Raw genomic sequence first — 47,165 nt, 5'->3', positions numbered from 1 at the left:
GGGACTCCATCACCCGGCCGCGGATCCCGTCGGAACTCGTGGATGTCTACGACCGCAACCTCGATGCCGACGACAAGCATCACCATCACCAAGACCGCGGGCGTGACGCCCCTCGAACGCCGCGTCGCGGAGTGCCCCAATGGGGTTGACTCGCTGACCTTCTGGGACGGGGAGGCAACGTCGGGCGGCGGGATGGTTGGCCCGGGGTTGCTGTCAACGGTTCCCATCTCCGGCTCGGGCGGCACCGTCGGTGAAGCCGCGCTCGGTGATGCGGCCTCCCGCTCGAGAACCGCTCCGGCGGCCGCGGACTGCGGCTGGTCGCGGTCGCGTCCCCGGCGCGGCACCCAGGCCTCGTCCCCCAACTCGTCGGGAATCAGCCACAACAGCAGGGCCAGGTTGACCACCGCCAGGACGCCGTGCAGGACGATGTCGGCTGCGTGGAACCCCAGCGGCGTCGGCGTCGTACGCGCGGTGGCGACACTGCTGAAAAACAACAACAGCGTGTAGCCCACGGCACTCAACGCCGTAACCGCCACGGCCGCACGGCGTTTGGCGACGGCCGCGATGGCCAGCACCCCGAGCGCCAGCAGTATCGCGCTGTGCGCCGGAGCCGACGCCAGGCCGAGAACGGGGACGCCGGTCGGGCCGGCGTGCGGATGGAGCGCATCCGAAAGCAGCCCGGCGACGCCGAACGCGCTCACCAACACGCCCTCGGCGAGCAGCCACCAACGCCCGGTGCGGAAACGTCCCGGGTCCGTCGGGACCCTGCGCAAACCCGACGTCAGCCCGGGAACGGGCCCCGCCGTAACCGGCATCGCGGACCTCCAGAGTGAGCGGCAAGTCTTTGATATCGGCTACCCGCTGCGGCCGGCCCTACGCATGCGGTTCTTGGGTCCGCCGGCCCGCCAAACGTGCGTCAAATAGCCCTTCCGCAGCAACCCTGACGGGGATACGATCTCCCTGCACGGAGATTGGCGGTGCTCACCATGGCTAATCATTTCGCACTCATCGGCCCAGCCGTAATCGGTCTGGCCATCGCGACCACGTCCCTCTCGCCGGCGGTGAGTAGAGCCGCCGAATGTGGCCAAGGCACGGTCTACGACGCACCATCCAATACGTGTGTCGTTCTGGCGCAGGCACCCGAACCAGTGGCCCCGCCACCTCCGGAAGCACCGCCCCCGCCACCTCCGCCGCCTCCGCCGCCGGCGTGGGGCGGCCCCAGGCCGCATGTCTGGGTCAGCGTCTGCGCGCCCATTCCGTTCGTGAACATCTGTGCGGGAATCTGACGGCGGCAGTCATCGCGGTCGCTCCGCGGTGACCGCGTCAGGTGTGGACGATCAAACCCGCTTCGGTGTATGGAGCGGCTTGGGCGGGATCGTTGATCGTGATGTACAGGTCACCCCCCGCCGGCATAACGAAGCCGACGAATCCATGCGCGGTCTGGCCGTCCTGTAGGCCGCCCTGCTGCAGCGCGGGCATCTTGTCGAGCCGCCTGAAGTCGACCGCCAACGACGCCGGCCGGGGGGCGTCGCCGGGATGGGTCCATGGCTGATCGCCACCGCCGTATCCGGCAAACATGTAGCCCTGGTCGAACTGGAAGAACCTGTGGGACGTCCCGGTGATGGTCAGTTCCACCACGTTGCAGCCGGGGTCACCCGACGGATTCGCGAAATGGGAGGCGCACCCCGGCGGCAACCACGTTGCACTGTTGACGGTGATGTCGGCGGTTGCGCCGCCGGCCGCCCGCACGTGCACGGGCACGCCCATCCCACCGACCGGGAACGGTGGATCTTCCGGCGTGGGGTCAGCCGAACCGGTGGGACACGAACACGCGGCAAAGACCGCGGCGACCGCGGCCGCGGCACCTACAGATTCCGCGCGCACCCCCAGGACGTTACCGCAACACTGCCGCGAAAACGCGCGTCATCCATCGGCAGTCACCGTACGGAGCCCCCTGTCAGGATTGAACTGACGACCGCTCGCTTACAAGGCGAGTGCTCTACCACTGAGCTAAGGAGGCGGGGTCAAGCCGGGTCAAGCGTAATCGGTCACTCGCCGCTGTCGATCACGCGCGTTGAGCGCACCGGACGCGACGAAGGGCGTCGCCGGCCCGGCAGCGGAATGCGGTCGGCGATATTGCTCAGGGGGTTGACCACCATGGTGAGCGCGACGACGGCGTCCTGCAGCGTGGCAATCGCCGGTTCCAGCGCTTCCATCCCGGGCGTCAGCCGCGCCAGGGTGTCGGCGACGTCGGCGAGCTGATCCAGCGGACCGTGCTTCGCCGTCAGCTTGTCCACCAGCCCGCCCTCACTGAGCAGCCGGTCGGCCAGCCCGTCCTCGGCCAGCAAGCGCTCGATCAACCCGTCCTCGGCGACCAGCTGGTCGGCCAGCCCGCCGGGCTGCAGCGTGCGGTGCAGGCCGCCGCCCTCCGCGGTGAGGCGGTCCAGCAGGCCACCCTCCGACGTCAGCATGTCGACGACGCCGCCCGGGCGCAGCAGCCGATCGATCGGCCCGTCCGGCGCGACGGCCCGTCCCAGTGGCGCGTCGTCGTCCAGCAGTCGGGCGAGCCGGTTGGCGCGCACGATCGCGTCGTCGATTCCGAGCATGGACGTCATGGCGGTGGTGCCGGCGGTCCCGCCGTCACCCAGAGCGCGTTTCGCCACCCCCACCGCCGTGCTCGCGACGGTCAGGCTGGCATCCGCGGCGGCGAGCCCGACTCGGGCCGGGGCGGTCGCGGCCGAGACGATCCGTGCGGCGAGGTTCATTCCACGAGTTTATTCGCGACGCGGCCGCACCGACTTGCGCAGGTCCAAGCCGATGCGAGGATTCCTGGCAGACTACTATCAGAGTGTTGGCACTGAGCTTTCAGCAATCACACAACCTTCACATAGCTAACGTTCAACAAGAGGCAGAAGAACCTGATGACCGCGGTAACCCCAACCGAATCGAAACCGGAGGCTCGCGTCCTCGTAGTCGACGACGAGGCCAACATCGTTGAACTGCTCTCAGTGAGCCTCAAATTCCAGGGCTTCGAGGTCTACACCGCGACGAACGGGGCCCAGGCCCTGGATCGCGCGCGGGAGGCACGCCCCGACGCGGTGATCCTCGACGTGATGATGCCCGGCATGGACGGGTTCGGGGTTTTGCGTCGCCTGCGCGCCGACGGTATCGACGCGCCAGCGCTGTTCCTGACGGCCCGAGATTCGCTGCAGGACAAGATCGCCGGCCTGACGCTGGGCGGCGACGACTACGTCACCAAACCGTTCAGCCTCGAAGAGGTGGTCGCCCGGCTGCGGGTCATCCTGCGCCGCGCGGGCAAGGGCGGAGCCGAACCGCGCAGTGCCCGACTGACTTTCGCCGACATCGAACTCGACGAGGAAACGCACGAGGTGTGGAAGGCCGGCGAACCGGTCTCGCTGTCGCCGACCGAATTCACGCTGCTGCGTTACTTTGTGATCAACGCGGGCACGGTGTTGAGCAAGCCCAAGATCCTCGACCACGTCTGGCGATACGACTTCGGAGGTGACGTCAATGTCGTCGAGTCCTATGTTTCGTACCTACGGCGCAAGATCGACACCGGGGAGAAGCGCCTGCTGCACACCCTGCGCGGCGTGGGTTACGTGTTGCGGGAACCGCGCTGAGCGCGCGCCCGGTCATCAGCGTTAGCGAACAATCATGGCCACACCGCATCGACGTGGATTGCCGCTCCGGGTAGGGCTGGTCGCTGCCACCCTGGTGCTGGTGGCGTGCGGGCTGGCGGTCTCGGGCATCGCGGTCACGTCGATCCTGCGGCACAGCCTCGTCACGCGGATCGACCAGACGCTGCTGGACGCGTCCCGCGGGTGGGCGCAGGCGCCCCGCCGGCAGTCGCCGCCGCCCTACGAGGGGCCCGACCCCGGCCGGCCACCGTCGAAGTTCTACGTGCGGGGCATCGGCATCGACGGCACTCCGTTCACCGCCATCAACGACCGCAACGCCGAACCGGCCTTGCCGCCCAACAACGACGTGGGCCCAAATCCGACGACGCTGCCGTCGGTGAACGGGTCGGACATCCAGTGGCGCGCGGTGTCGGTGCGCGGCCCGCACGGCCTGACGACCGTCGCGATCGACCTTTCCGACGTCCAGCACACGGTCAGCTCCCTGGTGTGGCTGCAGATCGGCATCGGGGTGGCGGTGCTGGTGGTGGTCGGCATCGCCGGCTTCGCTGTGGTGCAGCGCAGCCTGCGGCCGTTGTCCGAGGTCGAGCAGACCGCCGCGGCGATCGCCTCCGGTCAGCTGGATCGCCGTGTGCCGGAACGTGATCCGCGTACCGAGGTGGGTCGGCTTTCGCTCGCCCTCAACGGCATGCTTTCTCAGATCCAGGAAGCGCTCGCGTCTTCGGAGTCCTCGGCCGCGAAGGCCCGCGGCTCCGAGGAGCGGATGCGGCGGTTCATCACCGATGCCAGCCACGAACTGCGCACCCCGCTGACCACCATCCGCGGCTTCGCCGAGTTGTATCGCCAGGGCGCCGCGCGCGACGTCGCCATGCTGCTGTCGCGGATCGAGAGCGAAGCCAGCCGAATGGGGCTGCTGGTCGACGACCTGCTGCTGTTGGCCCGCCTTGATGTGCAGCGGCCACTGGAGCACAACCGGGTCGACCTGCTGGCGCTGGCCAGCGACGCCGTGCACGACGCACAGGCGATCGATCCGAAGCGCACCATCGCCATGGAAGTCCTCGACGGCCCCGGCACCCCGGAGGTGCTCGGAGACGAACCGCGGATCCGGCAGGTGCTGAGCAACCTGGTCGCCAACGCGTTGCAGCACACGCCGGCGAACGCCGACGTCACCGTGCGGGTCGGCACCGAGGGGGACGACGCGGTGCTCGAGGTGGCCGACCAGGGTCCCGGCATGACCGAGCAGGACGCGTCGCGGGTGTTCGAGCGGTTCTATCGCACCGACTCGTCGCGGGCGCGCGCCAGCGGTGGCACCGGGTTGGGTCTATCGATCGTCGACTCGCTGGTGCGGGCGCACGGCGGCACCGTCACGGTGACGACCGCGCCCGGGCAGGGCTGCTGCTTCCGCGTCACGCTGCCGCGGGTCAGCGAGGTGCCGGCGCCGGAGCCGGTTCACGCCAACTGAGCCAGGGCCGCCTTGATCTTGGCCTGCGCCTCGTCCAGGGATTCCGCCGACGGGTTGCGGTCGACGTTGGCGAAGCCGAAGTCGCTCAGGCGGCGGGTGGGAAACACGTGCACGTGCAGGTGGGGCACCTCCAGCCCGGCGATGATCACCCCCGCCCGCTCGGTCCGGAAGGCCTTGCACACGGCTTTGCCGATCAGCTGACTGACGGCCATGATCCGCGCGAAGGTCGCGCCGTCGACGTCCTGCCACTGATCGATTTCGGCCCGCGGCACGACCAGCGTGTGCCCCTGGGTCATGGGCTCGATCGTCAAGAACGCGACGACGTCGTCGTCCTCGTAGACGAAGCGGCCGGGAAGTTCACGGTTGATGATCTTGGTGAAGATCGACGCCATGGCCCCAGCATAGGGGCGGCGAAATTGCCGCCATGGTCGCGGTCGGCCTCACGTCACGACCGTGACGGCAATCTCGGCGATCGGCCGCGGCGTCACTCCTGGCCGAACTCCATCACGTCGAGGTTCCAGTAGCCGCGCATGTTGGTGATCAGCCCGGCGTCGTCGACCTTGTAGGTGAACACGCCGCGCACCTTGCTCGTCATGCCGCCCTCAAACTTGCTCTGCAGCACCAAGATATGAGCGATCTCGTTGGGCGAGCTGGACGGGAAAGTCTCCTCGCAGGTGATGGTCAGCTGATTCTTGGCGATGTTGTTGTCGAAGAACTCGCCGACGGCCGCCTTTCCGCGGACCCCCGTGCCGTCGGGATTGGTGACCGACTTGCCGATCGGGTCCTCGATGACTACGTCGTCGGTCATCAACGCCAGCCAGCCGTCCCGGTCTTTGCCCTGAGCGCAGCGCCACGAGGACTGCGAAGCGGTCAGCGCCGGGGATTGGGCGGTTTGGGTCATCGTTGTTTCTCCTGTCACTAGATCGCGCACGCGGCGCGCGCGCCTTCCTCGGTGGCCTTTCGGATCAGCCCCAGCCCGGTGCAGTCGCCCGCCGCATGCACCTCGGCGCCGGGCAACGCGGCGATCAGCGCGTCGAACAGCGTGGTGTCGGCCTCGACCGCGCCGGCCAGCACGACGCTGTCGGCCGGCAACCGCCGGGTGGTGCCGCCGGCGGGGGTGAACATCACCGCTTCGGGGATGATCCGTTCCACGCGTGCCCGCACGTGCACGGCGACGCCCAGCCGGTCGAGTCGATCCATGTGCTCAGTCTTGCGCTTGTTGCCCACTTCGGGCGCGATGTCCTTGCCGGATTCCAGAATCGACACCAGCCGACCCCGGCTCGCCAGAAACTCGGCCAATTCCAGGGCGACCAGGTCCCCGCCGACGATCGTGACCCGGCGCCCGACGGGCATCCAGGCGCGGCTGGCCAGCCGGACGGCGGCGGGCCGCACCAGGCGCTGCCGCCAGCCGCCCAGCGCGGACGCCCCGAGCCGCCGCCACGCCGGGGCGCCGGATTCCGCTTTGCCGCCCAGCAATTCACGCAACCCGGGCCCGGTGTGCACGTGCGGTAGGTCGGAGCCGGGGATCGTCGGCACCGCGACGCGGCCCCCGGTCGCCACGATCACCGCGTCCGGGCCGGCGTCGACGATGTCCCGAGCCGAAATCTCGTGGCCGAGCTGTACTTGCGCGCCGCTGAGCGTGATCTCGTCGCGCAGGTAGCGCAGGAACGGCTGGTTCTCGGGATGCAGCACCGACGCCCAGCGCAGCGCCCCGCCGAGCGTGGCGCTGCGTTCGAAGAGCGTGACGCGGTGGCCGCGTTCGGCGGCGACCCGCGCCGCCTCCAGCCCGGCGGGCCCGCCGCCGACCACCACGACCCTCTTCGCGCGCGCGGCGCGGGCCGGCGACAGTTCGCGCTCCTTGCCGGTGCGGGGATTGACGGCGCAGTCGACGGAGAAACGCTGTTCCATTGCGTCGATGCAGTTTTCGCAGGAGATGCATCGACGGATCCGGTGCTGGCGCCCCTCGAGCAGTTTGCGCGGCAGGTCGGGATCGGCCAGCAGGGGACGGCCCATCGCGATGAAATCTGCACGCCCGTCGGCCAGGATCCGCTCGGCGCGGACGGGGTCGTGGATGCGGCCCACGGCGATCACCGGCACGTCGACCGCCTGCTTGACCGCGGCCGCGGCGCCGACATTGAGCTCCTCCCCGTCGTCGGCGCCGTTGACCATGCCGGTCACCAGCCGGTCGATCACCCCGCCGCTGACATGGAAGGCGTCGACACCGGCCGCGACGAATTCCGGTGCCAGCTGCGCGGTCTCGAAGATCGGGCGGCCACCGGCGACCCGTTCGTAGCCCGAGATGCGCAGCGTGATCGGGAGGGCGTTACCGATCTCGGAGCGGATCGCGGCGAGCGCATCCAGCACCACCCGTGCCCGGCCGCGCGCCGAATCGCCGCGGTACTCGTCGGTGCGGCGATTGCGTTGGGGCGCAAGGAAGGAGCCCAACATCATGTAGCCGTGCGCGGCGTGCAGCTCGATGCCGTCGTACCCCGCCTCGACGGCACGCCGCGCCGCGGCCTTGAACAAATCGAGCACCCCGCACAACTGGTGCTTGGTGATCTCGGCCGACGGGCGCCCCGTGAGGTAGGAGGGGATCACCGACGGCCCCAACGATGTGACACCGAAGATCTCGGGCCCCAGACCGTCCGGTCCGGCGTGCACGATCTGCGGCTGGATCCTGGCGCCGTGCTCGTGCACAACCTCCACCAGCGCCCGATGCGCGTCGACCGCCTCGTCGGTGGCCAGGTGCAGGCCCCCGGGCGTCTCGGGGTGTTGATGGTCAATTCCCGTGGCGCCCAGCGTGATCAATCCCACCCCGCCTCTGGCACGGGCGGCGAAGTAGTCACGGGTGCGCTGCGACGGCAGCCCGTCCGGTGTGCCGTACATGGTCTCCATCGGAGACATGACCATGCGGTTGCGCACCGTCATGGCGCCGATCCGTCCCGGCGCCATCAGGTGACCGAACCCGGTCACTCGGGACCAGTGGGTGGGGGAGTTACCGGTCGGCGTCCGTGTACCGGATGACGCCGCGAATGTTCTTGCCGTCCAGCATGTCCTGGTAACCCTCGTTGATCTGCTCGAGGCGGTACTGGGTGGTGACCATGTCGTCCAGGTTCAGCTTGCCGGCCTTGTACATCGACAGCAGCTGCGGGATGTCGTACTGGGGGTTGCCGCCGCCGAAAATGGTGCCCTGCAGGTTTTTCTGCATCAGGGTGAGCATCGCCAGGTTCAGGTTGACGTTGGTGTCCAGCAGGCTGCCGATGGCGGTCACCACGCAGGTGCCGCCCTTCTGGGTGATGTTCAGGTAGTTGTCGATGTCGGCGCCCTGCAGTTCGCCGACGGTGACGACAACCTTATGGGCCATCAGGCCGTAGGTGACCTCCATGATGCCCATCAGCGCCGCGTTGATGTCGGGATAGACATGCGTCGCACCGAATTTCAGCGCCTGGTCGCGCTTCCACTCGACCGGGTCGATCGCGAAGATGTAGCGCGCGCCGGCGTTGACTGCGCCCTGCAGCGCCGCCATGCCGACCCCGCCGACACCGACGATGGCGACGTCCTGACCCGGCCGGATGTCGGCGGTGCGGACGGCCGAGCCGTAGCCGGTGGTGACGCCGCAGCCGACCAGGGCCGCCACCTCGAACGGGACGGACGGGTCGATCTTCACCACGGAGCTGCGGTGCACCACCATGTAGGGCGAGAACGTGCCCAGCAGCGTCATGGGGAAGACGTTCTGGCCGCGGGCCTGGATGCGGAACGTGCCGTCGGAGACCGCGGCGCCGCCGAGCAGGCCGGCCCCCAGGTCGCACAGGTTGCGCATGCCGGCCTGACAGGTCGGGCATTGGCCGCAGGACGGGATGAACGACAGCACGACGTGGTCGCCGGGGGCGATGTCTTCCACGCCCGGGCCGACCTCGGTGACGATGCCGGCGCCCTCGTGGCCGCCGAGCACCGGGAAGCCGGCCATCGGGATGCCGCCGGTGACGAGGTGATGGTCGGAGTGGCACATGCCCGCCGCTTCCATCTGGATCTTGACCTCGTGCGCTTGCGGGTCGCCGATCTCGATTTCCTCGATAGACCAGGGCTGGTTGAACTCCCAGATCAGTGCGCCTTTTGTCTTCACGATGGTCCTGACCCCATTTCGCCTTTGAATCGATCAGCGCTGCCCGGCGCCTTCATGCCGGACAACTTGGTGACGGGCGCCACAGGCACCCTTGTCGCGTCAGCATAGCGCGTGCAACAAATCAAATGCTTGGTTGGTCCGTCATCGGTCCGCGGTCACCAAATCGGGACGGGTGCCTGGCCAAGCGGGTAGTAGCCCGGCAGCTTTTCGCCGGCGAGGCTGCGCTCGATCCGCTTCTGCATGCCGGCGCTGAGGTCGCCGGACTCGATCAGCGTCGCGAACATCTTCGCCACGTGACCGAAGTCGAAGAAGTCGCGCTGCCACTCGATGAGGTTCTCGGCGTTGAGGCGGAACCAGCTGCCGCCGATGCCGTAGATCTCGTCCTGGGTGCCGTCGGCTTTGTTGACGATCTGCTTCCAGAAGCCGACGATCTCGCCCTGCTTCTCGTCGATGAGCACCTTCTGGTACTCGTACACCCAGTTCTCCAGGCCCTCCATTTCCAGGCCGAGGGCGATGTCGCGGATCTCGTCGACGCCGACGCACATGACGTCTTCCTTGGGGCCGATGTTCCAGCCGTAGGTGGCGTCGCGCGTGTAGAAGTCCGCCAACGGCCGCCAGTCACCGGCCTTCTCGCAGTCCTTGTTGGCTTGCAGCCAGCGGTCGACCCATGCCTCGAGTTCCTCGCGTGAAGCTCGTGATGTCATAAGTCAGTCTCCTGAATCTTCTTTGATGAACAGTGCATGCGTTGGGCACATATCGACCGCGCGTTCGACTTCGTCGCGGGCGTCTTCGGGCGGTTCTGGATCGGTGATCTCGACCTTGCCGCGCTTGGGCACCCGAAAGTAGTCCGGCGCCTCCAGTTCGCACATGGCGTGGCCCTGGCACAGATCCAGATCGACTTCGATTCGAAAACCCATGACTCATCCGGCTTTCCGCTTGCGGTAGCGCACCTTGGCCGGCCGGGCGAGCTGGACAACCATCTTGGAGTGGTCGTTGTGATAGCTATCGGCCGGCTGGGCCATCTCGAACTCGTACTCGCGCAACAGGACCGAGAAGATCGCCTTGATCTGCATTTGTGCGAACGCGGCACCGACACAGCGGTGTCGCCCGGCGCCGAACGGAATCCAGGTCCACCGATTGACGATGTCGGCCTGCTCGGGCTTGTTGTAGCGATCGGGCTTGAACGCATCCGGGTCGGGGAAGTCCTCGGGGATGCGATTGCTGATCGCCGGGGATGCGGCGACGAAGTCGCCCGCGTGAATCGGAAAGCCCTCGACCTCGAACTCGCCCTTGGCGACCCGCATCAGGATGATCAGCGGCGGGTGCAGCCGCAGCGTCTCCTTGACCACGTTGTCGAGCTTCGGAATCGACCGCAGCGCGTGGAAACTCACCTCCTGGCCGTCGGCGTAGAGCTCCTCGAGCTCGGTCAGCACCTCGGCGTAGATGTCGGGGTGGCGGATCAGCTCGATCAGCGTCCACGCCGAGGTGCCCGAGCTGGTGTGGTGGCCGGCGAACATCAACGAGATGAACATCCCGGTGACCTCGTCTGCGGAGAACCGAGGGTTGCCGTCCTCATCCTTGATCGACACCAGCACGTCGAGCATGTCGCGGTCGGTTTTGTCCTTGGGTGGATTGGCCACCCGCTGGTCCATGATCTCCTGCACCAGCGCAACGAGTTTGACGCGGGCCTCGTCGCGCCGTTTGAAGCTTTCGATCGGCAGGTAGGGGTCGACGTAACACAGCGGGTCGGTGCCGCGTTCCAGCTCGTGGTAGTACTCCGCGAACCGGTGGTCGAGCTGGTTGCGGAACTTCACGCCGATCAGGCAGGCGGTCGAGGTGTAGATGGTCAACTCGGAGAAGAAGTCGAGCAGCTCGATCTCGCCCTGGGGTCCCCAGTCGGCGATCATTCCCTTGACCTGAGCCTCGATGGTCGCGGCGTGCCCCTTCATCTGCTCACCGCGCAGCGCCGAATTGTGCAGCATCTCCTTGCGCCGCTCGGGGCTGGCGTCGAACACCACGCCTTTGCCGAAGATCGGCGTCATGAACGGGTAGGCCTCGGCCTGGTCCAGCTCCTCGTCCGCCGAGCGGAAGAAGAACTCGTTGGCCCCCGCACCGGAGAGCAGGATGACGTGCTTGTCCACCAGCTGGAACCAACCGACGTCGCCACACTCGTCGCGGACGCGCTTCATCAAACCGATTGGGTCGGTGCGGAATTCCTCGAGGTGGCCGTGCTCTTCCTCGCCGCCGGAAACCCGCGGCACCGTGGCAGTTGTCGTCATGACGGCATTCCCTCTTCTCCCAGTGCGAGTTTTTGGCGATCCTTCTTGTCGGCCAACGGGGCTTCGGGCTGAAGCTCCATGTTCGCGATGAAGCCACCGCGGGGCGTCTCGGCGACGAACGTGATGGCGCGCGCCAGGTCCGCCGCGCGCAGGAAGTAGTCATGGCGCGCCTGGCCCCACTTCGCCCAGTCCTCCAAGGCGGGGCCGATCTTCTCGGCCGGCAGGCTCCAGCCCATCGAGGTTTTCGTCGGGCCGGGGTGCACGATCGAGGCCCGCACGCCGGTGCCCTCGAGCTCCATCTGGAAGTTGGTGACCATCGCGACCAGGGCGGCCTTGGCCGCCCCATAGGCCCCCATGTGCGGTCGCTGGCGCAGGGCCACGTCGGACCCGACGAAGATCAGGTCACCGCGCTGCCGCTGAAGCATGCCGGGCAGCACCGCCGCGGCCAGGCGGTTGGCGCCGACGAGGTGAATCTGCAGCTGCGACTCGAATTCATCGGTCGTGATCTCGGCGAGCTTGCCGAAGTAGGTGTCGCCGGCGCCGGCCACCAGCACCTCGATGTCGCCCAGGGCGTCGACCGCCTGCGCGACAAAGGATTTCACCGAGTTGGGGTCGGTGACGTCCAGGTGGAAGCCGACCGCCTCGCCGCCTTCGGCGTTGATTTTGCCGACGATGTCGTTCAGTTTCTCCACCCGTCGGGCGCCCAGGGCGACCGGGAAACCGTGCGCCGCCAGCTCGACGGCGGTGGCCTCTCCGATGCCGGACGAGGCGCCGGCGACGATCACCGGCCTGCGCTCGGGCAGGGGGTCAAAGCGGGGCATTCAGCGGACCTCCACGGTCATCGGTAGGTGAGCGAATCCGCGGACATTGCTGGAGTGGACGCGGACGGCGTTGGCCTCGTCCACCTCATATCCGCGGATTCGCTTGAACAACTCGGTGAGCGCGACCCGGGCTTCCATGCGTGCCAGATGCGCGCCCAGGCAGAAGTGTGCGCCACTACCGAAACTCAGTAGCTTGGGCCCGATTTCGCGTCCGATCAGAAAGTCGTCGGGGTCGTCGAAGACCCGTTCGTCGCGGTGGCCCGAACCGGGCAACAGCAAGACGACGTCACCGTCGGGGATGGTGGTGTCGTAGAGGGTGAGCCCCCCGGAGACGGTGCGGGCCAGGATCTGGCTGGACGTGTCGTAGCGCAGGGTTTCCTCGACCCATAGCGGCACCAACGAAAGGTCGGCGTAGACACCGGTGAGTTGATCCGGATTCTTGTGTCCCCAAAACGCCGCATTGGCAAGGAGTTTGGTGGTTGTCTCATTGCCGGCGATCACCATCAGGAACATGAAGCCGAGCACTTCGTCGTCGGTGAGCCGGTCGCCGTCGATCTCGGCCTGAAGCAGTGCGGTGGTCAGGTCGTCGGTGGGCTTGGTGCGCCGCTCGGCCACCATCTGCTGGTAGTAGACGATCAGGTTGAGCGACGCCTCGACGGCTTCTGGCGGCACGTCGGTGACGCCCTCCTCGCGGTGCATCACGCCGTCGGCCCAGGCGCGGACCTGGTCTCGATCCGGCTCCGGCACACCCATCAGCTCCGAGATCACGTCCATGGGGAGTTTTCCGGCGAACTCGTCGATGTAATCGACCGCGCCGTCTTTCGCCTTCTGCAACATGGTGTCGAGGTGTCGTGTCGCGATCTCGGTGACACGGGGCTCGAGCTCACGAATCCTCCTGGGCGTGAACCCCTTTGACACCAGCGTCCGCAGCCGCAGATGGGCGGGATCGTCCATCGCCAGGAAGGACATCGTCTTGGACGCGTGCGGGCCGCGCGACGCCGGATCCAGTGAGACGCCGTATTTGTTGGACAGCGTCGTGCTGTTGCGGAACCCTTGCAGCACATCCTGGTGACGGGACAGCGCCCAAAACTTCAGGTCCTCATTGCGATACAGCGGAGCCTCGTCGCGAAGGCGCTTGTAGTACGGATAGGGATCCTCATGGAAGTCGTAGTCGTAGGGATCGAGGACCAGGTCGTGGTCGCCAACGTGAACGGTCATCCGGTTTTGTTCTCCTGGCTAGTCTCTCCCGCGCCGGTCAGGATCAACCGCACGACATAGGCCAGCCTGTCGGCGATTTCGCGGTAGGTGAATTCGCCGCTGCCGGCCTGAACGAGAGCCCCGAAGAACGACATTTCCAGCGCCGAAACGGCGGTGGGGTCGGCGTCCGGGCCCATGGCCGAGGTGATGCGGCGGTGAATCTCGGCACCGATCCGGTCGCGCGCGGCGGCCACTGCCGGCTCCGCTCCGCCGCTGAGTAGCGCGGTCGTGCAGGCGGCGCTGACCTCGGGCTCGTCGGCGACCACCAGCGCCAGGTGGCGCAACGCCTGTTCCACCCGGTTGGGCATCGGGTCGTTGACATCGGTGAAGTAGGGGACCTGCCGCACCAGGTCGAGATAGACCTCGGCGATCAGGTGGTTCTTCGAGGAGAAGTAGGTGTACGCGGTCGCCGGGGCTACTTTGGCCCGGGCCGCCACCGCGCGCACCGTCAGGTCGGCGTAGGACTTTTCGCGCAGCGTCTCGATGCCGGCCGCAAGCACCTTGCGGAAGGTCTCCTCCTGGCGGCGGTTACGCGCCGGCCGGCCGGCCTGGTGTTCGGCCTGCGACGTGATCGTCACCAGTGCATCGCTGGACACATGTCCAAGCTATCGGACGGACGAGACCGGAAGCAAGCCCGGTCGGCAAAGATGCTCGTTAAGGTGCAATTTCCCGGCCGCAAACCGTCGGCGGCGGGATCGGGCCTTGCACCGCCGACGGCCGGACGGCTATGGTTCGATTCGAGAATATCGGACAACTGTCCACCGATCACCCACACGATTCGGTCCGCACAGACGGGAGCGGGAGATGGCCTTATTGGCCGACGGCGTGAGCTCACTGTTCATCGACGGCAAGATGTCGCCCGGCAGCGCCGGCACCTTTCCGACGATCAACCCGGCGACCGAGGAAGTGCTCGGGGCCGCGGCCGATGCCGACGCCGCGGACATGGGCCGCGCGATCGATGCCGCCCGGCGCGCCTTCGACGAGACGGACTGGTCGCGCGACACCGAGCTGCGCGTGCGATGCGTGCGGCAGCTGCGCGAGGCGATGCAGCAGCACCTCGAAGAGCTGCGCGACCTCACCATCGCCGAAGTCGGCGCGCCGCGAATGCTCACCAGCATCGCCCAGCTCGAAGTCCCGGTCAACGACCTCGCGTTCGCGGCCGATACCGCCGAATCCTACGAGTACAACCAGGATCTCGGCCTCGCATCGCCGATGGGCATCCCCACCCGTCGCACGATTGCCCGCGAGGCCGTCGGCGTCGTCGGCGCGATCACGCCGTGGAACTTTCCCCACCAGATCAACCTCGCGAAGATCGGGCCGGCGCTGGCCGCCGGCAACACCGTCGTCCTCAAACCCGCCCCCGACACACCGTGGTGCGCGGCCGTGCTGGGGGAACTGATCGCCGAGCACACCGACTTTCCGCCCGGCGTCATCAACATCGTCACGTCCAGCGACCACGGCGTGGGCGCGCTGTTGGCGAAAGACCCTCGGGTGGACATGGTTTCGTTCACCGGATCGACGGCCACCGGCCGCAGCGTGATGGCCGACGGCGCCGCGACGATCAAGAAGGTCTTCCTGGAGCTGGGCGGCAAGTCGGCGTTCATCGTCCTCGACGACGCCGACTTGAGCGGCGCGGTGAGCATGGCGGGATTCTCGGTGTGCATGCACGCCGGACAAGGGTGCGCGATCACCACCCGGTTGGTGGTGCCGCGGGCGCGCTACGACGAAGCCGTCTCCATCGCGGCCGCAACCATGGGCGGCATCAAGGCCGGTGACCCCACCGATCCCGGAACCATCTGCGGCCCAGTGATTTCGGCGCGCCAGCGCGATCGGATCCAAGGCTATCTCGACTCCGCCATCGCCGAGGGCGGGACGTTCGCGTGTGGGGGCGGGCGCCCGGCCGATCGTGAGGTCGGTTTCTTCATCGAGCCCACCGTGATCGCGGGGCTGGGCAACGACGCACGGTGCGCGCGCGAGGAGATCTTCGGGCCGGTCCTGACGGTGATTCCGCATGACGGCGACGACGACGCGGTGCGCATCGCCAACGATTCACCATACGGATTGTCGGGCACCGTGTTCGGCGCCGACCCGGACAGGGCGGCCAGGGTGGCCGCGCGGGTCCGCGCGGGCACGATCAATGTCAATGGCGGCGTGTGGTATTCGGCCGACGCACCGTTCGGCGGCTACAAGCAGTCTGGAAATGGCCGAGAGATGGGTCTGGCCGGCTTCGAGGAGTACCTGGAAACCAAGACAATTGCCACAGCGGTGAACTAAAGGAGCTCGAGAGCATGCGGTTTGAAAACAAGGTCGCCATCGTCACCGGCTCGGGCGGCGGTATCGGCCAAGCCTACGCCGAGGCGCTGGCCCGCGAGGGCGCGGCGGTGGTGGTAGCCGATATCAATGCGGAGGCGGCCGAAGGGGTGGCCAAGCAGATCTCCGCCGACGGCGGCTCGGCCATCAGCATCCCGGTCGACGTGTCCGACCCGGCCTCTGCCAAGGCGATGGCCGATCGCACGCTGGCCGAGTTCGGCGGCATCGACTACCTCGTCAACAACGCGGCGATCTTCGGGGGTATGAAGCTGGACTTTCTGCTCACCATCGACCCCGAGTACTACCAGAAGTTCATGAGCGTCAATCTCGATGGGGCGCTGTGGTGCACCCGCGCCGTCTATAAGAAGATGGCCAAGCGCGGGGGCGGGGCGATCGTGAACCAGTCGTCCACCGCGGCGTGGTTGTACTCGAACTACTACGGCCTGGCCAAGGCGGGCGTGAACGGTCTGACCCAACAGCTTTCGCGCGAGCTGGGTGGCCAGAACATCCGGATCAACGCGATCGCGCCAGGGCCCATCGACACCGAAGCCAATCGGACCACCACCCCACAGGAGATGGTCGCCGACATCGTCAAGGGTCTTCCCCTGTCGCGCATGGGAACCCCCGAGGACTTGGTCGGCATGTGCCTGTTCCTGCTTTCCGACGAGGCTTCGTGGATCACCGGGCAGATCTTCAACGTTGACGGCGGGCAGATAATCCGGTCATGACGAACAACTTGAAGCTGGGCTACATCGGGCTGGGCAACATGGGCGCCCCGATGGCCACCAAGATGACCGAGTGGCCCGGTGGGGTAACGGTGTACGACATCCGCACCGAGGCGATGACCCCGCTGGCCGAAAAGGGCGCCCGGCTGGCCGATTCCCTGGCCGACGTCGCCGCCGCGGACATCATCCACATCACCGTCCTGGACGATTCCCAGGTGCGCGAGGTCGTCGGTGAGCTGGCCACGCATGCCCGCCCCGACACGGTCATCGCGATCCACTCGACCATCAGCGACACCACCGCCGTCGAGCTGGCCCGCGAGTTCAACGCACAGGGCATACACATCGTCGACGCACCGGTCAGCGGCGGTGCGGCCGCAGCCGCGAAGGGCGAGCTGGCCACCATGGTGGGGGCCGAGCGCGAGGTCTACGAACGAATCAAGCCGGCGTTCAAGCACTGGGCGGCGATGGTCGTCCACGCCGGCGAACCGGGTGCGGGCACGCGAATGAAGTTGGCGCGCAATATGTTAACGTTCACCTCGTACATGGCGGCCTGCGAGGCCATGAAGCTGGCCGAGGCCGCCGGCCTGGACCTGCAGGCGCTGGGCCGGGTGGTGCGGCACACCGACGCACTCACCGGTGGTCCGGGCGCAATCATGGTGCGGGATGACATGAAAGACATTGAACCGGAGAACTTCCTTTACCAGCCGTTCGTGCACACTCGTGGCCTGGGGGAGAAGGATCTGAGCCTGGCGCTGTCGTTGGGCCAGTCGGTGCAGGTCGATTTGCCGCTGGCGCAGTTGGCATATGACGGTCTGGCCGCCGGCCTCGGCGTACCACACACCAAGAAAGAGGCATGATGGACGAGCTTCGCCGCAAGGGCCTCGAGAAGATGAACGAGGTTTACGGCTGGGAGATGCCCAACGTCGAGGGCGACCCGTACTTCGACCTGACCGTCGACCACCTGTTCGGAAGCATCTGGACCCGCCCGGGATTGTCGATGCGCGACAAGCGGATCATGACGCTCACGGCGGTGACCGCCGTCGGTAACCGCGACCTGGCCGAGATCCAGATCAACGCGGCGCTGCTCAACGGGGAACTCTCCGAGACCGAGCTCAAGGAGATGGCCGTCTTCCTCACCCACTACCTCGGGTTCCCCCTGGGTTCCGCGCTCAACGGCGCCGTCGACGCCGTGGTGGCCAAGCGCAAGAAGGCCGCGGCCAAGGGCGCCGGTGAGGACAAGAAGGCCAACGTCAACGACGCAGTGAAGATGCACAGGGGCAACGCTCGCGACTAAGTGTGGCGCGAGGCCTCTTGGGCGAGTTGCACTCTCGAGCTGAGGCCCAGCTTGGAGTAGACGTGGCCGAGGTGGGCTTGCACGGTGCGCGCGGAGACGAATAACCGCGCGGCAATGTCCTTGTTCGGCAGTCCCTCGCTGACGAGCCGCACCACGTTGATCTCCGCGGGTGTCAATGAATCCCAGCCGGTTGACGGCCGTTTGCGTTCGCCGCGGCCGCGTCTCGCATAGGCGATCGTTTCATCGATGGACATGGCGTCACCCTCGGAACACGCCTGGTGGAATTCGTTCTCTCCCAGCGCGTCCCGCACTACGGCGACGGCGGCGTCATGTGCGGCGTCGTGGATCTGGAACCGCACGTAGCCGGTTCGGTCTCGTTCCGACTTCGCCGCTCCCAACAGGCGCGCGGCCTCTCGATTCGCGCCGGCGCCGGCCGCGAGGGCGGCCAGGCATTCGATGACGTCAGGGAGGACGAAGTAAGCCTTGTCGTCGACCGCCCCGGTAAGCGCGTCGTGGGCGTCGCGTTCCGCTTGCTCCCAGTCGTGTTGGGCGATCGCGACCCGCGCACGCTTCGCCAAGGCGAGCACCCGATGAACGCCCGGGGCGACGGTGACGGCATCGTCGGCCCAGCGGCGCGCCGCGATCAGATCACCCTGCGCGAACGCAATTTCCGCCAGCGGAATGACATTGACGACGGCGAGTTCGGGCTGGACCTTGAGACGCTGCCACGCGGCCTCGCCGGCGCCGGCCGATGCGCCCACATCCCCCGCGGCGATCGTCGCGACGGCCAGCGCCGCGTAGGCGTAGCCCTGGTTGAACGGTCCGAGGTCCGCGGCGGCTTCAACGGCCGCGTTCGCGGCGGCGCGGGCCCCGCTCGTGTCACCGGTGTAGGCAAGCATGTGGCCGAGGGACACGAGGCTGGCCATTTTCCACGTCTCGTCGTGGGCCGCCTCCGACTCGGTAACCAGCTCCCGGAATTGCGTTACGGCACCGGCGAGATCTCCTTCCCACCACTGCGCCAGCCCGATGCACCACCGACACCCGCGAGAGGCGTAGCCGTCGCCGATCGCGTCAGCGACGTCGCGGCCCTCTTCACCGGCCGCGCGTGCCGCGACCGGGTCACCCTTGCCCGTGACGGCCGCGAAGGCCTGGAACGCCAGGATCTGGTTCAAACTCCAGTCGTCGCCCACGGTGCGGGCGAGGCCGAGCGCTTCCTCGAAGTACGTACCGGCAGCGGCCGCGTCGTAGGCGGCAATGATTCCGCAACCTGCGAGCGCGCGAACCAGCAACGCCGGGTCGTCGATCTCGCGGGCGAGCGCCAAAGCCTCCAACGCCATGTCCATGTGGTCGTGGATGGTCTGCGCGCCCTCGAGTATCGCTTTGTCCGCAAGCGCCCGGGCGCGGACGGGTTGCGGCACCTCCACGTCGTGAGCGACGGCGTCGGCCAGGGCCGAGGCGAACCACGCCGTGCCCTCGCGCAACCGGCCGCGAGTGGTCCAAAGTGGTTGCAGCACCGAGGCGAGTTGCAATGCCCGCGAGATCTCGGCGTTTTCCCGACACCACGCGAACGCCGCCCGTAGGTTATCCATCTCGATGGCAGCTTGCTCGATACGGCTCTGATGAGCGGTGCGCCCCGGCACGTCGAGCTCGGCCGCCAGCGCAACGTAGTGGTCGCGGTGACGCGCACGCACGGTGTCGGCCTCGCCGGACTCGCCGAGCTTCTCCAGGGCGTACTGGCGAACCGTCTCCAGCATGCGGTAACGCGCCCCGCGATGTGTGTCTTCGGCGACCACAAGGGACTTTTCGATCAGCAGCGTGAGCTGGTCGAGCGTCTGATAGCGCTCGGGGTCGTTTTCGGCGCAAACCGCCTGTGCCGCATCGAGATCGAAGCCGCCCACGAATGCGGCGGCGCGCCGGAACATGACTCTCTCGGGCTCCGTCAGCAGCGCGTGCGACCAGTCCACCGAGGCCCGCAGGGTCTGCTGGCGGCGTACGGCCGTACGCGAACCGCCGGTCAGAAGCCGGAAGCGGTTGCGCAAGCTGTCGAGAATCTGCTCCAACGACAGTGCCCGAACCCTCGCGGCCGCCAGTTCGATCGCCAGTGGGATTCCGTCGAGCCGGCGACAGATCTCGATCACCGCCTCCGAATTGCTCTCGCTCACAGCGAAATCGGGCCGAACTTGGCGGGCACGGTCCGCGAAGAGGGTCACCGCCTCGTCGGCCACGGACAGTGACGGCACCGCCCAGGCAACTTCGCCCGCCACCCGCAGCGGTTCACGGCTGGTCGCAAGGATGGTCACGCCCGGGCACGCCGTCAGCACCGCGACCGAGAGTGAGGCGCACGCGTCGATCAGGTGCTCGCAGTTGTCGAGAAGGAGGAGCATGCGCCGGCCGGCGACGAAACGTGTCAGTGTGTCCATCGTCGAACGCCCCGCTTGGTCGGGCAGCCCCAACGCCCGCGTCACCGTGACCGGGACGACGTCGGAATCGGCGATGGGCGCCAGGTCGACGTACCACACGCCGTCTTCGAAATCGTCGTCGAGTTGGTCGGCCACTTGCACCGCCAACCGGGTCTTTCCCACGCCGCCTGCGCCCGTGAGGGTCACCAACCGCCCGTCGGCGATGCTCCGCCGCACGGCCTCGACCTCTGCGCCGCGCCCGACGAAACTGGTGAATTGCGGCGGAAGATGCTGACGCCCCGTGTTTTTCGTCGAGCGCAGCGGCGGAAAGTCGTTGCGGAGGTCGGCGTGGCAGAGTTGCGAAACCCGTTCGGGCCGGGGGAGATCTCGCAGCAAGTGGGTGCCGAGGTCGACCGTCCACGCATCGGCGGGCAGGGCTTCGGCCAGCAGATCGCTGGTGGTGCCCGACAACACCGTCTGGCCCCCATGAGCCAGGTCACGCAGCCGCGCCGCCCGGTTGATGGTCGGCCCTACGTAGTTTGCCTCATCGCGCAGTTGCGTTTCCCCGGTATGCAGTCCGATCCGCAAGCGGATCGGTTCAAGGGCCGTGCGTTGCAACTGCAGGGCAAACGCGGCGGCGTCGCTGGCGCGACCAAAAGCGACGACGAAGCTGTCACCCTCGCCCTGTTCAACGGGACGCACACCGTTGTGCGCGGCCAGCAGGTCCGATACCGCGTGGTCCAGCCGCGCAATGGCCGTGCCCATCGTGTCGGGTTGGGTCTGCCATAACCGCGTCGAGGCTTCGACATCGGCGAGCAGCAACGTCACCGTTCCTGTCGGCAGCTCGCTCACGCCCAAGTCGCTCCAGTTCAATCGCGGCGTGTCCACGCATTGGTCGATCTCAGCCATGTTAGCCAGCATGCGCTGGTCGAAGGCGGTGAACATCGGCAGAAAGGCCTAGAAAGTCATTCGCCGGTACCCGTCAGCATCTAGGTCCTTTGACTGATGTTTCCTTCCCCGGCGGGACCCATAGTGACCTCACTGGAAAAAGGGAGGTCACAGATGAACAGCCAGACGGGCGTCGCCGGCAGCCGCGCCTCAATCGATGCCCACTTCACGACGGGGGTTCTGCACGGCCACTACGACAGTCGCTTCGAGGATCTGGTCGCGGCCCTCGCCGACGAGGTCACGACCGGCGGCGAGCTCGGTGCCGCGATCGCCATCGACGTCGGCGGCGAGCTCGTCGTCGACATCTGGGGCGGGCACGCCGACAGGGCGAGAACCCGCGAATGGTCGCAAGACACCATCGTCAACGTCTTCTCCAGCACCAAGAACGTGACCGCCCTGGCGGCATTGATGCTCGTCGACCGCGGCCTGCTGGACCCGTTCGCTCCCGTCGCCAGGTACTGGCCCGAGTTCGCCGCCAACGGCAAGCAAGACATCGAGGTCCGCCACATCCTGAGCCACACCTCCGGGGTGTCGGGCTGGGAACCGCCCTTCACCCTCGAGGATGTCTACGACTGGGAGAAGTCGACTTCACGGCTAGCCGGCCAGGCGCCTTGGTGGCCGCCCGGCACCGCATCCGGCTACCACGCCGTGACCATCGGCCACCTGGTCGGCGAGCTCGTCCGCCGGGTCGCCGGGATGAGCCTGAAACAGTTTGTGCGACAAGAGATCGTCCAGCCGCTCGGTGCCGACCTGCAGATCGGCGCGCGGCCCGAAGACGACGGCCGGATCGCCGAGCTGGTCCCGCCGCCTCCGTTGGACGTGCCGCTCGATGCGGTTCCCCATGACCATCCGATGTACAAGACGTTCGCGGCGATCCCGCCCACATCGGAGACAGCGCTGGCCGCCGAGACGACTGCGTGGCGCCGGGCGGAGATCGGATCGGCCAACGGACACGCCAACGCGCGCTCGCTGGTGCGCACCCTGTCCCCGATCTCGTTGGGCGGCACAGTGAATGGCACGCGGCTCCTCGGGCCAGAGACCATCGACCTGATCTTCGACGAGCAGGCGAACGGCACCGACCTGGTGCTGGGTATGCCCGCGCGATGGGGCATCGGCTTCGCCCTGCCCCACGCCGAGGCGGTGCCCGACATCCCCGACGAAAGAATCTGCTACTGGGGCGGTTGGGGCGGGTCCATGGTGGTCATGAACCCCGACCGCCACGCCACGTTCGCCTATGTGATGAACAAGATGGGGCAAGTCACGTCGGGGGGAACCGAACGAACGCGCAAATACACCCGGCTGATCTATCGCGGACTCGGCTGACAAAGAATCAGTAGGGCCGCACACCCTCGGGCATCACGTATTCGGAGATCGGGCTGGACACGCCGTTGACCGAAGTCCCGCCGTTGAGAATGCCCGGCGCCATCTCCAGCATGTTGTTCGGAAACCCGAACTTCGGCTTGGTCAGCTGATCGAGCCGGGTTAGTTCCTCGGCGCTTAGGCTCACGTCGGCGGCGCGGACGTTGTCCTGAAGCTGGGAGAGCCTGCGCGCGCCGATGATGACGGAGGAGACGCCGGGCTGCGCGCGCACCCAGGCCAGCGCCACACTGGCGACGGTCGTTTCGTGGGCCTTGGCGATGGTCTCGAGTTCGTCGATCAGCGCGTAGGTCTTGTCGTTCAGGAAGGCGTTGACCATCGCGCCGCGGTCGGCGTCTTGCCCACCCGCGTTGGCCCGGGTGTACTTGCCGCTGAGCACGCCGCCCTTGAGCGGTGACCACGGTGTGATGCCGAGGCCGAATTCGCCCGCCATCGGCACCAGCTCCTGTTCGATGGCGCGTTCCAGCAGCGAATACTCCACCTGCAGGCCGATGAAACTCTCCCAGCCGCGAAACCGCGCGATGAGGTTGGCCTGAGCGATCTTCCACGCCGGGGTGTCGGATACGCCGATGTAGCGGACCTTGCCCACGCGGACCAGATCGTCGAGCGCCGCCATCGTCTCGTCGATGGGTGTGTTCGCGTCCCAGATGTGCAGCCAGTACAGGTCGATGTAGTCGGTTTGCAGACGGCGAAGCGAGTTTTCGCAGGCGTTGATCAACGACTTGCGGCCCGAGCCGCCGCCGTTGGGATCTCCCGGATACAAGTTGCCGCTGAACTTGGTCGCGATGACCAAGCGGTCGCGGCGACCGGCGTCGCGCCCGACGTGGTCGCCGATGATCTTCTCGGAGTGGCTCCGGGTGTAGAAGTTCGCGGTGTCGATGAAGTTGCCACCAAGATCGGTGTATCGGTCGATGATCTGTTGGGACTCTTCGACGCTGGTGCCCCAACCCAGGTCCTCGCCGAACGTCATCGCGCCCAGGCACAGGGGGCTGACGCGCAGACCGGAGCGTCCGAGTGTCACGTACTGATCCAGAGGCATATGGACCGCTTTCTGGTAAGTTGTTCGATTATGTGTTTGTTCAGTCCTAAACTAGTTCATGTCTGAACAATCTGGCAAGCGGGCGGTCGCGGTCGACGCGGCCAAGATCTGGTCGTTGAACTACCGGGTGTTGCTGTCGGTCATCTCGTGCGCCGAGGCCGACATCTGCGCGCTGGGGCTCGAATCCAAGGAGTTGTTCCTGCTCGCGGAGATCGACGAGCACCCTTACCCGGCCGAACTGGCGGCGACGTTGAGCATGCCCAAGGCGACCGTCACGGTTTACCTCAAACGGCTCGAGGCCGCGGGCTTCGTGCGGCGCGAAATCGACGCCACGGATCTGCGGCGGCATCGGCTCCTGCTCACCCCGGCCGGACGCCAAGCCGCCACGGACGGGTTGGCGCTGCTGTCGAACGAGTTCGACAAGCGCCTCGGGCGTCTCACCGTCGCGCAGCGAAAAGACCTGAAGAATCTGCTCGAAAAGATTGTGTGAGCGCGGTGCCGTAGGCGCGCGGCGTTCGTCCGGGCTAGTCTGACGTGTCGTGCGAGTCCTGGTGATCGGTTCGGGTGCCCGAGAACACGCGCTGCTGCTGGCGCTTCGGAAAGACCCGCAGGTCACGGCGCTATCCATTGCCCCCGGCAACGCGGGCACCGCTCGGGTGGCCGAGCAGCACGACGTCGACATCACCTCGAGCGAGGACGTCGTCGCCCTGGCGCGCAACGTCCGGGCCGACCTGGTGGTCATCGGTCCCGAGGTGCCGCTGGTGCTGGGCGTGGCCGACGCCCTGCGGGCCGCCGGCATCGTCTGCTTCGGGCCGAGCAAGGACGCCGCCCGCATCGAGGGCTCCAAGGCCTTCGCCAAAGAGGTGATGGCCGCCGCCGGCGTGCGCACCGCGGCCAGTGAAACCGTTGACAGCCCCGCGCATTTGGATGCCGCGCTGGACCGCTTCGGGCCGCCGGCGGGCGACCCGGCCTGGGTGGTCAAGGACGACCGCCTGGCGGCCGGCAAGGGCGTGGTGGTGACCGCGGATCGCGGTGCCGCCCGCGCACACGCCGCCGGGCTGCTGGAGGCGGGTCATCCGGTGCTGTTGGAGTCCTTTTTGGACGGACCCGAGGTGTCGCTGTTCTGCGTGGTCGACGGCGAGACCGTGGTGCCGTTGCTGCCGGCGCAGGATTTCAAGCGTGTCGGCGACGGCGACACCGGACCCAACACCGGCGGCATGGGCGCCTATGCGCCCGTCGCATGGCTTCCCGACGAGGTGTACCGGGACATCGTCGGTAATATCGTCGAACCCGTTGCGGCCGAGATGGTTCGGCGCGGCAGCCCGTTCAGCGGGCTACTGTATGTCGGACTGGCGATCACCGGAAACGGGCCGGCCGTGGTCGAATTCAATTGCCGCTTCGGCGATCCCGAGACCCAGGCGGTGCTGGCGCTGCTGGAATCGCCGCTCGGGCAGCTGCTGTACGCGGCCGGTACCGGCAAGCTGGCCGACTTCGGCGAGCTGCGCTGGCACCAGGGGGCGGCCGTCACGGTGGTGCTGGCGGCGGAGAACTATCCCGGCCGTCCCCGGGTCGGGGACGTGGTCGGCGGCTCCGAAGCCGAGGGGGTGCTGCACGCGGGCACGGCACGGCGTGCTGACGGCGAGGTGGTGTCGTCGGGCGGCCGGGTGCTCTCGGTGGTGGGTACCGGCGGCGACCTCGCCGCGGCGCGGGAGCGGGCATACGAATTGATGCGCTCGATCCGATTGCCGGGCAGCCACTTTCGCGGCGACATCGCGCTTGCGGCCGCGGAGGGCAAGATCAGCGTCTAGCAACCCGCGGCCTGGCCGTCGCGGCGAGGGTCGCTCGCCGCAAGATACCCGCCGTCCAGCCGCCAGATCGCCTGGCAGCTGCCGAACTGGTTGTAGTCGTCGACGGCGACCAGGTCGTGTCCGCGCAGCCGAAGCTCGTCGAGCGTCGCCTGCGGGAAACCCTTCTCGCAGGCGACCTGCATGCCCTGGACCCACCGGAACCGCGGTCCGTCGCACGCGGCCTGCGGATTCTGTCCGTGATCGGCGATGCGCACCATCACCTGCGTGTGGCCCTGCGGTTGCATCGTTCCGCCCATGACTCCGAAGCTCATCACCGCGGCGCCATCCTTGGTGACGAAACCCGGGATGATGGTGTGGTAGGGCCGTTTGGCCGGCCCGACCCGGTTCGGATGGCCCTCGGCCGCAGCAAAATTCGCGCCGCGGTTCTGCAACGATATGCCGGTGCCCGGCACCACGACGCCGGATCCGAACCCCATGTAGTTCGACTGGATCATCGACACCATCGTCCCCGCGGCGTCGGCCGCGGTCAGATACACGGTCCCCCCGCTCGGGGCGCCCGCGGACGCCGCCTTCGCCCGCGTGCGATCGATCAGCGCCGCGCGCCGCCTCAGGTATTCGTCGTCCAGCAGGCGCTCGGGTCGCACCGGCATGTGTTCGATGTCGGCGACGTAGGCCTGCGCGTCGGCGAACGCCAGCTTCACCGCCTCGATCTGCAGGTGCACGCTGTCGGCGGAATCGACTGGGAGCGCGGCCATGTCGAAATGTTGCAAGATTCCCAGGGCGATCAGGGCCACGATGCCGTGGCCGTTGGGCGGAATCTCGTGCACGGTGTACCCGCGGTAGGTGGTGCTGATGGTCCCCACCCAGTCGGCGCGGTGAGCGGCGAGGTCGTCCGCCCGCATCGCGCCGTCGTTGGCGCTGGCGTGCGCTTCGAGTTGGGCGGCCAGCTCGCCGCGGTAGAACGCCTCGCCGTTGCTCGCCGCGATCTTCTCGAGCGTGGTCGCCTGCTCGGGGAAGCGAAACCGCTCACCGGCTTTCGGCGCCCGGCCGGCGGGCATGAACGCCGGGGCGAATCCCGGCTGCTTCTCGAAGAGCGGCACTTGCACCGCCCATTGCTGCGCGACGATCGGCGAGACCAGGAAACCGTTGCGGGCGTAGTGGATTGCGGGGTCGAAGAGCCTTTCGAACGGGAGCTTGCCGAACTTGGCGTGCAACTCGGTCCACGCCGACACCGCGCCGGGCACGGTCACCGCATTCCAGCCGACCGCGGGAACGGCGTTGCCGCCGAAGTATTCCGGCGTCCAGGCCACGGGCGAGCGGCCGGACGCGTTCAGGCCGTGCAGCTGCCGGCCGTCCCACACGATGGCGAAGGCGTCCGAGCCGATGCCGTTGGACACCGGCTCCACCACGGTGAGGGCGATGGCGGTGGCGATGGCCGCGTCCACCGCGCTGCCGCCCTGGGCGAGCATCCGCAGGCCGGCCTGGGCGGCCAGCGGCTGTGACGTGCACACGACGTCTTCCGCCAGGATGGGCTTTCGCGGCCACGCGTACGGGAAATCCCAGTCGAACGGTGCGGTCACCTTCGCGAGCGTAACGCCACACCCGCGGGCCCGAAATCACGCCGCCAACAGCGGCGCCATCCACGTCAGCTCGGCCGGCAGCTGGGAACTCCAGAACTCGCCGTTGTGACCGCCGGGCGAGAAGCCGCCCGCCGGCGGATGGGGCAGTTGGGCGATGAACTGCTTGGTCGCGGCGTAGAACGGATCGCTGTCGCCGCAATCGACGCGAATGGGAATGGAGCCCAGCGCCGGCATCCCGAACACCGAGTTCGCCGCGAAGTCGTCGGGCCCGTCGAACGCCCCGGGTGCCGCCGCGCCCGAGGAGAGCCACAGGGCGGGACTGACCGCGCAGATCGCCGCGGTGCGCGCCGGGCCCAGCCGCCCGCCGAGCAGCAGCGCACCGTAGCCGCCCATCGACCAGCCCAAAAACGCCAGCCGGGAGGTGTCCAGGCCCTGGGTGCTCAACATCGGGATCAGCTCGTCGAGCACCATGGCCCCGCTGTCCTCGCCGGACGCCCTCTTGTGCCAATAGCTGCCGCCGCCGTCGACGGCGACCACCGCGAAGGGCGGCAGCCCCGCGTTGACGGCCTGCGCCAGGCCCTGTTCGACGCCACCGGCCATCACCGTCGACGCGTCACTGCCCTTGCCGTGCAGCGCGATCACCGGTCGCAGCGGCTTGGTCTGACCGGGTGGCCGGGCGATGGCCCAGTTGGTGTTGATTCCGCCGCGCGCCGCCGAGACGAAGGAGCCCGTCACCATCGTGGGCGCGGGCTGGCCCGGGGGAGCCGGCTCGAGGGGCGCCGGTGGCGGTGGTGCCAGCGGCGCCCGGGTGGCGGCCGGCGACGGCATGGCCTGAGACGGCCGCGGCTTGAGCAGGATGTCGAGCGCGTACGCGCCCACCGCACCGGCGCCGAGGCCCATCAGGGCACGGCGGCTCAAGTCGGGCATGCGGGCCATCATGCCACGTTGGTTTGGCGAAGCGTTTGGCGGAAATGGCAATGCAGTACCACTTTGGCTGGCACGATGGCTACTCGTGACGGCAGCAGTCACTCCCAAGGGAGAACGTCGACGGTATGCGCTCGTGAGCGCCGCCGCCGAACTGCTTGCCGAAGGCGGCTTCGAGGCGGTGCGGCACCGCGCGGTCGCCCGGCGGGCCGGACTGCCGTTGGCGTCTACCACGTATTACTTCTCGTCCCTTGACGATTTGATCGCACGCGCCGTCGAACACATAGCGATGATCGAAGTGGCGCAGTTGCGGTCGCGGGTCACCGCGTTGTCCCGCCGCCGCCGCGGACCCGAGACCATCGCCGAGGTGTTGGTCGACCTGCTCGTTGGGGATGTGTCCAGTCCGGGACTGAGCGACCAACTGATCTCGCGCTACGAGCGACACATCGCGTGCACGCGGTTGCCCGCGTTGCGCGAAACCATGCGTCGCAGCCTGCGACAGCGCGCCGAGGCCGTGGCCGAAGCCATCGAGCGTTCGGGCCGGACGGTGCACATCGAGTTGGTATGCACGCTGATCTGCGCGGTCGACGGCTCGGTGGTGTCCGCCTTGGTCGAGGGGCGCGACCCCCGCGCCGCGGCACTGGGGACGGTGGTCGACCTCATCGACGTGCTTGCGCCCATCGATCAGCGGCCCGTGCGGTCCGCGGGCAGCGATGGCGTCACGATGTATCCCGTGGCGAAGTCGCCGTAAATCGTCACCTCCGCCGGGCAACGCTGCGCGTAGAGCGCCACATAGGCGCAGACGACCGCGTCGACCGGATCCTCGGCGCGGCGCAGCTCGCTTTTGCGCTGAGCTGTGGTTACGCGGTTACGCAATCGAAGCCAATCGTCATGGCCGGACACGTGTAGGGGCACAGCGGCGTGCGCGAGCTTCTCGATGCCGTCCATCAGCAACAGCAGCTCGGATTTGAGCTGCTCGAGGTCCCGGCCCGGCTTCGCCTTGTACTTCAGTGTTCGCTCCAGCCGAAACAGCACCACCGTCGCCGGATGGGGGTAGACCTCGATGGCGCGCCGCGGGGCCGCCGACCGCGGATCCATGTCGAGCCCCATCGCGTGCGCCAGGCGCGCCGCACGCGGGCCGTCGGCGAACTCGCGCTTTGCGGTGTTGGCCGGGTGCGCCCCGGCTTGGAACCTGCGGAAGTCGCGGTTCAGCGCCGCTTCCGCGGGACGCTGGCCGGTCGGGTTGGTCACCACCAGCGGCGCGTCGAAGCCAACCAGGCACTTCCCCTGCACATAGGGCGACAACGCGGCCAGCACGGATGCGTCGTCGCCGGCGGCACCGACGTGCACGAGGCGGCCGGCGTCGTCGACGACCGCCACCCCGGTGGGGTTGCGCCCGGCCCAGGCCAGGTCGACGCCCGCGAAGTACATCTCGCACAGGATATGGCGCCGCGGTGAGTCACATCGGTCCCATTGGCCCCAATTCCCGGAGGGATTGGTGAAGTGCCCGCCTCACAGCGACAATTCGGCGACGAGGTGGGCCGAAGGGTGTGGAGGCCGATGGGCCAATGTGACCGCAAGCCGGTCAGCGGGGGAGGCCGATCGTAAGCTCTATGTCGTGAGCATTCCGAACGTCCTGGCCGCCCGGTACGCCAGCGCGGAGATGGTCGCGATCTGGTCGCCGGAGGCCAAGGTGGTCGCGGAGCGCCGGCTGTGGCTCGCGCTGCTGCGGGCCCAAGCGGAACTCGGGATCGACGTGCCGTCGGAGGCCATCGCCGACTACGAGCGGGTGCTCGAGGACGTCGATCTCGCCTCGATCGCCGGGCGCGAACGGGTGCTGCGCCACGACGTCAAGGCCCGCATCGAAGAGTTCAACGCCCTGGCCGGTCACGAGCACGTGCACAAGGGGATGACCAGCCGCGACCTCACCGAGAACGTGGAGCAGCTGCAGATTCGGCGGTCCATGGAATTGGTGTTCTCCCATGGCATTGCGGTGGTGGCGCGGCTCGCCGAGCGCGCGGTCGCCTACCGCGACCTGGTGATGGCCGGACGCAGCCACAACGTCGCCGCGCAGGCCACCACGTTGGGCAAGCGGTTCGCGTCGGCCGCGCAAGAGACGCTTGTCGCTCTCACCCGGCTGCGCGAGTTAATCGACCGCTACCCGCTGCGCGGCATCAAGGGCCCGATGGGCACCGCGCAGGACATGCTGGACCTGCTGGACGGCGACACGGCCAAACTGGCCGAACTCGAGCGGCGGGTCGCCCAATTCCTCGGTTTCGCAACGGTTTTGACCAGTGTCGGGCAGGTCTATCCGCGTTCGCTGGACCACGACGTGCTTTCCGCCCTGGTGCAGCTCGGCGCCGGGCCGTCGTCGATGGCCCACACCATCCGGCTGATGGCCGGGCATGAACTCGTCACCGAGGGGTTCGCGGAGGGCCAGGTCGGGTCGTCGGCGATGCCGCACAAGATGAACACGCGCAGCTGCGAGCGGGTCAACGGGCTTCAGGTGGTGCTGCGCGGCTACGCCTCGATGGCCGCCGAACTGGCCGGCGCCCAGTGGAACGAGGGCGACGTGTTCTGCTCGGTGGTGCGCCGAGTCGCCTTGCCGGACAGCTTCTTTGCCATCGACGGTCAGATCGAGACGTTCCTGACCGTGCTCGACGAATTCGGCGCCTACCCCGCGGTGATCACCCGCGAGTTGGACCGCTACCTGCCGTTTTTGGCCACCACCAAGGTGCTCATGGCCGCGGTGCGGGCGGGCGTCGGGCGCGAGGCGGCGCACCATGTGATCCGCGAACACGCGGTCGCGACCGCCCTGGCCATGCGGGAACACGGCGCGGAACCCGATCTCTTGGACCGGTTGGCCGCCGATGAGCGGCTGCCGCTGGACCGGGCCGCCCTGGATGCCGCGCTGGCCGACAAGAAGGCGTTCATCGGCGCCGCCGGTGACCAGGTGGACGAGGTGGCCGCGATGGTCGACGCGCTGGTGAGCCGCTACCCGGACGCCGCCAAGTACGCCCCGGGTGCGATCCTGTGACCCTCGCCGGCGCGCTCGCGGGGATCGACTTCACCGATCTCGACAACTTCGCCAACGGCTTTCCGCACGACCTGTTCGCCATCCACCGCCGCGAGGCGCCCGTGTACTGGCACGAGCCCACCGACAACACGCCGGACGGCGAGGGCTTCTGGTCCGTCGCCACCTACGCGGAAACGCTTGAGGTACTGAAGGATCCGGCGACGTATTCCTCGGTCACCGGCGGGGCCCGACCGTACGGTGGCACGCTGCTGCAGGACCTGGCCATCGCGGGCCAGGTGCTCAACATGATGGACGACCCGCGTCACTCGCAGATCCGCCGACTGGTCAGCTCCGGGTTGACGCCGCGAATGATCCGGCTGGTGGAAGACGATCTGCGGGCGCGGGCGCGTCGACTGCTGGACGCGGTGGTGCCCGGCGAGCCGTTCGACTTCCTGGTCGACATCGCCGCCGAGCTGCCCATGCAGATGATTTGCATCCTGCTGGGAGTGCCTGAGTCCGAACGTCATTGGCTGTTCGAGGCCATCGAGCCCCAGTTCGATTTCGGTGGTTCACGCAAGGCGTCCCTTTCTCAGCTATCCGTCGAAGAGGCCGGGTCGCGGATGTACTCCTACGGCCAGCAGTTGATCGCGGCGAAACGGGCGGAGCCGACCGACGACATGCTGTCGGTCGTGGCCAACGCGATGGTCGACGATCCGGATGCGCCATCGCTTTCGGATCTCGAGCTCTACTTGTTCTTCAGCCTGCTGTTCAGCGCCGGCGCGGAGACGACGCGCAACGCGGTCGCCGGGGGGCTGCTGGCGCTGGCCGGCCATCCGGAGCAACTTCGGGCGCTGCGTGCCGATCTCGATTCGCTGCCGACGGCCGTCGAGGAGATCGTGCGGTGGACGTCGCCGTCGCCGTCCAAGCGGCGGACCGCCACGCGCAACGCCACGCTCGGCGGGCAGACCATCGAGGCGGGACAGAAGGTTCAGGTCTGGGAGGGCTCCGCGAATCGTGACGCCGGCGTGTTCGAGCGCGCCGACGAGTTCGACATCAACCGAAAGCCCAATCCGCATCTGGGTTTTGGGCAGGGCGTGCACTACTGCCTGGGCGCCAACCTGGCGCGACTGGAACTGCGTGTGCTCTACGAGGAGTTGTTCTCCCGGTTCGGTGCGGTGCGGGTTGTCCGGCCCGTCGAATGGGCCCGCAGCAATCGGCATACCGGCATTCGGCACCTGGTGGTGGAACTCGTCGAGGGGCGGTGACGATCCGACGCGACGATGTCGCGCCGACACCGGACATCTTCGCCGCGGTGATGGCGACCGGGATCTTGTCGATCGCCGCGCGCAACCACCGCTACAGCTGGATCAGCGACGCGCTGGGCGTGCTCGCCACCGTCGGCCTGGTCTTGCTGGTGGCCGTGGTGGCCGTTTTCGTCGGGCGCCGCGGGGTGCGCTGGGATCTGAAGGAACCCGACGTCACCCTTCGGTTGTTCACCTTCGTCGCCGCGTGCGCGGTGATTGACACCCGCTTGTCGTCGAACGAGTGGGTGGTGCGGGTGCTCGGCGCGGTGGGCTTGTGCTCATGGCTGGTGTTGATCGGGCTCAGCGCGCGAAACATGCTGGCGTGTCGGTTCACGGCGCTTCGTGACCAAGCACATGGGGCGTGGGAACTGGCCAGCGTGGGAACGTCCGGGGTGGCCATCGTGATCGCGTGGGCGGCCGCTCACACCGGCCATCGCTGGTGGCTGGCCGTTGCCGTGCTGCTCTGGGTGGGGGCGATCGGCATCTACGCATTGATGACCTGGCTGATGCTCTGGCGGGTCGTCAACGAGCGGCAGGACCGCGACGGGTTCGAGCCCGACAGCTGGATCCTGATGGGCGGCATGGCGATTGCGACCCTGGCCGGTGACAACATCGGATCGCTGGCCCCCGCGTGGCTTGCCGGGCCGGTGCGGGCCGCCACGATCGTCACGTGGGTGGTGGCCACCCTGTGGATACCGCCGCTGATCTACTTCGGCCTGCACCGGATCAGCCGGCGACCCAGCATGCTGCATTTCGCCGGCGTCTGGTGGGCGTTCGTGTTCCCGTTGGGCATGTATTCCGCCGCCAGTTATGCCATGGCCGTCGAAATCGGTCAGCGGTCGTTGCTCACGGTCTCGCTGGTCTTCTTCTGGGATGCGTTGGCGGCGTGGCTGGTTGTCGCCGCCGCCGGGCTGCTGCTGCTCGGGCGCGCGGCCTTACCGTCCGCCGATCGAGATGCCGGCCGCCCGTAGCTCGAGCGCGGCCAGCGCCCGGATGGTGACCGGATCTTCGCGCCGCCACCCACCGACCGGGTCCGCGCCGACCGCGGCGAGTTGTCCCGGCGGCCGGTTCGTCAACGCCCGCAGGGCAAGCAGCTGCTCGCCGGCCGGGGTGGCGGCCAGCGCGGTAACCGTCAACTTGCGCCGAAAGAACCGCAGCCGCAGCAGAAGCCACGGCACGTCCGCCACGAGGATCGGGACGGCGGCGATGGCCATCGCCAGCAGGATCGCCAGCCAGCTCGCGGTCGAGTCCAGGTCATGGCCCGCGCCCGCCAGGTCGAGCGCGGCCTGGCTGGCGGAGTTGAGCGGCTTGCTGACGGCGTCGCCCACCACGGGAATGTGCTGGGCGCCGTGCCCGGCGGAGGCCAGATTGCCGGCGATGCCGTGCGCGCCGCTCTCCACCTGACGGCCCGCCTCGGCGATCGTCGAGACGGCGTCGTAGACGGCCAGGCCGACGAGCAGCCAGAGCGCCGTCCATGCGGTGATGGCGAAGTCGCTGAGCAGCTGGGCCATCAGCCGGCCCGGCCGGGTGGAGTAAGGCAAGAACCGCGGTGTCATGTTTTCGATCCCAGCACAGCTCCCGACACAAGTCCCGCTTCCAGGTGACCGATAGGCTGGCCCGATGCGCCCTGCACTGTCCGACTACCAGCACCTGGCCAGCGGCAAGGTCCGCGAGATTTATCGCGTCGACGACGATCACCTGCTGCTGGTGGCGACCGACCGGATATCGGCGTACGACTACGTCCTGGACAGCACGATCCCGGACAAGGGCCGCATCCTGACCGCGATGAGCGTCTTCTTCTTCGGTCTGGTCGACGCCCCCAATCACTTGGCCGGGCCGCCGGACGACCCGCGCATCCCGGAGGAGGTGCTGGGGCGCGGCCTGGTGGTGCGGCGGCTGGACATGCTGCCCGTGGAGTGCGTGGCGCGCGGTTACCTGACCGGGTCGGGGTTGCTCGACTATCAGGCGACGGGCAAGGTCTGCGGCATCACGCTGCCGCCGGGCCTGGTGGAGGCCAGCAAGTTCTCCGAACCGTTGTTCACGCCGGCAACCAAAGCCGCGCTGGGCGACCACGACGAGAACATCTCGTTCGACAGGGTGATCGAGTTGGTGGGCGGGGTGCGCGCCAACCAGCTGCGTGACCGCACGCTGCAGATCTACGTGCAGGCCGCCGATCACGCCCTGACAAAGGGAATCATCATCGCCGACACCAAGTTTGAGTTCGGCACCGACGCGCGCGGCAACCTGTTGCTGGCCGACGAGATCTTCACCCCGGACTCCTCGCGATACTGGCCCGCCGAGGACTACCGGGTCGGGGTGGTGCAGAAGAGTTTCGACAAGCAGTTCGTTCGCAACTGGCTCACCAGCCCCGAGTCCGGCTGGGACCGCCACGGCTCGCAACCACCACCGCCGCTACCCGAAAACATCATCGACGCCACCCGGCACCGCTATATCGATGCCTACGAACGCATTTCGGGTCTGCGCTTCGGCGACTGGATCGGCGCATGACGCAAACACCCGTACCGCCGGTCGCCAAGCGGCAGGAGACCCGCCGCGAGCACCATGGGGACGTCTTCATCGACCCCTATGAATGGTTGCGCGACAAGTCCAGCCCCGACGTCATCGCCTACCTCGAGGCGGAGAACGACTACGTCGACCAGATGACGGCGGATCTGGAACCGCTGCGCCAGAAGATCTTTGATGAGATCAAGGCGCGTACCAAGGAGACCGATCTTTCGGTTCCGACGCGGCAGGGCGACTGGTGGTACTACGCCCGCACGTTCGAGGGGAAGCAGTACCGGGTTCAGTGCCGTTGCCCGGTAAGCAATCCCGATGACTGGGATCCGCCGGTTCTGGAAGAGGACACCGAAATTCCCGGCGAGCAGATCCTGCTGGACTCCAACGCCGAGGCGCACGGCCACGAATTCTTCGCGCTCGGTGCCGCCACCGTGAGCCTGGACGGGAATCTGTTGGCGTATTCCGTCGACACCGTCGGCGACGAACGCTACACGCTGCGCTTCAAGGACTTGCGCACCGGGGAGGTGTATCCGGACGAGATCGCCGACATCGGGGCGGGTGCGACCTGGGCGGCCGACAATCGGACCGTCTACTACCTGACCCTGGATGCGGCCCACCGACCGGACAAGGTCTGGCGCTACCGCGTGGGTTCGGGTGAACCATCGGAACTGGTGTATCACGAGGCGGACGAACGGTTTTGGCTCGGCGTGGGGCTGACTCGCAGCGAGGCCTACGTGTTCATCGCGTCGGGTTCCTCCATCACCTCGGAATTCCGGTACGCCGAAGCAGCGGATCCGCATGCGGCGTTCACCGTCGTGCTACCCCGGCGCGAGGGCATCGAGTACGCGGTCGAGCACGCGGTGGTCGGCGGCCAGGACCGGTTCTTGATCCTGCACAACGAGGACGCGGTGAACTTCACGTTGACCGAGGCGCCCGTCAGCGACCCCACCCGGCAGCGCACGCTCATCGGTCACCGCGACGACGTCCGGCTCGACGGCGTGGACGCCTTCGCCGGCCATCTGGTGGTCAGCTACCGGCGCGAGGCGTTGCCGCGGCTCCAGGTGTGGGACATCGACTCCGGCGGCGAATACTCGGAGCCTGAGGAGATTACGTTCGACTCCGAGCTGATGTCGGCCGGCCTCGCCGGCAACCCGAACTGGGATGCGCCCAAGCTGCGGATCAGGGCGGGTTCGCTGGTTGTCCCGGCCCGGGTATACGACATCGACTTTGCCACCGGCGAACGCACGTTGCTGCGCGAGCAACCCGTGCTCGGCGGTTACAGCACCGCCGATTACGTGGAGCGGCGCGATTGGGCGACCGCGGACGACGGCACCCGAGTCCCGGTTTCCATCGTGTACCGCGCCGGCATCGAATTCCCGTCTCCTGCACTGCTTTACGGGTATGGTGCCTACGAAATATGCACCGATCCGAGCTTCTCCATTGCGCGGCTGTCGCTGCTGGACCGCGGCATGGTGTTCGCCATCGCCCACGTCCGCGGCGGCGGTGAGATGGGGCGGCCGTGGTACGAGCACGGCAAGCTGTTGGAGAAGAAGAACACCTTCACCGACTTCGTGGCGGTGGCAAGGCATTTGGTGGACACCGGAGTCACCCGGCCGCATCAGCTGGTCGCGCTGGGTGGTAGCGCGGGGGGCTTGCTGATGGGGGCGGTCGCCAACCTGGCACCGGACCTCTTCGCGGGAATCCTCGCCCAGGTCCCGTTCGTCGATCCGCTGACCACCATCCTGGATCCCTCTTTGCCGCTGACCGTCACCGAATGGGACGAATGGGGAAACCCATTGCAGGACAAGGACGTCTATGCCTATATGAAGTCATATTCGCCCTACGAGAACGTCGAGGCCAAGCGGTATCCGGCCATCCTGGCGATGACCTCCCTGAACGACACCAGGGTCTACTACGTGGAGCCCGCGAAGTGGGTGGCGGCCCTGCGGCATGCCAACGCCGACGGCAGTCCGATCCTGCTGAAGACCCAGATGAACGCCGGGCACGGGGGAGTCAGCGGACGCTACAAGGCGTGGCAGGAGACCGCGTTCCAATACGCCTGGTTGCTAGCTGCCGCCGACGGCCACCACGGTGGCGGCGGCCAGGAAGACGATCTCGGCGGCGATCCGCAGGGGTAGCCGCGTCGTCATCGACTTGGGTGGGTGGGGCATTCCGGCCGCGTAGAGGTTGGCCGGAAACATGGCCAGCATCAACGCCAGCAGGCAGAGCGCGGCGGCGACGCGGGTGGCCGGCAACAACAGGCCCACGGCGCCGAGCAGCTCCAGCACTCCGGTGACGGTGACCAACAGGCCCGGCGCCGGCAAGCGGGGCGGCACGATGGCCACCAGGTCCGCCCGCATCGGTGGGGCGAAGTGCGCGATCCCGGTCAACACGAACATCGCGGCCAGGCCGACGGCTATCGCAGCGGTCCAGCTGTTGACATAGGAAAGGCCGGCCCAGCCGATAAGGCGAGCGACGAGGCTGGCGGCTAACAGCACGATCAAGGGTGCCATCACACCCTCCTAATCTAGGCAGTGACAAGTTGTGGCTCCGTCAACGTATCGCGCCTATCTAGCCACTGTCAAGATTGGCCGGTATGCTGGTGACATGCCACGTTCGACCTACCATCACGGCGAGCTGCGCGCTGTGATCCTGGCCGAGGCCGCCCGGCTGGTTGCCGAGCGGGGCGCGGACGGCCTGTCGCTGCGCGAACTGGCCCGGGGCGCGGGGGTGTCCCACGCCGCGCCCGCGCACCACTTCACCGACCGGCGGGGCCTGTTCACCGCGCTGGCGATCGAGGGTTTCCAGCTGCTAGCGGGTGCGCTGATCGAGGCGCGGGGCGACTTCGCCGACGCGGCCCTCGCCTACGTGCGCTTCGCCATCGATCACCCCGGCCATTACGAGGTCATGTTCGACAAGTCGCTGCTCGACGCGTCGAATGCCGAACTGATCGCCGCCGAGGCCGGCGCCGGGGCCGAACTCGCCCGCGGGGTGGCGAGGGTGGAGGATCCCAACGCCCAAGCCGATCCCACGGGCGCCCAGTTGGCGGCATGGTCGCTGGTGCACGGTTTCGCGACGCTCTGGATCAACGGTGCCGTCAGCGATCAGGTTCGAGCGGCCGATCCGGCGGACGCGGTGCGGCGCATCACCGCGATGGTGTTCAAGGCGTAGGGCGCGTTACGCGTCGAGGGTCTGGATCATCGCCTTTTTCGGCAGGAACGCCGCCGGGATGATGGTCGACACGATCAGCACGACGGCCAGCACGAACACCACCGTGTAGGCGTGCGAAAGACCGTGGCTGACGACGCTCGCGAAATCGGGGTTGAGGCTTTGGCGCGGAATCGCCGACGGGTCGACCGGCACCCCGCGGTGGGTGGCGTCCTGCTGCAGCGCAGCCAGCTTGTTGGCCGCGAGGATGTGGTCGTTGCGGTTGAACTCGTTGGTGAGGATCACGGCCATCAGCGCCGCCCCGATCGAGCCGCCGACCTGCTGGTTGACCGTGATCAGCGTCGTCCCCCGGGCGACCTGGCTGGGCTTCAGCGCCTGCAGCACCGTCGAGGAGATCGGCGTCGTGGTGCAACCGATACCCATGCCCATGATCAACAACCCGGCGAACAGCATCGGGGTGTATTCGGCCTGTCGTGCGACCCCGAAGGTGAAGATTCCCAGGCCCAGCGCCATCAGCGGCAGCCCAAGCAGCACCACCTTGCCGGACCCGTGTTTGTCCGTGAACGCGCCGGCAAAGGGCAGCGTCAATACGGCGCCGATCCCCACCGGGACCATGCGCATTCCCGACTGCATCGGCGTCTCGTGCAGGACGAGCTGGAAATAGCTGGGAAGAAGCACCCCGGTGCCCACGAAGGCGACGGAGAACACGAGCAAGGTGATGTTGGCGTGGGTGACCACGCGGTTCTTGAACAACCTCAAGTCGATGAGCGGATGGTCGGCGCGATACCAGGCGTGGAACGCGAACGCGACCATCAGCGCCAAGCCGAGGATCATCGGCCCTAGGACGTAGCTGTCGGCGATCGTCCGCCGCCCGGGGATGGACGACACCCCGGCCAGGAAAATTGCCGCGCCGGGCGACAGCAGCAAGAGCCCGACGACGTCGAGGGTTTCCGACCGAGCGGGGCGATCCTTGGGGAACATCACCGCCGCGAGGGCCACCGCTACCAGCCCGACCGGAATGTTGATCAAGAAGATCGACTTCCAGCCGTAAGCGCCTACCAGCCAGCCGCCCAAGACCGGCCCGCCAATGGGGCCGAGCAGGATGGGAATTCCCCCTACCGCCATCAGCCGGCCGACGCGTTTCGGGCCCGCCTCGTGGGTCAAGATGACGAAGCTCAGGGGCACCACCATGCCGCCCCCGATGCCCTGCAGCACCCTGAAGATGATGAGCAGCAAGATGTTTGGCGCCAGCGCGCAGAGCAGTGAGCCGGCGGTGAACGCCAGAACCGACCCCATGAAGAGCCGTTTGGTGCCGAAGCGGTCGGCCGCCCACCCCATCAAGGGGATCACCGTGGCGAAAGCCAGCATGTAGCCGGCGATCGTCCAGGACACGATGGCCTGGGTCGAGTTGAACTGCGCGATGAACGTGCGTTGCGCGACGGCCACGGCGGTGTTGTCCATGATCGCCATCACGCAGGCCAGGCCGCACACGCCGGCGATCTTGAGCAACTTCGCGTCGAGCTTGTCGGGGTATTCGCGGGCGTCCGAGTCCGGTTGCACCGGGACACCGGGCAAAGGCACACGGGAAGCCGCGCTAAGTGGCTTCTCCGTGGCGTCGCTCAACATGTCGGTACCATATCGAGATTGTTCCCGCCGCCACCGGCTTTTATGCTTATTCGCTTTTCGGCTCCTTTTACACTTTTGCCGCCAGCGCCGGCTCAGGTTCTCAGCTCGACCGACGAATCCGTACCCGTGAGCTGTTTGGAAAACGACCCGAGACCCTTACACCGATCGTCGTAGCGATCGGCGGCGGCGCCCCCCGAAGCAACGGCCCGCGCTACCCGCTTGATGTTTGCGCGTGCTTCACCATACCCGCTTCGAGTGCCCGCGCCGGTGAGTTCGCCGGCGCGATCGGAAGTTGGCGGCGCTATCCCGCCACTGTCTGGGTTGCCGGCTGCTTCGGAAGAAACGACGCCGGGATAAACGTGGTCAACACCAAGACGACCGCCACCACGAATACCGCCGTGTACGCGTGGGCGAGGTCGTGCAGCAGGTGGGCCGAGAAGTCGGGGGCCAGCGTCTGCCGCGGAACGGCCGCGGTATCGACCGGGAGATTGAGGCGGGCGGCGTTCTCCTGCAACGCCGCCAGTTTGTTCGCGGCGACGATGTTGTCACTCCGGATGAACTGGTTGGTCAGGATCATCGACATCAGCGCGGTACCCATCGAGCCGCCCACCTGATGGCTGACGCTCATCAGCGTCGTTCCGCGGGCGATCTGGTGGGGGGCGAGCGCCTGCACCGCCGCGACGGACAGCGGCATCATGGTGCAACCCATGCCAAGGCCCATGATCGTCAGCGCGACGAGCAACGTGGGCGCGTAGTTGGCCTGCTTGGCGACGCCGACCGCGAAGGTGCCCAGGCCGGCAGTGATCAGCACGATGCCGACCAGCACGATCTTGCCCGGCCCCTGCCGGTCGACCAACGGCCCTGTCAGCCGCATCGTCAGCATGGCGCCAAGCCCCTGGGGAATCATGTGCACGCCCGCCTGCATCGGCGTCAGGTGCAGCGCCTGCTGGAAGTAGCTGGGCAGCAGCAGGGCGGCACCGAAGAAAGCGAGGGCGAACACCACCATCGCGATGTTGGCGTGGGTGAGCACCGGGTTGCGGAACAGGCGCAGGTCGATCAGGGGGTGATCGGCCCGGCGCCACGCGTGCGCGACGAAGGCGGCGATCAAGGCCAGGCCGGCGGCCGCGGGTATCAACACGTGGCGGTCGGCGACGGTGCCGCGGTACGGGACGGACGACACCGCGAACAGGAAGGTGGCCAGGCCGGGGGACAGCAGCAGGACCCCGACCACGTCGAACGTCTCCGACCGCGCCGGGTGGTCCCGGGGAAAGACGACCGCCGCGAGAACGATGGTGAGGACTCCGATCGGCAGGTTGATCAGGAAAATCCACCGCCAGCTCGACGTGCCGATGAGCCAGCCGCCCAGGATGGGGCCGCCGATCGGCGCCAGCAGCATCGGGATGCTCAGGATCGACATCAGGCGACCGAGGCGGCGGGGACCCGCTTCGCGGGTCATGATCATGAAACCCAGCGGCAGCAGCATGCCGCCGCCGATGCCCTGCACTGCCCGAAAGACGATGAGCTGCAGGATGTTCGAGGCCAGCGCGCACAGCAGGGAGCCCAGTGTGAAGGCCAGCACGGAGCCCATGAAGAGCCGTTTGGTGCCGAAGCGATCGGCCGCCCACCCGGTGACCGGGATGACCGTGGCCAACGCCAGGGTGTAGCCGGTCATGGTCCAGGCGACGACGGCCTGCGAGGAGGCGAACTGGTCGATGAAGGTGCGTTGCGCGACGCTGACGACGGTGACGTCGATGATCGCCATGACGGTGGCCAGGATGCACACGCCGGATATCCGCAACAGTCCGGCGTCGAGCTTGTCGGGATAGTCCCGCTCGCCCGCACCCAGCTGCGGGGCGGGGACGTAGGGCAGCGGGGTGTCGGCCGCTGCGTACGGGGCCTGATCCATGGCGTTGCTTAGCATATCGAACCGATCGCATTCCCCGACCTCTGGGAACCGTTTGCTGTGCCTTAGGGCGGGTACCGATATACGCCTGCCGTCTGCGTGTCCTTCACCATTCCGACACCTGAGATCGTCAAACTGCGGGTGTGGCTGGAAAATTGATCGTCTCGGTCTCGGGGATAGGCGAACGCACCCTCGGTGACGTCGAGGCGTTCTGCGCGCAAATGGATGCCCGCAACGTCCCGGTGTCGCTGTTGGTGGCTCCCCGGCTCAGCGGTGACTACCGCCTCGACCGCGACCCGAGCACCGTCGAATGGCTGACCAACCGGCGATCGGCCGGCGACGCCATCGTGCTGCACGGCTACGACGACGCGGCCACCAAGAAGCGCCGCGGCGAATTCGCCATCCTTCGGGCCCACGAGGCCAACCTGCGGCTGATGGCCGCCGACCGGGTGCTCGAGCACCTTGGGCTGCGCACCCGGCTGTTCGCAGCGCCTGGCTGGGTGGTGTCCCCCGGCGTCGTCAAGGCGTTGCCGGACAACGGCTTTCGGCTTCTCGCCGACCTGCACGGGATCACCGACCTGGTTCGGCACAGCACCGTGCGCTCCCGCGTGCTCGGCATCGGGGAGGGCTTTCTCACCGAACCGTGGTGGTGCCGCATGGTGGTGCTGTCCGCCGAACGGATCGCCCGCCGCGGCGGCGTGGTGCGGGTCGCCGTTGCCGCCCGCCACCTGCGCAAACCGGGCCCGCTGCAGGCGATGGTGGACGCCGTCGATCTGTCGTTGATGCACGGCTGCGCACCGACGGTGTACCGCTGGGTGCGCGACAAGGCGATCCTCGACGCGGCCTGACGAAGCGTCCCCTCGAGCCCGCGGGCTCGGGCACTACCCTGGTCCGACATGAGCGATTCTTCGGCCGCGGTGTTCGGCGCCGACGCCATCATCGTCGGAGCCGGACTCGCGGGGTTGGTGGCGGCGTGTGAACTGGTGGACCGCGGGCTCCGGGTGCTGATTCTCGACCAGGAGAACAGCGCGAACTTGGGCGGGCAGGCCTTTTGGTCGTTCGGCGGCCTGTTCTTCGTCGACAGCCCCGAGCAGCGCCGGCTGGGCATCCGGGACAGCCACGAACTCGCCCTGCAGGACTGGCTGGGCACCGCGGCGTTCGATCGGCCCGAGGACTATTGGCCGCGCCAATGGGCGCACGCCTACGTCGATTTCGCGGCGGGCGAGAAGCGCCGTTGGCTGAGCGACCGGGGGCTCAAGATTTTTCCGCTGGTCGGCTGGGCCGAGCGCGGCGGTTACGACGCGCAGGGGCATGGCAATTCGGTGCCACGCTTCCACATCACCTGGGGGACCGGCCCCGCGCTGGTCGAGATCTTCGCCCGTCAGCTGCGGGACCGCTCGACGGTGCGCTTCGCGCACCGCCACCAGGTCGACGAGCTGATCGTCGAGGGCGGGGCGGTGACCGGCGTCCGGGGCACCGTGCTGGAGCCCTCGGCCGCTCCCCGGGGGGTGCCGTCCTCACGAACGGCGTTGGGGCAGTTCGAGTTCCGTGCGCCCGCGGTGGTCGTCACCAGCGGGGGCATCGGCGGCAACCACGAGCTGGTGCGCAAGAATTGGCCCAAGCGTATGGGCCGCATTCCCGAGCAGTTGCTCAGTGGTGTGCCCGCGCACGTCGACGGCAGGATGATCGGCATCTCGCAGCGGGCCGGCGCGCGGGTGATCAATCCCGACCGGATGTGGCATTACACCGAGGGCATCACGAACTACGACCCGATCTGGCCGCTGCATGGAATTCGCATCATTCCCGGGCCGTCGTCGCTGTGGCTCGACGCGACCGGCAAGCGGTTGCCGGTGCCGTTGTACCCCGGCTTCGACACCCTCGGCACACTGGAGCACATCACCAAATCCGGGTTCGACTACACGTGGTTTGTGCTGAACGCCAAGATCATCGAGAAGGAGTTCGCGCTGTCCGGGCAGGAGCAGAACCCGGATCTGACGGGGCGCAGCGTGCTCGAGTTGCTGCGCAACCGTGCCCGCTCCGGACCCCCGGGGCCGGTGCAGGCGTTCGTCGACCGCGGAGCGGACTTCGTCAGCGCAAAATCGTTGCGGGAGTTGGTGACCGCGATGAACAAGCTGCCGGGCGTGTCGCCGCTGGACTACGCCACCGTCGAGGGGGAGGTGACCGCCCGCGACCGCGAGGTGGCCAACAAGTACAGCAAGGACGGCCAGATCACCGCGATCCGCGCCGCGCGCGGGTATCTGGGCGACCGGCTGGGCCGGGTCGTGGCCCCGCACCGGCTGACCGATCCGAAGGCGGGGCCGATGATCGCGGTCAAGTTGCACATCCTGACCCGAAAAACGTTGGGCGGCATAGAAACCGACCTGGCCGCCCGCGTGCTGAAGGCCGACGGCACGCCGCTGGCCGGGTTGTACGCCGCCGGCGAGGTGGCCGGGTTCGGCGGCGGCGGCGTGCACGGCTACCGCGCCCTGGAGGGCACCTTTCTGGGCGGGTGCATCTTCTCCGGGCGGGCCGCGGGGCGCGGCGTCGCCGACGACATCGCCTAGCCGCTTGTGTCTGCTCGCGCTAGAAGGTGACCGCGTCCTCTTCGGGCAGTACCTGAAAGTCGGTGGTGGTCATCTCGGTCAGCCGGCCGTAGTAGATGCCCCGCGCGTCCGGGGCGATGATCCCTTGGTGGATGGGCACGGCGCGCTCGGGTGCCACCGCTCGCAGGTAGTCGACGGCCTCGGAGATCTTCATCCACGGGGCGGCCGCGGGCGTAGCCAAAACGTCCACCGGCTCGTCGGGCACGAACAGCGCATCACCGGGATGCATCAGCCGGGCGCGATGGCCGCCGTCGCCCACGAGAAACGAAATGTTCTCTATCACAGGGATTTCCGGGTGGATGACGGCGTGTTTTCCGCCGACTGCGCGCACCGTCAGCTCGCCGATCTGTAGCTCGTCGCCCACGTGCACCGCCTGGCACGGCGCGCCCAGCTGGGCGGTGGTTTGCGGATCGGCGTACAGCGCGGCGGCCGGATTGCCCTCGAGAAGGGCCGGCAGGCGGGCGACGTCGACGTGGTCGGGGTGCTGATGGGTGATCAGGATGGCCGACAGCCCCGTTATGCCCTCGAAGCCGTGCGCGAAGGTTCCCGGATCGAAGAGCACGCGCGTGTGGTCAAATTCTGCAAGTAGACAGGAGTGGCCGAAATGCGTCAGTTGCATGTTTACGATTGTGCCCTGACGGGAGAGTGATGCCGATGCGGGTGATCCTGGCGGCCATGGTGGTGGTCGGCGGCCTCGCGTTCGCTTTCATCGTCGTGGTGCCCGCGCATGCCGAGCCCCAGGCCTGCCCACCCGTGTGCGACCAGATCCCCGACTCCGCGTGGATCCCGCGCCGCGCCATTCCGCTGGACGCGGTCTACGGCTGGCCCGCGCTGGCGAACGTGGCGGTGCAGGTGACCGGGGCGACGCCCGGCCCGCGATTCCGGTTCGAGGAGCTCTGTTCCGCACCCCCGGTGCCGCGCGACCCCCGCGACTCGGCGGTCGTGGCCCGCGCCACGGTGGCCCACCCGGACGGTCAGTGGCAGCTGCAGGCGCAGATCCTGCACTGGCGCGGCGACACGGCCAACGGCGGCGCCATCGCGGCGTCGGTATTCAGCAATGCCGTCGCCACGCTGCGCACCTGCCAGCAACGGGCGCCGCTGCAGTCACCATCGATCACCAGCGACGACACGACTCGGATGGCGGGCGTGATCAGCGGACCCGTGGTCATGCACACCTACCTGGTCGCCCACCCGGCGAGCAGCACGATCAGCGAACTGACCCTCTGGTCGTCGGGTCCGCCGCAGGTCCCGTGGCCGGCGATGGCCGACGACCCGGTGCTGAACGCCATGACCGCACCCCTGTGTGACGCCTACATTGCCTCGTGCCCGTAACGGCCGAGCTGCGGTTTCGCCGGTAGAGTTGGCCCGGAAACAAACCTGAGGAGGAGCGCCGGTGGGCCGGGTAGTCGTTCACGTGATGCCCAAAGCGGAGATTCTCGACCCGCAGGGTCAGGCGATTGTCGGCGCCCTGGGCCGACTCGGTCATCCGGGGATCTCAGATGTCAGGCAGGGCAAGAGATTCGAACTAGAGGTGGACGACACGGTTGACGACTCGGCGCTGGCCGAGATAGCGGAATCGCTGTTGGCGAACACCGTGATCGAAGACTGGACGATCAGCCGGGAGAAGCAGTGACGGCACGAATCGGCATCATCACCTTCCCCGGGACCCTGGACGACGTCGACGCCGCGCGCGCGGCACGCCGTGTCGGCGCCGAGGCGGTCAGCCTGTGGCACGCCGACGCCGACCTCAAGGGCGTTGACGCCGTGGTGGTGCCCGGCGGCTTCTCCTATGGCGATTACCTGCGGGCCGGCGCCATCGCCCGCTTCGCGCCCGTGATGGGCGAGGTGGTGGCCGCCGCCCATCGGGGCATGCCAGTGTTGGGCATTTGCAACGGATTTCAGGTGCTCTGCGAGGCCGGATTGCTGCCCGGCGCCTTGACCCGCAACGTGGGTTTGCACTTTGTCTGCCGTGACGTGTGGCTGCGGGTGGCGTCCACCTCGACGGCGTGGACGTCGCGCTTCGAACCCGACGCGGACCTGCTGGTGCCGTTGAAGTCCGGCGAGGGCCGCTACGTCGCCCCCGCCGACGTGGTCGAGGAACTAGAGGGCGAAGGCCGGGTGGTGTTCCGCTACCACGAGAACATCAACGGCTCGCTGCACGAAATCGCGGGCGTCAGTTCCGCCAACGGCCGCGTCGTCGGGCTGATGCCCCATCCCGAGCACGCCATCGAGGCGTTGACGGGGCCCTCCGACGACGGCCTGGGCCTGTTCTATTCGGTGCTGGACGCCGCCCTTTCGGTCTAGGCGCGGATTCCCGCGGCGGCCCGCAACTCGGCGAACGCCGCGCTGATGGCATCCGTGGCCTCGTGCGGGTCGTCGAAGGTCCGGTCGTCGGTGAGCACGGCCACGCCCAACTGGTCGACGTAGCTCCACACGGTGATGTTGACCGGGGCGCCCGGTGAGAGCACGCCGGTCGAGTAGATCTCGCTGACCGCGGCGCCGCCGAAATGTCCCCGCTCGCGCGGTCCGACCACGCTGGAGACCGCGACGTTCATCAACTTGTTCGGGGCGTCGCGCCGACCCAGCCAGCGGAAGGCCGCCGGGGCGACCGCGGTCGGCAGGTAACCCATCATCCGGCCGTAGAGCTGCGGGCCCAGGATCTCGTGGTCTTCCTTGGCAATTCGGGTCGCCAGCGCCACCAGTCGGGCCCGCTCGGCGGGATCATCGATGTGCACCGGCAACGAGATCATCAGACCGCTGATCTCGTTGCCGGTGATCCGGTCCGACTTGTCCGTGGCCGTCGGCACCGACGCGATGAGCGGCCGGTCCGCGGTGCCGTCGTAGGCCAGCAACAGCGTCCGCAGGCCGCCGGCCGCCATCGCCAGAATTGCGTCGTTGACGGTGATTCCCAGCGCCTTGGCCGTGGCCTTCACGTCGGCGAGTGGCAGTGTGGCGCTGGCGAATCGACGCTGGGGCGACACCACGTGGTTCAGGAACGTCGGTGGGGCGTCGAACGCGTCGGCCAG

General features: G+C 67.7%; 43 protein-coding genes, 1 tRNA gene and 2 pseudogenes. 21 read left to right on the top strand and 25 right to left on the bottom strand.

All coding sequences use genetic code 11. The features are described 5' to 3' along the window. The 4 genes from A5702_RS18755 to A5702_RS18740 all read right to left on the bottom strand — a co-directional run. On the bottom strand, positions 1 to 815 hold an 815-nt coding region (locus A5702_RS18755), incomplete at its 3' end, for a DUF4383 domain-containing protein (RefSeq protein WP_068222606.1). A 508-nt stretch (positions 816 to 1,323) separates the two neighbouring features. Then, positions 1,324 to 1,884, bottom strand: a complete 561-nt coding sequence (locus A5702_RS18750; RefSeq protein WP_068222603.1) for a hypothetical protein — start codon at positions 1,882 to 1,884, stop codon at positions 1,324 to 1,326. Between the two features lie 64 nt (positions 1,885 to 1,948). Beyond that, a tRNA-Thr gene (locus tag A5702_RS18745) sits at positions 1,949 to 2,020 on the bottom strand. Positions 2,021 to 2,048: 28 nt separating this feature from the next. After that, the gene (locus tag A5702_RS18740; protein WP_055403271.1) at positions 2,049 to 2,765 is read right to left on the bottom strand and encodes a hypothetical protein; all 717 of its coding nucleotides are present in this window, start codon (positions 2,763 to 2,765) and stop codon (positions 2,049 to 2,051) included. 156 nt (positions 2,766 to 2,921) lie between these two features. Between A5702_RS18740 and phoP the strand changes: the two genes are divergently transcribed. Beyond that, a complete protein-coding gene (gene phoP / locus A5702_RS18735) occupies positions 2,922 to 3,641 on the top strand; it encodes a two-component system response regulator PhoP (protein ID WP_068222600.1) in 720 nt (239 codons plus the stop codon). Positions 3,642 to 3,675: 34 nt separating this feature from the next. Next, positions 3,676 to 5,134 (top strand): annotated as a pseudogene (locus A5702_RS18730) (sensor histidine kinase). Here A5702_RS18730 and A5702_RS18725 read toward each other — a convergent pair. The 10 genes from A5702_RS18725 to A5702_RS18680 all read right to left on the bottom strand — a co-directional run bounded on the left by A5702_RS18725 (position 5,106) and on the right by A5702_RS18680 (position 14,194). Then, the gene (locus tag A5702_RS18725; RefSeq protein ID WP_055403268.1) at positions 5,106 to 5,510 is read right to left on the bottom strand and encodes an HIT family protein; all 405 of its coding nucleotides are present in this window, start codon (positions 5,508 to 5,510) and stop codon (positions 5,106 to 5,108) included. The pseudogene A5702_RS18730 and the gene A5702_RS18725 sit on opposite strands and share 29 nt — an antisense overlap. Positions 5,511 to 5,602: 92 nt before the next feature. Continuing rightward, positions 5,603 to 6,019, bottom strand: coding sequence for a ketosteroid isomerase family protein (locus A5702_RS18720; RefSeq protein WP_067818878.1), 417 nt, complete (start codon positions 6,017 to 6,019; stop codon positions 5,603 to 5,605). A gap of 17 nt (positions 6,020 to 6,036) precedes the next feature. Next, on the bottom strand, positions 6,037 to 8,091 hold the full coding sequence (locus A5702_RS18715) for an FAD-dependent oxidoreductase (protein ID WP_068222597.1): 2,055 nt from the start codon (positions 8,089 to 8,091) through the stop codon (positions 6,037 to 6,039). Between the two features lie 22 nt (positions 8,092 to 8,113). After that, positions 8,114 to 9,241 (bottom strand): NDMA-dependent alcohol dehydrogenase, encoded by a 1,128-nt coding sequence (locus A5702_RS18710; protein WP_055403265.1) that lies wholly within the window; start codon positions 9,239 to 9,241, stop codon positions 8,114 to 8,116. Between the two features lie 155 nt (positions 9,242 to 9,396). Continuing rightward, positions 9,397 to 9,945, bottom strand: coding sequence for a hypothetical protein (locus tag A5702_RS18705; protein ID WP_055403264.1), 549 nt, complete (start codon positions 9,943 to 9,945; stop codon positions 9,397 to 9,399). Positions 9,946 to 9,948: 3 nt separating this feature from the next. Next, the gene (locus tag A5702_RS18700) at positions 9,949 to 10,158 is read right to left on the bottom strand and encodes a ferredoxin (RefSeq protein WP_055403263.1); all 210 of its coding nucleotides are present in this window, start codon (positions 10,156 to 10,158) and stop codon (positions 9,949 to 9,951) included. 3 nt (positions 10,159 to 10,161) lie between these two features. Further along, positions 10,162 to 11,520, bottom strand: a complete 1,359-nt coding sequence (locus A5702_RS18695; RefSeq protein ID WP_068222594.1) for a cytochrome P450 — start codon at positions 11,518 to 11,520, stop codon at positions 10,162 to 10,164. Beyond that, on the bottom strand, positions 11,517 to 12,341 hold the full coding sequence (locus A5702_RS18690) for an SDR family oxidoreductase (protein ID WP_055405618.1): 825 nt from the start codon (positions 12,339 to 12,341) through the stop codon (positions 11,517 to 11,519). Before A5702_RS18690 ends, A5702_RS18695 begins: the two co-directional genes overlap by 4 nt. Then, positions 12,342 to 13,559 carry a cytochrome P450 gene (locus A5702_RS18685; protein ID WP_068222591.1) on the bottom strand — a complete coding sequence of 406 codons (1,218 nt, stop codon included), beginning with the start codon at positions 13,557 to 13,559 and terminating at the stop codon, positions 12,342 to 12,344. After that, positions 13,556 to 14,194: a TetR family transcriptional regulator gene (locus A5702_RS18680; protein ID WP_055405616.1), complete on the bottom strand. Its 639-nt coding sequence runs from the start codon at positions 14,192 to 14,194 to the stop codon at positions 13,556 to 13,558. Before A5702_RS18680 ends, A5702_RS18685 begins: the two co-directional genes overlap by 4 nt. Before the next feature lie 208 nt (positions 14,195 to 14,402). Between A5702_RS18680 and A5702_RS18675 the strand changes: the two genes are divergently transcribed. The 4 genes from A5702_RS18675 to A5702_RS18660 are packed head-to-tail and all read left to right on the top strand — an operon-like array spanning position 14,403 to position 17,927. After that, complete coding sequence (locus A5702_RS18675; RefSeq protein ID WP_068222588.1) at positions 14,403 to 15,872, top strand: aldehyde dehydrogenase; 1,470 nt, start codon at positions 14,403 to 14,405, stop codon at positions 15,870 to 15,872. A 14-nt stretch (positions 15,873 to 15,886) separates the two neighbouring features. Continuing rightward, complete coding sequence (locus A5702_RS18670) at positions 15,887 to 16,636, top strand: SDR family oxidoreductase (protein ID WP_055401713.1); 750 nt, start codon at positions 15,887 to 15,889, stop codon at positions 16,634 to 16,636. Further along, positions 16,633 to 17,490 (top strand): NAD(P)-dependent oxidoreductase, encoded by an 858-nt coding sequence (locus A5702_RS18665; protein WP_068222586.1) that lies wholly within the window; start codon positions 16,633 to 16,635, stop codon positions 17,488 to 17,490. The genes A5702_RS18670 and A5702_RS18665 overlap by 4 nt, the downstream gene beginning before the upstream one ends. Next, positions 17,490 to 17,927, top strand: a complete 438-nt coding sequence (locus tag A5702_RS18660; protein ID WP_055401717.1) for a carboxymuconolactone decarboxylase family protein — start codon at positions 17,490 to 17,492, stop codon at positions 17,925 to 17,927. Before A5702_RS18665 ends, A5702_RS18660 begins: the two co-directional genes overlap by 1 nt. Here the strand turns inward: A5702_RS18660 and A5702_RS18655 are convergent. Further along, positions 17,924 to 21,247, bottom strand: a complete 3,324-nt coding sequence (locus A5702_RS18655) for a LuxR C-terminal-related transcriptional regulator (RefSeq protein WP_068222612.1) — start codon at positions 21,245 to 21,247, stop codon at positions 17,924 to 17,926. The genes A5702_RS18660 and A5702_RS18655 overlap by 4 nt on opposite strands. Before the next feature lie 141 nt (positions 21,248 to 21,388). On the opposite strand from A5702_RS18655, the gene A5702_RS18650 reads away from it, so the two are divergent. Then, a complete protein-coding gene (locus A5702_RS18650) occupies positions 21,389 to 22,597 on the top strand; it encodes a serine hydrolase domain-containing protein (protein ID WP_082956119.1) in 1,209 nt (402 codons plus the stop codon). A gap of 7 nt (positions 22,598 to 22,604) precedes the next feature. On the opposite strand, the gene A5702_RS18645 is transcribed toward A5702_RS18650, so the two are convergent. Continuing rightward, positions 22,605 to 23,690: an aldo/keto reductase gene (locus A5702_RS18645; protein WP_068222583.1), complete on the bottom strand. Its 1,086-nt coding sequence runs from the start codon at positions 23,688 to 23,690 to the stop codon at positions 22,605 to 22,607. Between the two features lie 58 nt (positions 23,691 to 23,748). Here A5702_RS18645 and A5702_RS18640 point away from each other — a divergent pair, with 58 nt between their 5' ends. Both A5702_RS18640 and purD read left to right on the top strand, forming a co-directional pair. Beyond that, positions 23,749 to 24,180, top strand: coding sequence for a MarR family winged helix-turn-helix transcriptional regulator (locus tag A5702_RS18640; protein WP_055401723.1), 432 nt, complete (start codon positions 23,749 to 23,751; stop codon positions 24,178 to 24,180). 49 nt (positions 24,181 to 24,229) lie between these two features. Then, positions 24,230 to 25,498: a phosphoribosylamine--glycine ligase gene (purD, locus tag A5702_RS18635; RefSeq protein WP_068222581.1), complete on the top strand. Its 1,269-nt coding sequence runs from the start codon at positions 24,230 to 24,232 to the stop codon at positions 25,496 to 25,498. Here purD and A5702_RS18630 read toward each other — a convergent pair. Then, entirely contained in the window at positions 25,495 to 27,078 is a 1,584-nt protein-coding gene (locus A5702_RS18630; RefSeq protein WP_068222578.1) for a gamma-glutamyltransferase family protein, read from the bottom strand. The two genes, purD and A5702_RS18630, sit on opposite strands and share 4 nt — an antisense overlap. Before the next feature lie 36 nt (positions 27,079 to 27,114). Then, a complete protein-coding gene (locus A5702_RS18625; RefSeq protein WP_067818855.1) occupies positions 27,115 to 28,017 on the bottom strand; it encodes an alpha/beta hydrolase-fold protein in 903 nt (300 codons plus the stop codon). Positions 28,018 to 28,090: 73 nt separating this feature from the next. On the opposite strand from A5702_RS18625, the gene A5702_RS18620 reads away from it, so the two are divergent. After that, positions 28,091 to 28,753, top strand: coding sequence for a TetR/AcrR family transcriptional regulator (locus tag A5702_RS18620; RefSeq protein WP_055401730.1), 663 nt, complete (start codon positions 28,091 to 28,093; stop codon positions 28,751 to 28,753). Here the strand turns inward: A5702_RS18620 and A5702_RS18615 are convergent. Continuing rightward, positions 28,687 to 29,433, bottom strand: a complete 747-nt coding sequence (locus tag A5702_RS18615) for a DUF429 domain-containing protein (protein ID WP_068222575.1) — start codon at positions 29,431 to 29,433, stop codon at positions 28,687 to 28,689. The two genes, A5702_RS18620 and A5702_RS18615, sit on opposite strands and share 67 nt — an antisense overlap. Before the next feature lie 187 nt (positions 29,434 to 29,620). On the opposite strand from A5702_RS18615, the gene purB reads away from it, so the two are divergent. The 3 genes from purB to A5702_RS18600 are packed head-to-tail and all read left to right on the top strand — an operon-like array spanning position 29,621 to position 33,293. Next, complete coding sequence (purB, locus tag A5702_RS18610; RefSeq protein ID WP_067818849.1) at positions 29,621 to 31,039, top strand: adenylosuccinate lyase; 1,419 nt, start codon at positions 29,621 to 29,623, stop codon at positions 31,037 to 31,039. After that, positions 31,036 to 32,283 carry a cytochrome P450 gene (locus A5702_RS18605; protein WP_055401736.1) on the top strand — a complete coding sequence of 416 codons (1,248 nt, stop codon included), beginning with the start codon at positions 31,036 to 31,038 and terminating at the stop codon, positions 32,281 to 32,283. Before purB ends, A5702_RS18605 begins: the two co-directional genes overlap by 4 nt. Further along, a complete protein-coding gene (locus A5702_RS18600; RefSeq protein ID WP_068222572.1) occupies positions 32,280 to 33,293 on the top strand; it encodes a tellurite resistance/C4-dicarboxylate transporter family protein in 1,014 nt (337 codons plus the stop codon). The genes A5702_RS18605 and A5702_RS18600 overlap by 4 nt, the downstream gene beginning before the upstream one ends. Here the strand turns inward: A5702_RS18600 and A5702_RS18595 are convergent. Continuing rightward, positions 33,258 to 33,878: a hypothetical protein gene (locus A5702_RS18595; protein WP_067818843.1), complete on the bottom strand. Its 621-nt coding sequence runs from the start codon at positions 33,876 to 33,878 to the stop codon at positions 33,258 to 33,260. The genes A5702_RS18600 and A5702_RS18595 overlap by 36 nt on opposite strands. Before the next feature lie 64 nt (positions 33,879 to 33,942). On the opposite strand from A5702_RS18595, the gene A5702_RS18590 reads away from it, so the two are divergent. Beyond that, the gene (locus A5702_RS18590) at positions 33,943 to 34,830 is read left to right on the top strand and encodes a phosphoribosylaminoimidazolesuccinocarboxamide synthase (protein WP_068222570.1); all 888 of its coding nucleotides are present in this window, start codon (positions 33,943 to 33,945) and stop codon (positions 34,828 to 34,830) included. Next, positions 34,827 to 36,977 carry a S9 family peptidase gene (locus A5702_RS18585; RefSeq protein ID WP_068222567.1) on the top strand — a complete coding sequence of 717 codons (2,151 nt, stop codon included), beginning with the start codon at positions 34,827 to 34,829 and terminating at the stop codon, positions 36,975 to 36,977. The genes A5702_RS18590 and A5702_RS18585 overlap by 4 nt, the downstream gene beginning before the upstream one ends. On the opposite strand, the gene A5702_RS18580 is transcribed toward A5702_RS18585, so the two are convergent. Next, on the bottom strand, positions 36,906 to 37,352 hold the full coding sequence (locus tag A5702_RS18580; protein ID WP_068222564.1) for a DoxX family protein: 447 nt from the start codon (positions 37,350 to 37,352) through the stop codon (positions 36,906 to 36,908). The two genes, A5702_RS18585 and A5702_RS18580, sit on opposite strands and share 72 nt — an antisense overlap. A gap of 94 nt (positions 37,353 to 37,446) precedes the next feature. Between A5702_RS18580 and A5702_RS18575 the strand changes: the two genes are divergently transcribed. After that, positions 37,447 to 38,010 (top strand): TetR/AcrR family transcriptional regulator, encoded by a 564-nt coding sequence (locus A5702_RS18575; RefSeq protein ID WP_068222562.1) that lies wholly within the window; start codon positions 37,447 to 37,449, stop codon positions 38,008 to 38,010. A 6-nt stretch (positions 38,011 to 38,016) separates the two neighbouring features. On the opposite strand, the gene A5702_RS18570 is transcribed toward A5702_RS18575, so the two are convergent. Both A5702_RS18570 and A5702_RS18565 read right to left on the bottom strand, forming a co-directional pair. Then, the gene (locus A5702_RS18570; protein WP_055401750.1) at positions 38,017 to 39,633 is read right to left on the bottom strand and encodes a DHA2 family efflux MFS transporter permease subunit; all 1,617 of its coding nucleotides are present in this window, start codon (positions 39,631 to 39,633) and stop codon (positions 38,017 to 38,019) included. 301 nt (positions 39,634 to 39,934) lie between these two features. Further along, positions 39,935 to 41,554, bottom strand: a complete 1,620-nt coding sequence (locus A5702_RS18565; protein ID WP_068222559.1) for a DHA2 family efflux MFS transporter permease subunit — start codon at positions 41,552 to 41,554, stop codon at positions 39,935 to 39,937. Positions 41,555 to 41,679: 125 nt separating this feature from the next. Here A5702_RS18565 and A5702_RS18560 point away from each other — a divergent pair, with 125 nt between their 5' ends. Both A5702_RS18560 and A5702_RS18555 read left to right on the top strand, forming a co-directional pair. After that, positions 41,680 to 42,384 carry a DUF2334 domain-containing protein gene (locus tag A5702_RS18560; protein WP_067903601.1) on the top strand — a complete coding sequence of 235 codons (705 nt, stop codon included), beginning with the start codon at positions 41,680 to 41,682 and terminating at the stop codon, positions 42,382 to 42,384. A 48-nt stretch (positions 42,385 to 42,432) separates the two neighbouring features. Beyond that, positions 42,433 to 44,100, top strand: a complete 1,668-nt coding sequence (locus tag A5702_RS18555) for an FAD-binding dehydrogenase (protein WP_068222556.1) — start codon at positions 42,433 to 42,435, stop codon at positions 44,098 to 44,100. A 19-nt stretch (positions 44,101 to 44,119) separates the two neighbouring features. Here A5702_RS18555 and A5702_RS18550 read toward each other — a convergent pair whose 3' ends face one another. Next, positions 44,120 to 44,758 carry an MBL fold metallo-hydrolase gene (locus tag A5702_RS18550; RefSeq protein ID WP_068222553.1) on the bottom strand — a complete coding sequence of 213 codons (639 nt, stop codon included), beginning with the start codon at positions 44,756 to 44,758 and terminating at the stop codon, positions 44,120 to 44,122. Here A5702_RS18550 and A5702_RS18545 point away from each other — a divergent pair. From A5702_RS18545 to purQ, 3 genes and pseudogenes are all read left to right on the top strand, one after another. Beyond that, a pseudogene (locus A5702_RS18545) lies at positions 44,735 to 45,471 on the top strand (ATPase). The gene A5702_RS18550 and the pseudogene A5702_RS18545 overlap by 24 nt on opposite strands. A 61-nt stretch (positions 45,472 to 45,532) precedes the next feature. Beyond that, positions 45,533 to 45,772 carry a phosphoribosylformylglycinamidine synthase subunit PurS gene (gene purS / locus A5702_RS18540; RefSeq protein WP_055401763.1) on the top strand — a complete coding sequence of 80 codons (240 nt, stop codon included), beginning with the start codon at positions 45,533 to 45,535 and terminating at the stop codon, positions 45,770 to 45,772. Further along, complete coding sequence (gene purQ / locus A5702_RS18535; protein ID WP_067818833.1) at positions 45,769 to 46,443, top strand: phosphoribosylformylglycinamidine synthase subunit PurQ; 675 nt, start codon at positions 45,769 to 45,771, stop codon at positions 46,441 to 46,443. The genes purS and purQ overlap by 4 nt, the downstream gene beginning before the upstream one ends. Here the strand turns inward: purQ and A5702_RS18530 are convergent. Beyond that, the coding region (locus tag A5702_RS18530; RefSeq protein WP_156669674.1) for a WS/DGAT domain-containing protein at positions 46,440 to 47,165 on the bottom strand (726 nt) is incomplete at its 5' end. The two genes, purQ and A5702_RS18530, sit on opposite strands and share 4 nt — an antisense overlap.

The sequence above is a fragment of the Mycobacterium sp. E3339 genome (assembly GCF_001666915.1).
Lineage (GTDB): Bacteria > Actinomycetota > Actinomycetes > Mycobacteriales > Mycobacteriaceae > Mycobacterium.
The sequence above is the reverse complement of the archived record's forward strand: the minus strand, read 5'-3'. Positions and strand labels throughout refer to the sequence as shown.

Bases quoted from the DNA above. Each gene is read 5' to 3' on its own strand.
- A5702_RS18740 (WP_055403271.1), bottom strand. From the start codon at position 2,765: ATGAACCTCGCCGCACGGATCGTCTCGGCCGCGACCGCCCCGGCCCGA.
- phoP (WP_068222600.1), top strand. From the start codon at position 2,922: ATGACCGCGGTAACCCCAACCGAATCGAAACCGGAGGCTCGCGTCCTC.
- A5702_RS18725 (WP_055403268.1), bottom strand. From the start codon at position 5,510: ATGGCGTCGATCTTCACCAAGATCATCAACCGTGAACTTCCCGGCCGC.
- A5702_RS18720 (WP_067818878.1), bottom strand. From the start codon at position 6,019: ATGACCCAAACCGCCCAATCCCCGGCGCTGACCGCTTCGCAGTCCTCG.
- A5702_RS18705 (WP_055403264.1), bottom strand. From the start codon at position 9,945: ATGACATCACGAGCTTCACGCGAGGAACTCGAGGCATGGGTCGACCGC.
- A5702_RS18700 (WP_055403263.1), bottom strand. From the start codon at position 10,158: ATGGGTTTTCGAATCGAAGTCGATCTGGATCTGTGCCAGGGCCACGCC.
- A5702_RS18695 (WP_068222594.1), bottom strand. From the start codon at position 11,520: ATGACGACAACTGCCACGGTGCCGCGGGTTTCCGGCGGCGAGGAAGAG.
- A5702_RS18690 (WP_055405618.1), bottom strand. From the start codon at position 12,341: ATGCCCCGCTTTGACCCCCTGCCCGAGCGCAGGCCGGTGATCGTCGCC.
- A5702_RS18685 (WP_068222591.1), bottom strand. From the start codon at position 13,559: ATGACCGTTCACGTTGGCGACCACGACCTGGTCCTCGATCCCTACGAC.
- A5702_RS18675 (WP_068222588.1), top strand. From the start codon at position 14,403: ATGGCCTTATTGGCCGACGGCGTGAGCTCACTGTTCATCGACGGCAAG.
- A5702_RS18670 (WP_055401713.1), top strand. From the start codon at position 15,887: ATGCGGTTTGAAAACAAGGTCGCCATCGTCACCGGCTCGGGCGGCGGT.
- A5702_RS18665 (WP_068222586.1), top strand. From the start codon at position 16,633: ATGACGAACAACTTGAAGCTGGGCTACATCGGGCTGGGCAACATGGGC.
- A5702_RS18660 (WP_055401717.1), top strand. From the start codon at position 17,490: ATGGACGAGCTTCGCCGCAAGGGCCTCGAGAAGATGAACGAGGTTTAC.
- A5702_RS18655 (WP_068222612.1), bottom strand. From the start codon at position 21,247: ATGCTGGCTAACATGGCTGAGATCGACCAATGCGTGGACACGCCGCGA.
- A5702_RS18650 (WP_082956119.1), top strand. From the start codon at position 21,389: ATGAACAGCCAGACGGGCGTCGCCGGCAGCCGCGCCTCAATCGATGCC.
- A5702_RS18645 (WP_068222583.1), bottom strand. From the start codon at position 23,690: ATGCCTCTGGATCAGTACGTGACACTCGGACGCTCCGGTCTGCGCGTC.
- A5702_RS18640 (WP_055401723.1), top strand. From the start codon at position 23,749: ATGTCTGAACAATCTGGCAAGCGGGCGGTCGCGGTCGACGCGGCCAAG.
- A5702_RS18625 (WP_067818855.1), bottom strand. From the start codon at position 28,017: ATGATGGCCCGCATGCCCGACTTGAGCCGCCGTGCCCTGATGGGCCTC.
- A5702_RS18615 (WP_068222575.1), bottom strand. From the start codon at position 29,433: ATGTACTTCGCGGGCGTCGACCTGGCCTGGGCCGGGCGCAACCCCACC.
- A5702_RS18595 (WP_067818843.1), bottom strand. From the start codon at position 33,878: ATGACACCGCGGTTCTTGCCTTACTCCACCCGGCCGGGCCGGCTGATG.
- A5702_RS18590 (WP_068222570.1), top strand. From the start codon at position 33,943: ATGCGCCCTGCACTGTCCGACTACCAGCACCTGGCCAGCGGCAAGGTC.
- A5702_RS18585 (WP_068222567.1), top strand. From the start codon at position 34,827: ATGACGCAAACACCCGTACCGCCGGTCGCCAAGCGGCAGGAGACCCGC.
- A5702_RS18580 (WP_068222564.1), bottom strand. From the start codon at position 37,352: ATGGCACCCTTGATCGTGCTGTTAGCCGCCAGCCTCGTCGCTCGCCTT.
- A5702_RS18575 (WP_068222562.1), top strand. From the start codon at position 37,447: ATGCCACGTTCGACCTACCATCACGGCGAGCTGCGCGCTGTGATCCTG.
- A5702_RS18570 (WP_055401750.1), bottom strand. From the start codon at position 39,633: ATGTTGAGCGACGCCACGGAGAAGCCACTTAGCGCGGCTTCCCGTGTG.
- A5702_RS18565 (WP_068222559.1), bottom strand. From the start codon at position 41,554: ATGCTAAGCAACGCCATGGATCAGGCCCCGTACGCAGCGGCCGACACC.
- A5702_RS18555 (WP_068222556.1), top strand. From the start codon at position 42,433: ATGAGCGATTCTTCGGCCGCGGTGTTCGGCGCCGACGCCATCATCGTC.
- A5702_RS18550 (WP_068222553.1), bottom strand. From the start codon at position 44,758: ATGCAACTGACGCATTTCGGCCACTCCTGTCTACTTGCAGAATTTGAC.